This is a genomic window from Acidovorax sp. CCYZU-2555 (genome assembly GCF_018413525.1).
In the GTDB taxonomy this organism is placed as follows: Bacteria; Pseudomonadota; Gammaproteobacteria; order Burkholderiales; family Burkholderiaceae_C; genus Comamonas.
Map to the genome: position 1 here is coordinate 1 of NZ_JAHCDD010000012.1, position 54,693 is coordinate 54,693.

Here is a 54,693-nt window from a genome sequence, read left to right on the forward strand (position 1 = left end):
GCCCGGCTGCAGCACGAATATCGCGCCGCCCAAGGCTGCATCGTCGCCCAGCGCCTGCGCCGGGCGGATGGTGGTGACGAACAGCAAGTCCAGATCGGGGCCGCCGAAGCTGCACATCGCGGGTTTGCTCGTGGGCACGCGAATGGAGCGGTCGAGCCGGCCCGCGGGTGTGAAGCGGTGCACCATGCCCGCGTCGTTGCCGCATACCCAATAGCACCCGTCGGTATCGACCGCGGCACCGTCGGGACGTCCGGGCAGCTCGCGCATGTCGACAAAGAGTCGGCGTTCGCCCAGCGAGCCGTCGTCGTTCAAGGGCAGCGTCCAGACCTTCTGCACGCCGGGGTGGCTGTCGCTCAGGTACATGGTCTTGCCGTCGGGGCTGAAGGCCAGCCCGTTCGGGGTCACCAATCCGTCGATCAGCGGCAGCGACAGGCCGCGGTCGTCCACGCGATACAGCCCGCCCGCGGGGCGCGCCAAGGCCATGTCGCGCACCATCGTGCCGGCCCAGAACCGGCCAGCGCGATCGCAGCGCCCGTCGTTGAAGCGCATGCCGTCTTCGGGATGTTCGACTTCGGAGAGCAGGGATTGCTTGAGTCGACCGTCATCTTCCGGTTGCAGATGAAAAACACCGGTTTCCATGCCGGCGATCAGCCCGCCTTGCGCGTGCAATGCGATGCAGGCAATGCGCTGGCTGGATTTCCAGCTGCGCACGCTGGCGTCCGAATGCGACCAGCAATGGAGCTGGCGGCCCTCTATGTCGACCCAGAACAATGCCTGTTCCGCAGTGCTCCATACCGGGCTTTCGCCGACCTGATCCCTGTGCAGCGGCAACAGCAGTTCCATGGCACTCATTCGAATGGGCCGGTGCGCACGAACGGGCCGCCCTGGAAAATGACGGCGGGATCGCCGTGGTCCAGAAGAGGCTCGGCGGCCTCGAGCTGGCCGCGGTAGGGCTCGGAGGTATCTTGCGGACGATAGCCTATGTGCTGCGTGCCGTTGTTGTCCCACCAGGCGGTGGTGTTGTCGCTCATGCCGTAAATGATGCTGTGTCCGACGACAGGCGCGGTGAGGCTGGCGATGATGAGCCGTTCCAGATCGTCGTAGCTGAGCCAGGTGGCGAGCATCCTGCGATTGCGCGGCTCGGGGAACGATGAGCCGATTCGCAGGCAGACGGTCTCGATGCCGTAGCGATCGAAATAGAAACGCGACAGGTCTTCGCCGAAGGCCTTCGACAAGCCGTAGAGGCCGTCCGGCCTGGCCGGATCGCGTACCGAGACCACTTGATCCTGTCGATAGAACCCCGTCACATGGTTGGAGCTGGCAAACACCACGCGTCTGACGCCCTGCTTGCGTGCGGCCTCGTAGAGGTTGTAGGCGCCGACGATATTGGCCTGCAGTATGGAATCCCAGGGTTGCTCGGTGGAAACGCCGCCCAGATGAACCACTGCATCCACGCCGTTCAGCAGCTCCAGTACCGCATCCGCATCTTCGAGGCGGGCGGGATGCAGTTCCTCGCCCTGTGCGGGCGCGCCCAGATCTGCAATGTCGGAAAGTCTGAGCACCTGGCTATAGGCCTTGAGTCGCGTGCGCAGTTCGCGGCCCAGGCCGCCTGCAGCGCCAGTGAGCAGCAGTCGTTGAAAACGTATGGAGGAAGAATGTGTTGGCATGGCAGTAAAACTTGGTGAAAGTCATCTGTCGTCGTATGACTAGGTGCCTATTATGTGCGGCACATTCATGGAAGAGAAAGTGTTTTCTATGGACTGTCCCTATTTTTGGTCGTCTGACGTCAACAAAACGCCATTCACCGCTAGCCTGTTATCGGTACGCTTTTGTCGGTGAGAAGGCTGGGGAATCGTCGACACAAGACGCCCGGGTCGCGCTGCGGGCTGCCGCAGGGATTTGTGCAGAGGATTCTCAGGGTTTTCGGTGAATGGGCGCCAGGCTACGTTCAACGGTGCAACCAAGATGCACGGATGGGGGGCACGGCACCCGGACTGCGCAGACAAGGCCGCGCAGGCAGGACTTGCTGATCACGCTGCGATGCTGGCGCGCACCAGGCTATGCCCTGGGCGTGACTCGAGCTCAAGTTGTCCGCCCAGCCGGGCGACGCGCGCATGCATGGACGACAGGCCTATGCCGCCCGTTTCGTGGCCCATGGCGGCGATGTCGAAGCCCACGCCGTTGTCGCGCACTTCCAGCGTGAGCACGCCGCGTGCGTCCTCGGTCAGCGAGATTTCCACTTCGGTCGCCGCGCTGTGCTTGAGCACATTGGACAAGGCTTCTTCCAGCAGACGCGTGAGTTCCATGCACAGCGCCACGCTGGGCGGCCTTGGCCAGGCCGCGAGGCAGGACCAGTGGCTGGTCATGTCCAGTTCATCGAACAGCGTGGAAAAGCGGTGGCGCGTGGGCGCCATCCATTCGGCCGGCGTCTCGGGAGTGTCTGCTTGGGCGGTGCGCCCGCCGTCCATCACGTTGCGCAGATCATCGCGCAGCGACTTGAGGGTGGAGACATGGCGGCTGGCCTCGGCATGGGTTTCGGCACTGTGCTCCGCCTGGATGATGGCGCGCACCAGCGCGCTGCCGAAGCCGTCGTGCAGGTCGTGAATGAACTGCAGTCGTTGCTGCAGGCGTGCGTTCGACAGCGCCAGCTGGTGTTCATTGCCCATCGTGGTTTCGAGTTCACGGCAGGCCTGCTCGACCGCTGCCCTGAGCTCCACATTGAAGCGTTCGGTACGCCGCATGCTGGCCGCGATGCGTGCGCCCAGCAACGCCGTGATGACCACCATGGTGATCAGGTTGGCGTAGGGCATCAGCAGCCGGGGCACGGGATTTCCGGAGAAAAAGGAGTACGCATCGACGACCGCGATGCACAAGAATCCCAGGCCCAGAAATGCATAGAAAACATCTTCGGTCCTGCGGCTGCGCCAGGCATGGAATAAAGGCACGATGCTGGCGATCACGAACACCAGCATATGCGTACTACACGCCAGATTCATCGTGAATTCCAGATGCGATTCCGGCATCAGCACGACCAGCAGTGACAGTCCCAGCGTCATGGCCGGCAGGCCGTGTTTCTGTCCGCGCAGGAACGAACGGCCCTGCAGCAGCGTGGTGAACATCGCATAGCAGGTGCAGAACACCATGAACGCGATGGCGTTGGCCCGCACCACGCCTGCCACATCACGGAGCGGCCAGGGATCGGTCGCCACCGTGTTGTAGATGAACAGCGACCAGGCCAGGTTCAGCAGCGCGTACCAGCCATGCAATGCCTGCTTGCGGTAGAGCAGCCAGATGCCGGCGAACAAGCCCGCGATGAATAGCGTGCCGACCAGATTGATTTCGAAGCGCGAGCGGTACGCCCATATGAATTTGTCATGCAGCGCTCGCAGTTGTGCGGCCGGGCCTACCCAGACCATGCCCAGGCCGGAGTGGACCAGCGCCTTTCCCTGGACTCGAATCCAGATCGCATTGCCTTCGGCCTGCAGCGCTGCCTGGGGCAGGACCCAGTACCTGGGCATGTTCCAGCTGCGCGAAAGCGGCTCCTGCAGGCTGGCGTCACGCCACAGCAAGGTGTCGTTCAGATAGACCTCGCCGGCCATGTTGATCGAGGGCACGAACAGCGCGATCGGCTCTTTTGTCGCGGCGGTACAGCCATGGGGCAACGGGATGCGGTACCAGGCCCCGCCGTTGTAGCCAGGCCAGCGCCTGGTCCAGTCGTCGGGCAGCGTCGTCGGTTGCCAGCCCTGGGTGGGCCGGTCGGTGGTGCCAGCCAGCTCCTGGGCGACATGGGCTTCGGTGATGGCGGGCGGGCAGGTCTGCGCCCAGGCCGACTGGAACAGGCTGCAGGTGAGCAGCAGCAGACCTAGCAGCAGTGTGCCGATATGGCAGCGCTTGGTCGCTATAGCAGCAGGCCGCGCCGAGGTTCTTTGTTGATGGCCTTGGGGCGCGAAGAAACTTTCAAATTTCGGTAAGTGTGCGTGGTGAGACATTCAACGGTGCGGCGTGAGATGAGGCAGCGGTTGCGCAAGATCCCCATTTGACTTGCCGTTGGCGACCAGTGCAAGGATTTGCGCCGGATATGTTGTCAGGACGCTAGGCGGCGTGCTCAACGCCCCAGGCGCGCGCGCACCAGACTGTGGCCTGGTCGGGACTCAAGATGCAACTTGCCTCCGAGCCTAGCGACCCGCGCATGCATGGACGACAGGCCTATGCCGCCGGTCTCCTGGCCCATGGCGGCGATGTCGAAGCCCACGCCGTTGTCGCGCACTTCGAGCGTGAGCACGCCGCGTGCGTCCTCGGTCAGCGCGACCTCCACTTCGGTCGCCGCGCTGTGCTTGAGCACATTGGACAAGGCTTCTTCGAGCAGGCGCGTGAGTTCCATGCACAGCGCCACGCCAGGCGGCCGGGGCCAGGCCGCGAGGCAGGACCAGTGGCTGGTCATGTCCAATTCATCGAACAGCGTGGAAAAACGGTGGCGCGTGGGCGCGAGCCATTCGGCGGGCGTGGCTGGTGTGGCGGAATGGGCCGTGTGCCTGCCGTCGATCACGTTGCGCAAATCATCGCGCAGGGAGCGCAGGGTGGAGACATGGCGGCTCGCCTCGGGATGGGTGTCCGCGTTGCGCTCCGCCTGGATGATGGCCCGCACCAGCGCGCTGCCGAAGCCGTCGTGCAGGTCGTGAATGAACTGCAGGCGCTCCTGCAGGCGCGAATTCGACAGCGCCGTCTGATGCTTCTTGTCCATCGTGGTTTCGAGTTCCCGGCAGGCCTGCTCGACCGCGGCCGTGAGCTCCACGTTGAAGCGTTCGGTGCGGCGCATGCTGGCCGCGATGCGCGCGCCCAGCACGCCGGTGATCAGGATCATGGCGAACAAGCTGGTGTAGGGCGCGAGCGTCATGGGCTCGGACGTCTTGAGCAAATAGCGGTTCAGATCGTGCACGGCGACGCACAGCATCAACAGCCCCGGCAAGGCCAGCAAGACATCCTTGAGGCTGCGGTAGCGCCAGGCATACACCAGCGGCGCGATGCTGGCGATCGTGAATGCCAGCATGTGGCTGCTCGTGCCCAGGTCCATCGTGGACTCCAGGTGTTTTTCCGGCATCAGCGCGACCAGCAGCGACATTCCCAGGGTGACGGCCTGCAGCCCGCGTTGCAGCCGGTGCGGGAGGGCACGCCCCAGCAGCTCGAAAATGAAAATGGCATAGCAGCTGCAGAACACCATGAAGGCAATGGCGTTGAACCGCGCCACGCTGGCGACCTCTTGGAACGGCCAGGGGTCGGTGGCGATCACGTTGTAGATGAACATAGCCCAGGCCAGGTTCAGCGCGGCAAACCAGCCATGCACGGATTGCTTGCGGTTGAGAAGCCAGATGCCGGAAAACAGGGCGGTGATGAACAGCGTTCCGATCAGATTGATCTTGAAGATCGTTCGATTCGACCAAACGAAATGCTCATGCAGCTCCAGCAGTTGTGCGGCCGGGCCTACCCTGATCGTGCCCAGACCGGGCTGTACCAGTGCCTCGCCCTGGATACGAATCCAGATCGCGTTGCCATCGGCCTGCAGCGCGGCCAGGGGCAGTATCCAGTACCGGGGCATGTTCCAGCTGCGCGACAGAGGCTCCTGCATGCTGGTGTCGCGCCAAAGCAAGGTGTCGTTCAGGTAGACCTCGCCGGCCATGTTGATCGAGGTGGCCAGCAGCGCCACGGGCTCCTGGGCCTGCAAGGCGGCCGAGCAGTCCTGGTTCAGGCTGATGCGGTACCAGACCACGCCGCTGTAGCCGGGCCAGCGCGTGGTCCAGGTGTCTGGCAGCGTCACCGGCTGCCAGTCGTGTGCAGGCCGGCCGGATGCGCCGGGCAGTTCCCTGGCCGCGTGCACGGCTCCGATGGTGATCGTGCAGGCTTGTGCCCAGGCCGACTGAAGCAGGCCGCATGCCAGCAGGATGAGGATGCGCAGCCGCATGCCAATACGGCAGTGTCTGGCCGCTATTGAAGCAGGCCGCGCAGGCGTCCTTCGTTGATGGCCTTGGTGCGCGAGGACACTTCGAGCTTGCGGTAGATGTGCGTGATGTGGCACTCCACCGTATAGCGCGAGATCTGCAGATGTTCCGCGATATCGCGGTTCGACTTTCCGTCGGCGACCAGCGCCAGGATCTGCGCTTCGCGCGTTGTCAGAATGCTGGGGGCCTGAACCCGGGGCGCGGCGTCTGGCCCGTCGTCTTTTGCCTGAGGCAGTTCGGCCAGGATATGCCGGGCGATGAAGGGGTCTATGGGCGCGCCGCCGCGCAGCACGCTGCGTATCGACAGCATCACTTCGAGGTCGTCGCGTTCCTTGAGCAGGTAGCCGGTGGCGCCCGCATGCAGCGCGCGCAATATGGTTTCCTGCGTGCTCCAGGCGGAGATCACCAGGATGCCCATGGAGGTGTCGCGCTGGCGCAGTTCGGCAATGAAATCACAGCCGTGGCCATCGGGCAGGCCCAGATCGACCAGGGCCAGCGCAAAGCGCCGGGCTTCGACCAGGCGGCGGGCCTCGGCCAGCGTGCCGGCGACATGAATGAAACCCGGGGAGTAGCCCAGCTCGCACATGATCTTGAGCAGGCGTTCCTGGATGGGCGACTCGTCTTCGACCAGCAACACCGGGCTGGGAAGGATGGGCGTGGCCGGCAACGCATTCTTTGACATAGTGTTGAGGGCTGGAAGCACTAGGAAGGTACAGAAGAATATACCTGGGCAGCGCCGCCTGCGCCATCCCTGGAAACTTGTAAGCCCGCCGCGGCGCGTGGGGCATCAGGTCAGAAAGCTGGCGCTGAAATCGCAGCATTCATAAGCCAATTCCGCGAGCTGCTTGAACAACTCGCTTTGCTGCTCCTGGCGGTACAGCATGTCGTAGACGACGGCGTCGTTGCTCAGGCCGGTATCCACCGGTACCAGGCGGCCGGCTTCGAGTTCCTGGCGCAGATAGCCGGTGGGCAGAAAACTCACGCCCTGGCCCGCGAGCGTCATTCCCACCAGCGGCAGCAGGCTGTTGGTGCGCAGCACCTGGTGGTTGCCCAACTGCTGGCTGCCCTGCAGATAGCGCTCGGTGATGAAGCCCAGGCCCGAGCCGTTGCCTTGCATCAGCAGCGGCGTATCCCAGGGTTCGTCGGCGCCGCGGCGCGCGAGCCGGGCTTTGACGCCGGGGCTGCCCAGCCATTCGAATTGCGCGGGTCCGAGTTCGCGGCGCACGAAGCCGGGCTGCTCGGAAAACCGCGGGATCACGATCAGATCGAGCGTCTGCGCGTCGGCTTTCGCCAGCAGGTCGGCGGAAAAATCCACATGCGGGCGGATGGAAAGCTGGGGGAAGCGGGCGTGCAGCGCGATCAGGTAGCGCGAAAGCCAGGTCGATGAGACCAGCTCCGTCACGCCGATGTTGATCACGCGGTCGATGTACTTCGGGTCCACCAGTTCGTCCATGAGGGCCTGGCGCTGGCGCAGCAACGATTCCGCCGCCTGGACCAGGATGCTTCCCTTGGCCGTCAAGCGCACTTTGCGTCCGCTGCGGTCGAACAGGCTTTCGCCGACGATCTGTTCTATCTCCTTGATGCGCTTGGAAATTCCGGCCTGCGTGGTGTGCAGCTGTTCGGCGGCGTTGACGAAGCTGCCGGTTTTTGCAATCCAGTAGACCGCCTCGATCTGTTTGAAGGTGAACATGGCACTTTCGAGTGATAACTTTTGGTTGTTGGGTAAGCGGATTAAATATCACTTTTTATTATTCGTATCCCTGGGTAGATTCGGCGCTCGAGACAACGAGCCTGAACATGACCGATACCGAAATTTCCGCAGCACTGGCGCAGATCCCCACCTCCCACCTGAGCGACAACCTGGATCGCATGCAGGGCATCGCGGGCTTGAACCGCTACCACGGCAGCAAGAAGCTGATCGGGCGCGCGTTGACGGTGAAAGTCAGGCCGGGCGACAACCTGTGGATCTACAAGGCGCTCACGCTGGGCAAGCCCGGCGATGTGCTGGTGGTCGACGGCCACGGCGAAACATCGAACGCGCTGATCGGCGAGCTGATCATGCTTTACGCCATCCAGCGCGGCTTCCATGGCTTTGTCGTCGACGGCGCGGTGCGCGACAGTGCAGCGTTTCTCGACGCCGGCTTTCCCTGCTATGCGAAGACGCTCAACCACAAGGGCCCCTACAAGCTGGGACCGGGGCAGATCAACGTGGCCGTCAACGTCTGCGGCCAGGTCGTCAATTCCGGCGACTGGGTCGTGGGTGACGAAGACGGGGTCGTGACTTTCGCGCCCGAGTCGGCGAACGAACTGATTGCCAAGGCGCTGGCCACGGCGGAAAAGGAGCGCGGCATCAAGCAGGAAATCAGCAACGGACATGTGTACCAGAAGTGGCTTTTCGACACGCTCGAGAAGAACCAACTGGTCTGAACAAAAACAAAAGGAGACAAGACTATGTTGAAGCAACTGAAAATCGTCGCATGCGGCGCCGCGCTGGCGCTGGGCGCCCATGGCATGGCCATGGCGCAGAACTTTCCCACCAAGCCGGTCAAGATCGTCGTGCCATGGGCACCGGGCGGCGCGACCGATGTGATCGCGCGCGTGCTGGGCCAGAAGCTGGGCGAGCGCCTGGGCCAGCCGGTGATCGTCGAAAACAAGGCGGGCGCGGGCGGCAATATCGGCACCGCGGCGTTCATTCGCGAGCCGGCCGACGGCCACACCTTGCTGATGGGCACCAGCAGCACCAATGCCATCAATCCCAGTCTCTACAAGGATCTGCCTTTCGATCCCGTCAAGGACTTCACGCCCATCATGCTGGTGGCCACCGTGCCCAACGTGCTGGTGGTTCCGGCCAACTCCAAGTTCAACTCCGTCGATGACCTGGTGAAGGCGGCCAAGGCCGAGCCCGGCAAGATTTCCTATGGCTCGGGCGGCAACGGCTCGTCGCAGCACATCGCGGCCGCGATCTTCACCAAGGTCTCGGGCAGCAACGTGATGCATGTGCCTTACAAGGGATCGGGCCCGGCGGCGGCCGACCTGATGGCCGGCCATATCGCGCTGATGTTCGACACCGGCTCCGTGGGCCATATCAAGGGGCAGAAGCTCAAGGCCCTGGCCGTGGCCTCGAGCCAGCGCGTGCCTGCGCTGCCCGATGTGAAGACCTTCGAGGAGCTGGGCTACAAGGGCGTGCAGGCCGCGGCCTGGTACGGCTTCTACGCGCCGGCCAAGACGCCGGCGAATGTCGCCGACCGGCTCAACAAGGAGCTCAACGCCGTGCTGCAGGACCCCGAAGTGAAGAAGCGCCTCAACGACTACGGCGCCATCGTCAACGGCGGCACGCGCGAGGAGTTCGCGCGCTTCACCAGCGCTGAAATCGAGCGCTACCGCAAGATCATCCAGGACGCGAAGATCGCGATCGAGTAAGCGCGCGGCGCGGCCTTCGCTCAGCGCTCGGGAAAGAGGTCGGCCAGCGAATCCAGGAAGTGGAACTTCTGCGGCCGCAGGGTATTGAAGCTGCGCCCGCCATCGTCTTCTTCCTGGAGGTGGAAGTTGCCCGCATCAAGCTCGGCCAGCATCCAGTCGACAAACGCCGCGATGCTGGGCGCGACGGCGATCTTGCGCTCTTCGTCGCGGCCGAAGCTGATCACCTGGCCATAGGTGCCCTGCACATCCGGGTCCAGATCGATTCCCAGGTAGTTGCCGCCCCAGTCGTAGGCGAACGGAATCCACAGCGCGTTCGCATACTGCTTTTTGACGTGGCCCGCAGGCGTCGATTGCATCTGGCTGTCCAGATCGGCCAGCGATTCGGGATCCATTTCCTTGCGCACATCGCGCCACATCTCGCACTCGCTTTGCACGCGCGCCAGCGGCAGAAAGTTCAGGCCGTACCAGGGGCCGGTGTTGATCGCCATCTGCTGGCCGTCGTGCCAGTGGTACAGCTGCACGAAGTCATCGGGCAGCCGCAGGCCCAGCGCGCTGGCGAAGTCGTCGAGCGCGGCAGCCGTGGCGCCGGGTTGCAGATCATCAACCACTTCCGGGAGGTGGGTCTTGAGCCAGTCTTCAAGGGCATGGAGCGTCTGCATGGGAATTCCTGGGTAAGGGTTGAAGTGCGGGGCGCTGGCTCAGGCCTTGCGCTCTTCCAGCGACAGCAGCAGCGTGGACAGGTGCGTGTCGAGCTGGGAAAGCACATCGGCGCGCAGCGCCGACAGCATTCGGCGTTCATTCTCGACATGCGCTTCCACGGCGCGGTCTATCAGCGCCAGGCCTGTGTCGGTGAGCTGCACCAGCATGCTGCGCGCGTCCTGTTCATTGGGCACGCGCTCGATGAAGCCGCGGCTCTCGAGCCGCTTGAGCCTGTGGGTCATGGTGCCCGAAGTCACCATCAGCGTGGAGAACAGTTCGGTAGGGCTCAGGCGGCAGGACGCGCCGCTGCGGCGCAGCGCGGCCAGCATGTCGAACTCCCAGAGGCACAGATCGAAGGGCGCAAAGCCGGCTTCGAGCTGCTGCTCCAGCAGCGCCGCGCAGCGCTTGATGCGGCCTATGGGGCCCATGGGGCTGGCGTCCAGATCGGGACGCTCGCGCTGCCATTGCGCAAGGATGGCATCCACGGCATCGGGCGTGCGGGCAAGGGTTTTTGTCTTCATATGTCTTGACTTCAAGATAACTGGCAAGCACAATCGATTTGTCTTGAGTTGAAGATACTAGCATGCACCTTACCGCTTCCCTGCGCCATTGGCGCGACGTTCTGCTGACCGCGCTCGCGCCCGCAATCTGGGGCTCGACCTATATCGTGGCCTCGGAAATCCTGCCGCCCGACCGGCCTTTCACCGCCGCGCTGATACGCGCCTTGCCCGCGGGCCTGCTGCTGTTGCTGTTCACGCGGGTCTTGCCCACGCGGCGCGACGCGTGGCGGCTGCTGGTGTTGAGCGCCCTGAATATCGGCGTATTCCAGGCGCTGCTGTTCGTCGCCGCCTACCGCCTGCCCGGCGGGCTGGCCGCGGTGCTGGGCGCGATACAGCCGTTGCTGGTGATGCTGCTGGCCTGGGCCGTGGACCGGCGCGCGCCGGCGCAGATCACGCTCTGGGCGGCCGTGGCCGGCGTGCTGGGCCTGGCCGTGCTGCTGCTGTCGCCGCAGACGGTGTTCGAGCCCGTGGGCATGGCCGCGGCCTTGCTGGGCGCGGCGTGCATGGCGACGGGCGTGTGGCTCACGCGCCGCTGGCAGCTGCCGCTTTCCGTCTTGCCGCTCACGGGCTGGCAGCTGACGCTGGGCGGCTTGATGCTCGCGCCCATCGCCTGGCTTGTCGATGCGCCGCTGCCGCCATTGACGCCCTTGCAATGGGCGGCCTATGCCTATCTGAGCCTGGCCGGCGCCTTGCTCGCCTACGCACTCTGGTTTCGCGGCGTGGCGCGCCTGCCCACGGTCGCCGTGGCCTCGCTGGGCCTGCTGAGCCCGCTCGCGGCCGTGGTGCTGGGCTGGACGCTGCTGGGCCAGGCGATCACGGGCATGGCGCTGTGGGGGTTGGTGATCGCCCTGGTCAGCGTCTTCGCCGTGCAATGGACCACGGCCCGCGGCCGGTAAACGCGCAGCTTTCGTTCTCTCCTTTTTCTTCTGTATCGACATGATTTCTTCCCTGCACGACGCGCTTGCATCCCGCACCTCCATCCATCAATTCCAGCCCGATCGCCCGCTGGACGACGCGCGCATCGCGGCGCTGGCGCGTCTGGCGACAACGGCGCCCACGGCCTACAACCTGCAGAACTGGCGGCTGATCGCCGTGCGTTCGCCTGAGGGCAAGGCAAGGCTGAAAGCCGCGGCTTTCGGCCAGCAGAAAATTGCCGATGCGTCGGTGGCCTTCATCGTCTGCGGCACGCTGGCCGCGCATGTGCATCTGGCGGCGGCGCTGCAGCCCAGCGTCGCCGCCGGCATCCTGCAACAGCCCGTGGCCGACGCGTGGGTGGCGCAGGCCCACGCGTCCCACGAAGGCAATGCCGCGCTGCAGCGCGATGAGGCCCAGCGTTCGGCGTCCATGGCTGCGATGACGCTGATGCTCGCGGCGCAAGGCATGGGTCTGGGCTCATGCGCCATGGGAGGCTTCGATGCGCAGCAGGTGGCGGCGGAATTCGGACTGACTGCCCTGGAGCTGCCGGTGATGATTGTTGCGGTGGGCTATGCCGGCACGGGCAATGGGGCGCAGAAGCCGCGCAAAGCGCTGGCTGAAGTGCTGACACTGGCCTGAGCGCGGGCCGCGCGACTGATTGTCGCGCGCCCTGTGGCGCCTGCGCCACCCTTGCGGCGGGGGCTTGCTTTAGAATGCGAACGGTTCTCATCCAGGGTGGCATCGCGCCCGGCCTTTGTGAGCAAGGAAGCCATGTCCACCGCCGAACCCATCGCACCATCGTCAAGCATTCAAGGTCTTTATCTGGACCACCACGGGTGGCTGCAGGGCTGGCTGCGCCGCAGGCTGGGCAGCGCCGCGGATGCGGCAGACCTGGCGCACGACACTTTCGTGCGCCTGCTCAGCGGCGCGCAACGCCCACAGTTCGCGGGCGTGGGCCAGGCGCGTGCGTATCTGCGCGTCACGGCGCAAAACCTCTGCATCAATCTGTGGCGCCGCCAGGAAATCGAACGCGCCTGGCTGGAAATCCTTGCCGCCACGCCCGAATCCCGCTATCCCTCGGCCGAACGCCAGGCGATCGTGCTGCAGGCGCTCGAAGAAGTCGGCGCGATGCTGCAAAGCCTGTCGCCCAAGGCGGCACGGGCCTTCACGCTGGCCGTGGTCTGCGAAATGACCGACGACGAAGTCGGCGCCGCGCTGCAGGTCTCGGGTCGCATGGTGCGCAAGTACGTGGCGCAGGCCATGCTCGGCTGCCTGAGCCTGCGCGCGCGAGAGACCGCGCTGGCCTTGCGCGCCGAGCCGGGCGGCTGATGGAACGCAGCGCGCCCGTCACCGAGCCTTCGCACGCGGCCCTGGAGCAGGCCGCCGAGTGGTATGCCTGCCTGCGCGATGGCCGGGCCGGCGCGGCCGAGCGCGCGGCCTGGAGCCACTGGCGCGATGCGGCCGAGGAACACGCCACGGCCTGGCGTTATGTCGAGGAGATCAGCCGCACCTTCGAGCCCGTGCAGACGCTGTCGAATGCGCGCACCACGGCCGATCAGCTGACTGCGGCCCACGATCGCCTGCGCAGCCGCCGGCGCCTGCTGGCCGGCGTGGCGCTGCTCGCCAGCGGCGGTTTCGCGGGCATGCTGGCCTGGCGCCAGACCGGGCTGCCCGGCGAACTGCTGGCCTGGGGCGCGGACCACCGCACGCGCGTGGGCGAACAGCGCACGATCACGTTGGCCGACGGCTCGCGCCTTTGGCTCAACACCGCGACGGCGATCGATGTGCGCTTCACGGCCGACACGCGCCGCATCGTGTTGCACACGGGAGAAATCTTTCTGCAGACGGCCCGGGATGCGGCGCGGCCCCTGGTGGTCGATACGCCGCAGGGCCGCATGCGCGCGCTGGGCACGCGCTTCAATGTGCGCCTCGATGGTCCCCGTACACAGCTCGCAGTGTACGAGGGCGCGGTGGAAATCCGCACCGCGGACAGCGGCGCGACGGCGGTGGTCGCGGCCGGCCGGCAGGCGGGCTTCACGGCCGCGCAGATCGAGCCGGCCGCTGCGGCCGACCTGGCGCGCGAGGCCTGGACCCAGGGCACGCTGGTCGCCGACAACATTCCGCTGGGCGAAGTGCTGCGCGAGCTGCGCCGCTATCGCCGCGGCCACCTCGGCGTGGCCGACGAAGTCGCGGGCCTGACGGTCTACGGCAATCTGCCCATACACGACACCGACCGCGTGCTGGCCATGCTGGCCTCGGCGCTGCCGATACGCATAGCGCAGCCCTTGCCCTGGTGGACCAGCATAGAAGCCAGGCGCTGAAATTATTTTCGTTTCCGAGGTTCCGGGTTTGGCGGTCTCGCTGGTTTAAGGGAAGAGAAGACAAGCATGTCGCCGCGCCGCCGCCGCAGCGCGCCGCGGTCTTCGTTTCCATCACCGACCCATTGCCTGAGGAATTCCACCCATGTCGCAACGCCGCCCGGCCGCCATCGCCGGTTCGAACCTTCCCGCCCTGCGCCCCCTGGCGCTGGCCATTCATCTGCTCGCCCTGGGCGCAACCCTGGCCGTGGTCGGCCAGCCCACGCCGGCGCTGGCCCAGGCCGGCCGCAGCTATGACATTCCGGCGAGCGCGCTGGCGACCGTGCTCACGCGCTTCTCGCGCGAAGCCGGCGTCTATCTCGTGGGCTCGGGCAGCATGGTCGAGGGCAAGAACAGCCCCGGTCTCAAGGGCAGCTATGGCGTCGAAGCCGGCTTTGCGGCCGTGCTCGCGGGCACAGGCCTCGAGGCCCAGCGCCAGGCCGATGGCAGCTATGGCCTGCGCGCCGCCGCCAAGGCGGCTCCCGCCGTGGGCAGCAGCGTGATGCCGGAAGTCACGGTCTCGGGCAAGGCCCCGGGCTCGACCACCGAAGGCACGGGCTCGTACACCTCGTTTTCGACCAGCAGCTCGACCCGCCTGAATCTGACACCGCAGGAAACGCCGCAGTCGGTGACGGTGCTCACGCGCCAGCGCATGGACGATCAGAAGCTCGACAACCTGGTCGACGCGCTCGAGGCCACGGCCGGCATCATCGTCCAGCACACGACCTACGGACAGGACAGCCCCGCGATTTATGCGCGCGGTTCCAGCCTCAACAACTACCAGATCGACGGGGTGCCGGTGTCAACGAGCATGAGTCCGTTCCTGTCGAACACTGCGGCCTATGACCGCATCGAAGTGGTGCGCGGCGCGACCGGCATCATGAACGGCCTGGGCACGCCCGCGGCCACGGTCAACCTGATTCGCAAGCGGCCCACGGCCCAGCGCCAGGCCAGCGTGACGGCCCAGGCCGGCAGCTGGAACCGCGTGGGTGCGGGCTTCGATGTCTCGGGGGCGGTCAACGAGGAGCAGTCCATTCGCGCGCGCCTGGTGGCCGATGGCACGCGTCGCAACGGCTGGGTCGACCGCTTCAAGCAGGAAGACCTGGCGCTGTACGGCATCGCCGAAATGGACCTGGGCCGCGACACGCTGCTCACGGCCGGCTTCAGCCATCTGCAGCAGGACAGCAACTCGGCCATCCAGGGCCGGCCGCTGCTGTTCGCAGACGGCACGCCCACGCCGCAGTCGCTGGGCGACAACCGCAGCCAGCCCTGGCGCTTCTACGACCACAGCAGCACGGGCGGGTTCACGTCGATCGAACACAAGTTCGCCCCGGGCTGGGTGGGCAAGGCCGAGTACACCAACACGCGCTACAAGTACGACGGCATGGTGGGCAGCATCTGGACGGGCCAGGACGCGAGCGGCGCGGGTTCGCGCATCTACGCCAGCCACTGGAACAGCAAGCCCGAACAGCAAAGCCTCGATGCCTATGTCACGGGCGCCTTCCCGCTGTTCGGCCGCAGCCATGAGCTGATCGCGGGCGTGACGCTGTCGCAGTTCGAGCAGCAGGGCCCAAGCTACACGCGCGACCCGGCCTACAGCATCTTCATCAACTACCACGACTGGGTAGACGCGCCCACGCCGGCCTTCACGGCCACCGCCGGCAGCAAGACCCGCGAACGCCAGGACAACGCCTTCCTCAACACGCGCCTGAGCCTCACCGATGCGACCAGCGTGCTGCTGGGCGCACGGCTGACCCATTGGCAGATGGACGTCACGCCTGCCACGGATGCGGCCTACCGGCAAAAGGAGAATGTGCTGGTGCCGTATGCCGGCCTCGTGCATGCGCTCGATGACACCTGGTCGGTCTATGCGAGCTACACCAAGATCTTCCGTCCGCAGGACTACGGCATCCTCGAGATGAACGCCCAGCAGGTCGATCCCGAGGAGGGCCAGGGCTTCGAAACCGGCGTCAAGGCCAGCTTCTTCGAAGGCAAGCTCAATTCCAGCCTGTCGCTGTACCAGACCAAGCTCAAGAACATCGCGGTCTGGAACGCCCAGGACTTCCGCTACGACATCTCGGGCCTGACCACCACGCGCGGCGTGGAGCTCGAAGGCAATGGCGAACTCGCCAAGGGCTGGCAGCTCACCGCGGGCTATGCGTTTGCGCGCAGCGAGGACACCGCGGGCCAGCGCGTGTCGAACTACCTGCCGTTGCACAGCCTCAAGGTGTTCACCGCTTACCGGCTGCCGGGCGACTGGAGCCGGCTCACGCTGGGCGGCGGCGTCAACTGGCAGAGCGCGACCAATGGCGACGGGGACAGCCCGCTCAATGTGCGCCAGGGCGCGGTGCCGCTGGTCAATCTGATGGCGCGCTACGAAGTCGACCAGCAACTGTCGCTGGCTTTCCATCTGAACAACGCGCTCGACAAGCGCTACTACGCTTCGGGCGGCGGTGCCTACGGCACTTACGGCCCGCCGCGCAACTTCGCGGTGTCGGCAAAGTACCGCTTCTGAGGCCGCGCAGATGCGCTGACTTTTGTGATGCTATAACATCGGTTCCCGGTCCGGGCGCGGGCTTTGCCGCCGCGCCGGTCTTCTTTTGCGATCCGGAGTTGCCGATGTTCAAACCCTTTCTGGCCTTGGTCCTGGCCGCCACCGCATTGTCTGCCGCCGCGCACCAGCATGCGCATACGCATGGCCTGATGACGCTCGACGTCGCGGTCGACGCCCAGACCGTCACGCTGGCGATCGCCTCGCCGCTCGACAGCTTTCTTGGCTTCGAGCGCGCGCCGCGCACCGACGCCGAGCGCAAGCGCGTGGCCGACATGGTCGCGCGCCTCAAGGCCGCCGACCAGCTGTTCCAGCCCGATGCCGCGGCCGACTGCAAGCTCACCAAGGTCGAGCTCGAATCCGCGGCCCTGGGCCTGGGCACCGCGCATGACCATGGCCATGGCGAGAAAGGCGAGCATGCCGACATCGCCGTCGACATCGTCTTCACCTGCGCCAAGGCTGCGGATGCGCGCTTCATCGACGTCAAGCTGTTCGACGCCTATCCGCGCCTGCGCAGCATCGACGCCCAGGTGGCCGCGCCCCAGGGCCAGTTCAAACGCAGCCTGCGGCCAGGCGCCGCGCGGCTGGGCCTGACGCGCTGAGCGCCGCCATGACGGCCGGCTTGCTCGATTTGCAGGACCTGCGCTTTGCCTGGCCGGGCAGCGCGCACGACTGCCTGGACATCGCCGCGCTGCAGGTCGCGGCCGGTGAAACCGTGTTCCTGCACGGCCCCAGCGGCTGCGGCAAGAGCACGCTGCTGTCGCTGCTCGCGGGCGTGCTGCTGCCGCAGTCGGGCCGCGTGGCCCTGGGCGGCGTGCATTGGGGCGATCTGCGCGCCAGCGCGCGCGACCGACACCGCGTCGACCATGTGGGCTATATCTTCCAGCAGTTCAATCTGCTGCCGTATCTGACGGCGCTCGACAACGTGCTGCTGCCTTGCCGCTTTTCCGCGCGCCGCAGCGCGGCCGCGCAGCGCAACAGCCGCTCGCTGCGCGCCGAGGGCCAGCACTGGCTGGCCGGCATGGGGCTGAACGCGTCGGTCTGGGACCGGCCCGCGCACACGCTGTCGGTGGGCCAGCAGCAGCGCGTCGCCGCGGCGCGCGCGCTTGTCGGCCAGCCCGACCTGGTGATCGCCGACGAACCGACTTCGGCGCTCGACGAAGACCGGCGCGACATTTTTCTCGATCTGCTGCTGTCGGCCTGTGCCGAGGCGCGCAGCGCGCTGGTGCTGGTGAGCCATGACCGGCGCATCGCGCAGCGCTTCGGGCGCGAAGTGTCGCTGCCGCAGATCAACCGCGCGGCCTCGGCCGCCGAGGGGGACGCATGAAAGGCGGATTCCTGCTGGGCCTGGCCTGGCGCAGCGCCTGGAACCGGCGCTTCACGCTGGCGCTGACCGTGTGCTCGATCGCGCTGTCGACCTTCATGCTGCTGGGCGTGGAGCGCGTGCGCACCGATCTGCGCAGCAGCTTCAGTTCGGCGGTGTCGGGCACCGATCTGATCGTGGGCGCGCGCACCGGCTCCACGCAACTGCTGCTGTACGCGGTGTTCCATGTGGGCGCGGCGACCAACAACATCCGCTGGAGCAGCGTCGAGGCGCTGCAGAAGCTGCGCGGCGTCGCCTGGGTCGTGCCGCTGTCGCTGGGCGATTCGCACCAGGGCTTTCCGGTGCTGGGCACCACGCCGGCCTACTTCGATCACTTCCGCTATGGCGAGCAGCAGCCGCTGGCGCTGCGCGAAGGCCGGCGTTTTGACGATCTCTACGATGTGGTGATCGGTGCCGAACTCGCCGACCGCCTGGGCTACCGGCTGGGCCAGCGCATCACGCTGGCGCACGGCATGGGCCAAGTGCAGCTGGGCGGCGACCATGCGGACAAGCCGTTCACCATCACCGGCATTCTGGCGCGCACCGGCACGCCCGTCGATCGCACGGCGCACATCAGCCTCGAGGCGCTCGAGGCCATCCATGTCGACTGGGTCGTGGGCGCGCCGCTGCCCGGGCGGCGCATAGATGCCGAACAGGCGCGCGCCATGGACCTGACGCCCAAGAGCGTCACCGCGGCGCTGGTGGGTCTGCACAACCGCGCGGCGGTGTTCTCGGTGCAGCGCCAGGTCAACAACTTCGGCGCCGAGCCGCTGATGTCGATTCTTCCCGGCGTGGCCCTCGATGAACTGTGGGACGTCGTGGGCGCGGGCGAGAAGGCGCTGCTGCTGATGTCGGGTCTGGTGGCCCTGGTCAGCATGGCGGGCCTGATGTCGGTGATTCTCGCGGGCCTGAACGAGCGCCGGCGCGAACTTGCAGTGCTGCGCGCCGTCGGCGCGGGCCCGCAGCATGTGCTGGCGCTGCTGGCGCTCGAAGGCATTCTGCTGACGCTGGCCGGCATCGCCGTGGGCATCGTCGCGCTGGTGGCCTGCGTGGCGGCGTTGAACCCCTGGTTACAGGCGAGCTTTGGCCTGACGCTGCATCTGGGGCAAACTACGTCCCTGCAGTGGCTGCTGCTCGCCGGGCTGCTGCTCGCGGGCTGGCTTGCCAGTCTGCTGCCGGGCTGGCGCGCCTACCGCCTGTCGCTGGCCGATGGCCTGTCTCCGAGAATCTGACGCGATGTTCACACCTCTTACCTCTGTCCCTATCGCGCGCCGCCGCCTGTTGCAAGGCCTGGCCGCTTCCCTGTGCCTGGGCGCGACGCCCTGGCTGCACGCCGCGCCGTTTTCGGAAATCAGCTGGGACGCGCTGGTGCCGCGCAACTGGGACCCGATGAAGTCGTTCGAAGACCTGCAAAAGCTCAGCGCGCTGCCCGACTCCGACCCGCGCGTGCAGGAACTGTACGACCGCATGCGCAAGGTCTGGGACGAGGCGCCCACCGTGGCTTCGTTCGACGGCCGGCAGGTGAAGATTCCGGGCTTCATCGTGCCGCTCGACAGCGCCGACAAGGGGATGCGCGAGTTCCTGCTGGTGCCGTATTTCGGCGCCTGCATCCACACGCCGCCGCCGCCAGCCAACCAGATCATTCACGTGAAATCGGCCACCCCGGTCAAGGGCTTCCAGTCGATGAGCGCGGTCTGGGTCAGCGGCACCATGGGCCTGGTGCGCGGCAACTCGGAGCTGGGCGCGAGCGGCTACAGCATCGATGCCAAGCGCGTCGAGAAGTACCGCGAGAAGTAAGCGGCGCGGGTCGGTCTGCTCCTACCTCCAGGAAGGCGCTGCACCGACCTCGGCGCCCCGCCCACGCGGTCACGCTTGTTACTGTGCTGGCCAATGCCGGCCATGCCCGAACAGGAGACCGCCATGCGCATACCGAAAATCACCCCACCCGACGCCGATCAGCCGGGCGTAGACCGCAGCGAAGACGCGAACGCCGAGTTGCCCGAAGGCGAGGACATCAATGACCACCTGAGCGCAGAGAACGACGTCGCGGACTCGCTCGACGACGCATCGCTGCACCGCTTCGACGACATGCCGCAGGACGGCCCGCTGAACTTCGACGACGGCACCGACATGGGCCATCCGCGTGGCAACACCGCGCGCGCCGGCGGCACCTGGGAGGCCGAAGGCGGCGACAGCGGCGACATCAAGCCGCCGGCCGAACTCAATTCCGATACCAACGGCCCCAGCGACCGCGAAAACAAGCGCTGAGCGCGGGCATCACGACCCGTTCACTTCAGACCAGGCGTCTATCGGTCTGTTGCTCGGCGTAGTAACGCGCCTTGTCGGCATACATCGCCTGGTCGGCGCGGTGGCCCACGGCTTCCATCGACGCGCCTTCGTGGCCGCATGCGTGTCCCATGGCCAGATGAATGGTCTGGCCGGGATAGAACTGGTTGTTCATCTCCAGCAGCGACAGAATGCGGTCCTGCATGGCGATGGCGCCGCGCTCGTCGGTGGCGGGCAGCAGCACCATGAATTCATCGCCGCCTATGCGCGCGACGCACGACGGGTCATCGACGGCCTTGGCCAGCACTTCGCCCAGGCGGCGCAGCATGGCATCGCCCGCGGCATGGCCGTGTTCGTCATTGACGGCCTTGAGGCCGTTCATGTCGATGGCGACCATGGCCAGCGGCCACGGGCCCTTGCGCGACAGGCGGTTGAGTTCTTCCATGTAGAACGCGCGGTTGCGCAGTTGGGTCAGCACGTCGTGCTTGCCCAGATATTCGAGATAGGCTTCGGCTTTCTTGCGCGCGGTGATGTCGACCAGCGACAGCAGCACCAGCTCCCAGTCCTTCGCCTGGTTGACCATGATGGACAGCTCGAGATGGATGTGCAGCGTCTCGCCATTGAGCGCGTAGTTCACCACTTCGCGCTGCTGCACCAGCTTGCCGTCCCACAGGTCCTGCAGCTGCTCGGCAAAGGAGTCGTACATTTCGCCGCGGAATACCCGCGACAGGTTGTGCAGCAGCTCTGGCTTGCTCTTGGCACAAAACATCTTCAGCGTCTGCCGGTTGACGTCGATCACGCGGATCTCGCGCATGCAGCGCGTGACGAACTCGGGGTGCACCTTGAGGAAGGTCCTGAAGTCGGTGATGCCGCGGGCGCGCACTTCATCGAGCAGGTGTTTGACCGCGCTGAAGTCTTCGACCCACAGCGATACCGGGGAATGCTCGAACAGATCGCGCGCATATTGTTCGCTGCGCTGCAGCTGTTCCCGGCCCTGTACTTCGGCGGTCACGTCCTCGAGCGAAACCAGCACCCGGCTCCAGCTGTCTTCGTAGCCCGGCACCACGCGGGCGCGCACCTGCACGTCTAGCCGGCGCCCATCGAGCGCGTAGTTCACCGAACGGGTCTCGAAGCCTTGATCGCCGCGCCACAGCGCGAGCAGCTCGACCAGGATGCTGTCGAGCATGTCGCCGCGGAACACCTCGTGCAGACGGCTTTGCAGCGTCTCCTGGTCCGGCGCCTTGAACAGGTCCAGCGTGTATTGATTGACGCGCAGCACCTTGTACGACTGGCTGCACAGTCGCAGGCGCGCCGGATCCTCGCGCAAGAAGGCGAGCAGATCAGTCACGCCGTCGGCCCGCCATTGGTCGAACAATAGCTTGAGCCCACTGTAATCCTCCATCCACAGGGACACAGGGGCCAAGTCGAACATGTCTTCAAAGTCCAGACCGGTTGCGAGAGAAATGGTCACCACTAACACCTCCGCTGCCAATTATTGCCGACCTCATGGGGGCTGCGCCATTTCTGTGTGGCGCCAAGTTGCAAGGATGTTGCAATCAGGGGGCGCGGCTGGCGCTTCGGACGGCCGCAAGTGTCTGCGCCGAGGTCCCGGGCCGGGGCTTCTAGAATCGGGCCATGGTCAAGAAGATTCCCCCGCTCAATCCCCTGAAAGTCTTCGATGCGGTGGTGCGCACGCGCAACCTGACGCAGGCGGCCAAGGAGCTGCACATCAGCCAGTCGGCGGTGAGCAAGCAGCTCAACGTATTGCAGTCTTACCTGGGCGCTGAGCTGTTCCGGCGCGAGCGCCATGGCATCAGCCTGACCCAGGCCGGGCTGGTCTACGGTGAAGCCATAGGCCCGGCATTCGAGAGCATCGCCAAGGCCACGAGCGAGATCATGCGCAGCGGATCGGACAGCACGCTGCGCATCCAGACCTACACCACGTTCGCGGCCAAATGGCTGATTCCCCGGCTCAGCGACTTCCACGCGCGGCACAGCGAGATCGCGGTGGTCATCACCAACTCCGTGAAGGACGTCGATTTCGACCGCGATCCTGTCGACCTCGCGATCCAGATGGGGCGGGGCGCCTGGCAGGGCATGGATACGGATTTCCTGTTCGAGGATGTGATCGAGCCCATCTGCAGCCCCGCGTTCCTGCGCGCCAATGCGCCCGAGGCCGCCTATCCCCAGGCCTTGCTGCGCAAGCGTCTGCTGGTGTCGCACTATCGCCAGAAGGATTGGCAGACCTGGGCGCGCCTGTGCCGTTACGAAAGCGAAATCCAGGGCATCGAAAGCATGCAGTTCAGCAGTTCGGTGCTGACCTGGCAGGCCGCGGCCGACGGCCTGGGCATTGCGATTGGCCAGACCGCACTGCTGGTCGATGACCTGACGAGCGGCAAGCTGGTCGCGCCGTTTCACCTGCCGGTGCGCACCGGGGCGTCCTACTACCTTGTGAGTCCGCAGCTGCAGCGCCAGTCGCGCAAGGTCGAAGTGTTTCGCGATTGGCTCAAGGAACAGGTCGCGGCATCGACCGCTTCGGCGCAACAGTTCAGCGCAAGCCCCGCGGGCTGATATTGCGGCCGCACAAAGGCCGCAGTTGCCAGGGGTCTCTTTTGTTTTTTCATAATACGGAAACCATCACGGATAACTACTAGTGGTTATCAGTGATGAGTGCATTGCCGGTTGTTTTTTGGGATGGTGGAATATCACTGATATCAGTTAGCTATTTTCAGTGATGGTCGAGTTTCAGTTTTTTGATTATCAAGTGAAAACCATCACTGATTTCCATTAACTATTTTCAGTGATTCAGGTCTTCGAGATTTTGTTGAAGGCCGGGAAATATAGTGGATATCAGTTAGTAGTTTTCCGTGATTGGCGGGCTGGCAGTTTTTGATTAGGAACTGTCTTTGTCCTACGGTTACTAAGATAAAAATTTACTAATACGCGAAAAGGTTCCTGTGACTGTGACTATTACAACGCTTTTGCTGCCCCTGGGTATCGATCAGCTTTCGCTGAACTCATTCCGTGAGTCAGCAAGCGCGGGTGAGACGTTGCAGGTGGTGCACGATGGTTCCACATGGAAGGTGGAGGCTTGCGCCACGACCGTGGCGCAGCGTTTCGGTCCGCGGCCCGACTTCGAGGTGGATACCACCGCGGTCTTTGTCGACGCCCTGGGACGGGCCTTTTCCCCTGGCATTCAGGACGCCGTGGTGCGCGAACTGGCGCTGCTCCCCAAGCCCGGCCAGCCCCTGGAGTCGCAGCTTGTACTGCAGGCCATTGCGATGGCCGAAGCCAGCCGGCAAGCCTTGCAGGGCGTGGATTTCATGACCCAGCTCATGTTCAGCGCGAGCGCCAACGGCATGGAGTTCGTGGGCGCCTGCCGGGCCCTGGGCCTGGCGCCCGAGACGTTGAGCGCCCAGCAACGCGCGGCACTCGATGGGGGCATGCAGCAGCGCTTTGCCCAGGCGCAGCAGCAGGGGCAGTTTCCGGTTGCGCCCGAGCTGGCGCGGCAATGGCTGCTGGCCGAGCTGTCGGCTGCGCGCTGACACAGCGGCTGCAACTCGGGCGTTCAGCGCCGTGCAAACATCGGATTTTTTGTAAGCCGAGGTTACGCCTGCGCGCGCCGGATACTCAAAAATAGTTATTTTCTTGACTGCATTTCTCACAGAAAACCAGTACTCGACAATTATCTGAGCTTGGAATTCAGTGCCATGACCGTGATGTCCGGCTTAAAAAGTTTTATTAATCGCTGAATTTCTATCGGTGTATACAAGCTTTGCGTTTCATGTAAGAATTAGTTACGTGGGTAATCCACTTTTTTAATTCATACCTGGGCGGTGGCCAATATGATCGAAGAATCTACGGTGCAAATGTGGGAAGCCAGTCCTTCGGACTCCAATGCGCTGGCCGAGAATGAGCCTACGCCGCCAATGGACGAGCAATCCATGGCGCAGCGCGATGAATTGTTTCAAGGCCTGGTGCAGGCACACGGCACACGTCTTTATCGCTTCATCATCAAGAACATCGGCAACCCCAGCGATGCACAGGATCTGGCCCAGCAGGCCTTCCTGGAGGCCGTTCGTTCCTACAGCTCGTTCAAGGGACAGTCCGAGCTGTCGACCTGGCTGTATGGCATCGCCATGAATCTGGTGCGCAACCACCTGTCACGCGCGCCGCATCGCCGCCACGAGTTCGCGGACGAATCGGTGCTGGAAGAAATGGCTTGTGATGCGCTGGCACCGGACCAGGAGCTGGAACAGAGCGAGCGCATGCGCCACCTGCAACTTGCACTTGAAGATTTGCCCGAAAGCATGCGTTCCATCCTGCTGATGGTCGCGGTCGACGAGTTGTCCTATGAAGCCGCCGCAGCTCTGTTGACGGTGCCCGTGGGAACGGTGCGCAGCCGGCTCTCGCGCGCGCGCGCGTCATTGCGCGCCAAGCTGAAGGCGCGCGGCGTGGAATTGGATTTCTAGAAACAGCGGCCCTTGATCGGGCCGCAACCGCAGGCCGCGTTCGCGGGCTGCGTCTCGACTCCCGCCTTCCCAATGTCCTGCTCAACCGTCCGTGCTTTCGCGCACGATGCGCCAGTTGCCGTGCTCGTTGCGCATCGACAGGGCTTTTTGCGTGGTGGAGTTCAACGCGCCGGCTGAATAGTCCTGGCTGAACCTGGCCGTCGCCCGGTCGCCATTCACGGAGACCTGGATGTTCTGCAGCTTGACGGCGATGCTGCTCTTGCCCAGGATGCGCGCGCGGCGCGCGTTCTTCCATTGCGCCAGACTGGCACCATTGGCCGGCTCGAACCGGTCGCTGTAGGCCGCGAGATAGCGCGGCATGTCCTGGCTCTGCCAGGCCGCCGCCCAGCCCCTGACCGCGGACTCGACCTGGATGGCGGCATCGGCAGGCGCAGCGGCCGCGATCGGCTCCATGGTCAGCGGCGCGGCGGCTACTGCCGCCTGGACCGGTGGGTCAACCACTGCAGCGCCCCTGGCCATGGGCGTGGCATCCACGGGAGTCGAAGTCTGGCCGGCGGAAACTGGGGTCTGCATCTCGGCCAGCGGCAGCGCCCCTTGTTCTGCCGGCTCGGTCGCCACGCTGGGCGCGGCCTGGGCTGTCGGGCTTGCCTGCACGATCACGGTTCTGATGGGAGCTTGCGAGCCGGCCGGCGCATCGAGCACCACGGGAGCGAGCGCCTCGGGCGGCACGGGCGCCGGCACAGGCGTGGGAAGGGGCAGCGCGGCCGGCGCCGGTTCGCGCAGTGCGTTGATGTCCGATGTCACCCCCGTGGGCAGCGTCACCAGCCGCGGCTTGATCATGAACAGCCGTTCGCGCGATTGCTGGTTCTGCATCTTGTTGGAGAACAGCATGCCGAGCACCGGTATCGAACCCAGTCCGGGCACCTTGTTGACATCGCGGGTCGACGACGTGCTCTTGTAGCCGCCGATCAGCAGCGTCTGGCCTTCGCCGACGATGGCCTGGGTGCTGACCACGCTGCGGCGCACCGTGGGCAGCGTATCGATCTCGGTGTCCTGGATCTGGCCGTCCTCGATGTCGACGTCGAGTTGGATCACCGGACCGTCGGCGCGCTGCACATAGTGCGGCGTGACGCGCAAGGTGGTGCCGGCGGTGATCGGCGTGATGGTTGCCACGCGCTCGCCTATGCTGCGCACGTAGAAGGTTTCCGACAGATCGAGCAGCGCGCCGATGTTGTCTATGGTGAGAATCGACGGCCGCGACTGGATGTTGGCTTCGCCCGTGCCTTCGAGCGCACGGATGCGGTTGATCAGGAAGTTGCCCGAGCTCACCACCAGGCTCGCGGGGTCTACGCTGGCGCCGCGCGCAACGGCGCCCAGGACCAGGTCGTTGCCGTCGCCCTTGGTCGCCATCGAGCCGAAGCCCGCGACGCTGCCGCCACGGCGCGCGCTCCAGGCAATGCCCAGCTCGTCGAGGCGCGAGGAGTTGATGTCGATGATCATGGCCTCGATCTCGATCAGCGGCGAAGGGATATCGAGCTGCTCGATCAGGCTCTTGTAGAGCGGCATGCGCTCGGCCGTGTCCTGCACGATGATGGCGTTGAGCCGCGAGTCGGCCTGTATCGAGGGCGCAAGCCGACGCATACCCGCGCCCGTGGCCGCGGCGTTGCCCATCTTCTGGCCGGCGTTGAGCGCACCCTGGGCACCGGTCGCATTGGCCGTGCCGTAGGCCGAGGCGAACGGTCCGTTGGGCAGGCCGGAACTATAGGGGTCGAATGCCAGGCCCGCGGTGTTGGCCGCGCTGAACAGGCCGGGCAGGCCCTGGCCCAGGCCTTGCCCCTGGCTCGGCGCCACCGAGGAGATCAGCGCGTTGTTGACGCCCGAGCCGCCCGACTGTCCGCCGATCAGGTTGCGCAGCACCTGGGCCAGGCCCGGCGTGGTGATCTGGCGGTCGCGATAGAGAATGGTGCGGTCGTCCACCGACGCATGCTTGAGGCGGAACACCGCGACCTGCTGGCCGCCGGCCATCATCGGCAGCTGGCCCATGGTGCGTTCGATCAGCGCGACATAGGGCGCCGGGCCCGAGACCAGCGCAATGCCCTGTTCTGGCAATTCTCCCCAGCCGAAGCGCGTGTCGAGCACGCCCAGGCTGGTCAGCGCCTGGCGCACGGTGGCTATGTTGCCGCCGCCCGCGCTGATGCTGCGCGTCGTGACTTCCGTGGTGCGGCCCACGTGCAGCGTGCCCGCATGGGTGAACCAGGTCAGGCCGTAGACGCCGGCCAGCCGGTCTATGAATTCAGTCGGACTGGCGCTGTTGAATTTGCCCTGCACCTTGCCCGTGACCTGGGGCGACAGCTCCAGCGACAGGCTGAAGCTGCTGGCGAAATCGCCCAGGACCTGGGCCATGCTGGTGTTGTCGGCGTAGTAGCTGTAGGGCGCCTCGGTCCAGGGCGGCGGGCCCGCATGTGCGCTGCTCCACGTTGCGGCGAGCAGGCCGGCGCAGGCCAGTGCGCGCAGCGCCTTGCCTGCGGCTCGCGGTGAGATGGAATTGTTGGCAGGCATGTTGGGCGAGAGAAGGGGGGACAGGAGGCTTTGCATCGGCTGCATTCAAAGAGAGCGACTGGCCTGGGACCAGAAAGCCAGCGAGTTGACGAAGCTGCCCACGGCATCATCGATGTCTTCGACCGAGCGCGCCGGCGCGGGCAGCTGCAGCCAGATGGCGCGTTCGCGTGCGTCCACGCTGCAGGTGTTGGCCTGCTCTTTCATGGTGCCGCAGGCCAGCCGCGCGTAGGCCAGCAGCAGATCGTCGCGTGCCGGCCCCGGGTCGGGCAGCGCCTGCAAATGCGCGCTGACCATGATGCCGTCGCCGCGCATGGCGCGCAGGCGCAAGCGGTGGCGGCCATCGACCAGCAGCTGCAGCGAAGCGGCGTTCGGCTCCATGGGAAGGCTGTAGCGCGCGGCATAGCTGCCAAGCAGCGCGGCCGTGGCGGGTGAGGCGGAGTAGGACATGGGCGGGGCCTTCAAGGCGGGGGCTGCTGGTCGAGCTGCTGCAGCAGCCTGAGCACTTCGGCGACAGGCTCGACCAGCTCGGAGGGGATGTACTGGCCGGCCTCTCCCTGCGCGGTCAGCGCGCGGGCCAGCGGGATGTTCTGCATCACGGGAACGCCGGCTTCGCGCGCCGCGTCCATCATGGCCTGGGCCAGCGCGCCTTCGCCCTTGGCCAGGATCAGCGGCAGCGGCGTTTCGTCTTCGTCGTAGCGCAGCGCGACCGCGAGGTGGGTGGGATTGGTCACCACCACGGTGGCCTGACGCGCGCTTTGCACCGCGGAGTTCTGCTGCATCTCCTGGTGCAGCTGCTTGCGCTGGTGCTTGATGTGCGGGTCGCCCTCCATCTGCTTGTACTCCTGCTTGACCTCGTCCTTGGACATCATCAGACCCTTGCGGTAGTTGAAGCGCTGCCAGACGAAGTCGGCCAGCGCGATCACGCTGTAGGCCAGGCCGATGTAGATCAGCATGGTCTTGAGCAGCATGGCGACGATCTGGCCCAGGCCCGCGAGGCCGGCCTGCGGAATGCTGGTCAATATGGGCATGGCGTCGCGGATCAGCGTCGCCAGCAGGCTCGAAAGAATGCCGATCTTCAGCGCCGACTTGAGGAACTCGACCAGGTTCTTCTTCGAGAAAATGTTCTTGGCATTGCTCAGCACGTTGAGCTTCTTGCCCGAAGGCTTGAGCTTCTCGAACGCGAAGATGACGCCCACCTGCATCGCGTCGGCCAGGATGCCCACGCCCAGCACGATGCCGATGAACGGCAGCACCAGCCAGGCGGCCGTGGTCAGCAGTTCGATCACCAGCGTGTTGGCCGCGTCCTGGAAGTTCAGGCGCAGCAGCGTGCCGGGCAGCAGGATCATCTGTCCCAGGCGTTCGACCATGTGCGCGCTGTTGCCCAGCAGATAGCCGAAGATGGACAGGATCAGCAGGGTCTGGGTGAAATCCTTGCTGTACGCGACATCGCCTTTCTTGCGCGAATCGCGCAGGCGCTTGGACGTGGGCTGTTCGGTCTTTTCGCTCATCGCTGCTGCGGGCGCTCAGGCGCCCGGCCCCCATTGTTCGCGCAGCCATGGAAGTATCCGGCCTATGCCCAGCACATGCTCGGTGGCGTATTCGAACAGCGATGACGCGTAGAGCATCAGCACCAGCATGGCCAGCGCGCTCTTGATGGGCATGGCCATGAAGAACACCTGCAGTTGCGGCGCGAAGCGGCTGACCAGCGCCAGGCCGAATTCGGCGAGAAACATCGCCACCAGGGCCGGTGCGGCCAGCAGCATGGCCATGCGCACCAGCCGGCCCAGCTGGTCGAGCATCACCGGCACCGACTCGGGGCGCAGCTCGGGCGTCCACTGCAGCGCGCCCCACAGCGCAAAGCTGTCGTAGAGCGTGCCTAGCAGCAGCGAGAAACCGCCGCTGACCAGAAAGAAGACGATGAAGGCCTGGTTGAACAGAATGCCCAGCGGCGAGGAGTCGTTGCCGGTCAGCGGGTTGAGCGTGGCGGCAATGCTCGCACCGCGCTGGTTGTCGATCAGAAAGCCCACGGCCTCGAAGATCCAGAAAGGCATAGCCGCGAGGTAGCCGATGACGAAGCCGATGAAGGCCTCCTTGACCATCAGCATCACCAGCACCGCCGGGTCCAGCGTGGCCGCCGCGGAGGCCACCGTCGGGCCCAGCACGGGCACCATCAGCAGGCCCAGCGCGCCGGCCACGGAAAAGCGCAGCATTCCTGGAATGAGCTGGGCGTTGAACAGCGGCAAGGCAATGAACATGGCGAGGATGCGCGGTTGGGTGATGGCCAGCGTCTTGATGAAAGACACAGCCTCATCGTAGGTAACCGGCAGCTCCATGGGGTTCCCTGCGCGGGCGCTCAGTGGGCCAGGCCGGGCAGAGCGTCGAAGATCTGCACGGTGAAATTGAACATCTCGCCGCCGACCCAGCGCGCGGTCAGCAGAATGGTGACCGAGACGGCGATCAGCTTGATGCCGAACGACAGCGTCTGCTCCTGGATCTGCGTGAGCGCCTGGAACAGCGAGAACAGCGTGCCGACAACGGAGCCGACGATGATCGGCGGCAGCGACAGCCAGAGCACCAGGTACAGCGCCTGGGTGAAGTAGGCGGCAACATCAACGGATTGCATAAAGAGCGTCCTTTGCGGGGTCAGGCGTAGGTGAGCACCAGTCCCTGGATCAGGCGCGACCAGCCATCGACCATGACGAACAGGAACAGCTTGAGCGGCAGCGAGATCGTGACCGGCGAGACCATCATCATCCCCATGGCCAGCAGGATGTTGGAGACGATCAGGTCGATCACCACGAAGGGCAGGTAGATGAGAAAACCGATCTGGAACGCGGCGGTGAGCTCCGACACCACGAAGGCCGGCATCAGCACGATGAAGTCGCGCTCGGTCATGCCTTCGGACAGGCGTGGACCCCACATGCGCTGGGCCGTGCGCACGAAGAAGTCGCGTTGCTCGATGCGGCTGTTCTTGAGCATGAACTCGCGCAGCGGCTCGGCGCCGTCGCGCACGCCGCTGACCAGCGTGGGAACGCTCTTGAGGGTTTCGGGCTGGGCGGTGAGCCGGTCGAACATGTGCATGCCGACCGGGGCCATCACGTAGACCGACAGGATCAGCGCCATGCCGTACAGCGCCAGGTTGGGCGGCATCTGCTGCACGCCCAGCGCATTGCGCAGCAGCGACATGACGACGGCGATCTTGAGGAACGAAGTGCTGACGACGACCAGCGTGGGCAGCATCGCCATCAGCGCCAGCATGACCGCCAGCGTGATCGGATCGAAGTTGTTCATGCTGCGGCCGGGTGGTTGGCGGCGAACAGCTGGCGCACCGATACGCCCAGCAGGCCGTCGATTTCTACAAGTTCACCTTCGCCGATCAGCGCGCCATTCGCCCGGATGCGCACGGCGCTGGTCAGCGGATGATCCAGCTGTATGGCCTGGCCGGGCTGCAGCGCGCGCAATTCGGCCAGAGTGAAACTGATCGCGCCCAGATCGAACGACAGGCGAACCGGGATGGCGTCGAAGCTCGTGGCTTCGTTGAGGGGCGGGTCAAGAGCGGGCATGGCGTGGTTCCAGGGCTGGACAACGGTGAGAAAAGGAGCGGGCGCGGCGGCGGTGTCATCCGCGTGCGCGGCTTCGGCAGGCAGCTGCACATGCAGGCCGCCGGCGCCCGGGGCCTGAAGCCACAGCACGCGATCGGCATGCACGAAGCTGTGCGCCAGCGGCACCACATCGCCCGCGCCCAGTTGCTGCAGCTCCTCGACATCGAGCGTTGCGTAGCCGATGTCGAGGTACAGGTTCAAGGGCAGGGCGGCGTTTGCCAGCGGGCCGGAGCGCGGCGGCAGGGCCGATGCCAGGCCGGCCATCAGCAGCAGGCCCAGGCTGTCGCTGCGCAGCAGCCCGGCGATCGCCTGGCGGCCGTCGCGCGCATCGAGTTGCAGCGCAAACGCATGGGGCAGCGGTGCGGGCGGCTGGCCGCCGGCCACGGCAATCAGCTGGGGGGCGCCGCGACCCAGTCGCTCCAATTGGCCCAGCAGTTCGTCGAGCGCAGCGGCCAGCGCCTGGGCCTGCATCTCGGCGGGCAGGGGCGGCAGCGCGGCGCCGTCGAGCAGGGCCGACAGCAGCTGATCGCTCGCCGCCTGGGGCAGCTGCAGTTGCAGCTGCGCGCCGGCCCACTCGATGCAGGTCAGCGTGTCGCTGGCCTGCGATGGCCAGGGGGCCTCGATGATGGGGCGCAGGCTGGCCAGCCACTGCGTGCCGCCGGCGTGCAACGGCATCCCCATGGCCCGCTGAGCGATGGTCGTGTGGGCCTGCGCTTCGTTGCGTGACAGCTGTGGCGGTTGCCAGGAGGCCGGGGCGGGAAGGGATGTGGACATCGGGGGAAATGGAAAAGGAGAAAGTCAGTGGTTCGCATCGACCTGCAGCAGGCAGGGGTCTTCGGGATCGTCTGTCTGTACCTCCACGCGCACGTCGCGCTGCAAGCGTTGCACCAGTCCTTCGGCGAACCAGTTCGCGCCGGCGCTGAGCCGTTCGCGCGAGCCTTCGTCGCTGCAGGTGAAGCGGGCCACCAGGCGCCCCGCTTCCTCGAAGACATCGACGACCACGCCCGGCAGCTGCGCATCGGCCAGCTTGATCTGCACGCCGCGCCGGCCCTGGCTGCCGTCGCCCACCAGCAGGCGGCTGGCCATCTGCTCGAGGGCGGGCGTCAGCGCGGCGGCTGCCGACGGTGGCTGCTGGGCGAGGCCTGCGGAGGCGGGTTGAAACAGGTCGAACGGGCTGGCCGCGGTGTGGGTGGGTGCGGCGGCCGCGGCTTGGGGCGCGGGCGCCGCATGGCGCTGCTGGGCCAGCAGGTCGCGCAGGTTCTTGCCCTGGTCCGCGAGCTGCTGCTGGCTGCGAGCGTCGGTCTGGCCCGGCGTGTCGGAGGACGTGCCGAACGCATTGCCCGACGGCACGCCGACATCGAGATGGATGGGGCGTTCAGAGCGCATCAGGGGCTTTCTCCGTCGGTGGTGTTCCAGTCTTCGCGCTCGCGCACGACGCTTGCGGCCTCTTCCATTTCGAGGTCTTCGCGGCGCTCGGATTCGAGCGCTTCGATCGATGCGAAGGTACTGGCCAGGTCGATGAACTTGGATGTCTGGCGCGCCGCTTCCTTGTGCAGCACGCGCGCCTGATCGAAGCGCTGCTCGGCTTCTTCGAGCGCGCGCTGCGCGGCGTCCAGCGCGTCCTGTTGCTGCTGCTCGCGCTGGCGCAGCGCGGCGACGGCCTGGTACACATCTTCGATCTCGCGCAAGCGCACCTGGCGGGCGTACAGGTCTGCGTAGAGCTGCTGTTCGGCGAGCACGCCTTCGGCCAGCAGCCGCGCGAGCAGGGCTTCGGCGGCCAGGCGCTCCTGCTGGACCTGCTGCAAGGCGTGGCGCCGCTCGCGCATCGCGGCCTCGGCCTGGCCTTCGCGAAAGCGCTTGATCGCCAGCAGATCGCGCAGCATTTTCATCGCGCGCCTCCGACCAGTTTTTCGAGCGCGGCCAGCGTGTCCGCAAGGCTCGAGTTCTCGTGCGTGCGCTGCTTCAGGAAGCCGCGAATCGCCTCCATCTTGTCGATGGCTTCATCCGTGGTCGGATCGCCGCCGCGCTTGTACTCGCCGATCTTGACCAGCAGATCGACTTCCTCGTACTTCGCCATGAGTTCGCGCAGCCGCCCGGCCATGCGCTTGTGCTCGGGCGTGATCACCGCATTCATCACGCGCGAGGCCGAGGCCAGCACGTCGATCGCCGGATAGTGGTTGGCGGCGGCCAGCTTGCGCGACAGCACGATGTGGCCGTCGAGAATCGAGCGGGTTTCGTCGGCGATCGGCTCGGTCATGTCGTCGCCCTCGACCAGCACCGTGTAGAGCGCGGTGATCGAGCCCTTGTCGTTCATGCCCACGCGCTCCATGAGCTTGGGCAGCGTCGCGAACACCGAGGGCGGGTAGCCGCGGCGTGTCGGCGGCTCGCCCGCGGCCAGGCCGATCTCGCGCTGGGCGCGCGCGAAGCGCGTCACCGAGTCCATCAGGAACAGCACTTTCTTGCCCTGGTCGCGGAAGTATTCGGCGATGGCCGTGGCCACATAGGCGGCCTTGGCGCGCTCCATGGACGACTTGTCGCTGGTCGCGCAGACGATCACGCTCTTCTTGCGGCCCTCCTCGCCGAGTTCGACTTCGAGGAATTCGCGCACTTCGCGGCCGCGTTCGCCGATCAGCGCGACCACGGTCACGTCGACGTCGGCGCCCTTGACCAGCATGCCCATCAGCGTCGACTTGCCGCCGCCCGCGGCCGCGAAGATGCCCATGCGCTGGCCTTCGCCGCAGGTCAGCACGGAGTCCAGCGCGCGCACGCCGAGCTCCAGCGGCTGGCTGATGATGCGCCGCTTGAGCGGGTCGGGCGCTTCGGCGAACACCGGGTAGAACTTGCTGGCTTCGAGCGGGCCGCGCTCGGCCTCGTCGAGCGGCCGGCCCAGGCCGTCGAGCACCCGGCCCAGCAGGCCGAAGCCCACGGGAACCAGGTGGGCGCGGCCTGTGGGAATCACTTCGGTCGCCGCCGATATGCCGTACATGTCGCCTATGGGCGTGAGCAGCGCCGCATCGCGCGCAAAGCCGACCACCTCGGCCTTCATCTCGAAGTCTTCGCCGGGATTGCGCAGCACGCAGACTTCGCCGACTTTCACCGTCGGCACCACGGCGCGGATGATGGTGCCTATGACCTGGGTCACGCGGCCCTTGATCTGCAGCATGGGCGCGTCGTCGAGCGCGAGCTGCATCATTTCGGCGATGTAGTCGAACTGGCGCAGCGCGCGCACACCGGGTTTGATGCTGGTGCTCATACGCGGCTGCCCAGCACTTTCTGGAAGGCCTTTTCGAGCGCCGCGATCTGGCCTTCGATGCTGGCTTCGACCAGGCCGATTTCGCTTTCCAGGATACAGGCGTGCAGCCCCAGCCGACCGTCGGCGAGGATGTCCAGGTAGCCCACGCCGGGATAGGCCGACAGCAGGTCGTTGATGCGCGCGCGCACCACCTCGACCTGTTGTGGATGCAGACGCAGCGTCATCTGTTTCTGGTTGCGCACCACCGACAGCGCGTTCCTGACGACGATCAGCACGCGGTCGGCGTCGCTGTAGTCGTCGATGATCTTGCGCACCGCGCCCATCACCAGCGCCACCATGTCGGCTTCGACCTGGGCGAAATACTCGACCGTGCGGCCCACGGTCTCTATCATTTTCTCGGCCTGGGTCATCTGCGCTTCGGCCAGGCCATCGGCATAGCCGCGCCGGCATTCCTCGTCGTAGGCGGCCTGGGCGCCGGCGGCAATCGCCAGGGCCTGGTCCTGGGCCGCGCCGATCAGCGCTTCGGCCTGTCCCCAGGCGGCGATCTCCGCGGCGCGCAGTACCCGCGTGCCGGGAGCGATGCGTGCCTGCAGCTTGCGCTGCGGCGTCAGTGGATCGTGGGGAATGAGGAAAGCCATTCGGGCTCCAGGAAGTGCAAGGTCTGCAGGCACAGGCGGCAGGCCTGCGGGGACGTCATGCCGCTGGCTTCGCGGGATGCGGGCGATTCGGCATCGAGTGGCAGTTTCCAGTCGGCGCGGCGGCGCAGCGGCGCGGGTGCGTCGTGCCAGCTCTGCGCCAGCAGGCCCGCGCCCAGCAGGTCGGCGCCCGCGGCCAGCCCCAGACGCAGCCAGGGGCGCGCGTCCGCCAGGCCCGGGTGCAGCGCCGCGCCTTCCAGGCAGACCCAGTCCCATGCGGCGCTGCCTAGCGCCTCGCGGGCCGCGCTGACTTCGCTGCGCTTGATGCGCAGGCGCAGATTTTTTCCCAGCAGCAGCAGCCCCGCATGCCGGGCCGTGGCCTGCAGCAGCGCGGGCGCGGCCAGGGCCAGCGGCGTTGCGGCATGCGCCAGGTCGCGCACCGGCTGTGCGTCGGCCTGCAGGCGTTCGAGCAGCAAGGCAGACCATTGGCGGTGCCATTGCCGCGCGGCGGCTGGCGCGGCAAGCCAGTCGCCCGCCGTCGCCTGCTGCGGCAGCCAGAGCGCGGCGCGGCTCGGGTGCAGCTCCAGGCTGGGCAGCAGGTTGAAACGCTGCAGCGGCGCTGATTGGAGAGCGGGGCGGGGGGTGTTCACACAACCTCGGCAGTCAGGTTGGACGAGGCCGGCGTGAGCAGCTTGCGGTAGCGCCACAGGCCAAAGGCCAGTGCGGCGAGCGCGACGACGGCAATGGCGACCAGCGACCAGAGCAGCAGCGACAGTCCGGAGGCTGTCTGCGCGGGCACTTCGAAACCCCAGACCGTCTGGTGTGCGGCTTCGGGCGCGGCGGCGCCGGCGCCGGCGCGCGCCTGGGAGGCGACAAACACCACCGACACGCGGTCTGCGGTCAGGCTCGGGATGCTGTTCGTGACCAGGCGGCGGATCTGCGGCTGGATGATCTCGAGGTTGTAGCCGTCCTGGTGCTTGATGAAGACCGCGGCCGTCGACGGCACGCCGGTCTCGCCGGCCGTGCCGCGCTCGGGCAGCACCACATGCACGCGCGCCGCCAGCACGCCGTCGATCTTGGACAGCGTGTTCGACAGCTCCTGCGACAGCGCGTAGATGTAGCGCGCGCGCTCTTCCAGCGGCGAGGAAATCAAGCCCTCTTTCTTGAACACCTGGCCCATGCCGGCAAAGCGCTCGCGCGGCAGACCGTTGTCGCGCAGCACCTCGAGTGCGCGGCCGACATCCGCCGAGGCCACGCGCACGCCGACCATGCCTTCCTTGCCCGGCACCTTCTCGGTGGGGATGGAGGACTTGATCAGTGCGGCCAGCACCTCGTTGGCTTCCTCTTCGGGAATCGCACCCATGAGATCCACGCGCCCGCCGCAGGCGGCAAGCGTCAGGCAGGTTCCCAGCACGAGCATTTGCAGCCCGCTGCGCAGCCATTGCGGTGCAGAAAGTCGGAAGTTCATTGCACGCGCACCAGTTGGTCGAAGTTCTGGGTGGAGCGGCTGATGGCCTTGCCCATCAGGTCGTATTGCACCGAGGCCTGGGTCATGTGCAGCTGCAGGCTCAGCATCTGCTGCATGTTCATGGCCGTGCTGTCGGGGCTCAGCGTTTCGGCGGCGCGCGTCCAGCTGGTGCGGAAGTCGTTGGAGACGCTCTGCATGCCGCTCAGCACCCGGTCGCCGAAGCTCTGCGGGCCGATGGCAGCGGCCTGGGCCGTGGTGGTGGCCGCCGCAGCGCTGACGGCGTCGGGCGCCGCAGGCTGCATCAAGGCGGCGAACCGCTGCACCGCGGTCGCATCGGGTGCGGCCGCCACCGGCGTGGCGGACAGCGCGGGTTCCAGGCGTGCGGAGGAAAGGCTGGTAATGATTTCCATGAAGTTCCCCAAGGGTCAATTGACAAGAGCAGGCTCGGGCGGCGATGCGGCGCTGAGCGCTTCGCCCAGCAGTCCCGCCGCAAGCAGCGCGCCGGGCGAGGCATCGGCCTGGCGTGCGCGGCCCACGATCTGGCGCAGCACATAAGTGCTTTCGCCACGGCGTTCGGCAAATTGCAGGGCCAGGCCCTTGAAGGCCTCGAGCATGTCCAGCTCGGGGCCGCGGGGCAGATGGACCGTGTCCAGCCGCTGCACGGCGTCACCGGCGCGTCCGGCATTGAGCAGCGCGGTCGCCAGGCCCACATAGGCAAAAGAGCGGTCGGGTCGCAACAGCGCCAGCGCTTCGAAGATGCGCAGCGCTGCCGCTACATCCCCTCGGCCGGCGGCGAGAAAGCCGACCTGGGTGAGCAACTGGAGATCGTCCTTGCTAGGCAGTGGCATGCTGGGCCTGCTCGGTCAGTGTCTGCAGCAGCAGCTCGGCGCGCGCCAGCATGGTCGCGTCCGCAGGCAAGGCCAGGCGGCGCACCTGCTGCAGGATCTGGCGTGCGGCTTCGGTGGCACCGGTGGCCACCAAGGCTTCGACCAGCAGCAGCGCAATCGTGCAGGACTCGGGCTTCACATACAGCGCCAGCGACAGCAGATCCACGGCCATGTGGGGATCGTCTTCCTGGGTCGCGCAACTGGCACGCGCGCAGAGGTAGTCGGGATGCGTTGGCGCATACAGCAACAAGAACGAGAAATAGGCTCTGGCCTGCGGCACCTGCCCCGATTGCAGCAAGGCGCAGGCCATCGCATAGACCGTGTCCAGGCTGGACTCGCTCAGGCGCTGGCTGCCCGGCAGCTTCTCCAGGTCGCTGACGTAGTTGGCGACCATGGCGTCGATGCGATGGGCGGTGTCGTTGGCAGAAGTGGATGTCATGGCGGGTCCGCTCAGATGTTGCGGGCGATGCCGCGGTTGGTTTCAATGCGCGACTGGTCGATGGAAGACAGCTTGTCCTTGACGTCACGGATCACATCCATCATTTGCTGCATCATTTCATTCGCACCCGCTGAAGCCGACTCATGCAGCTTGGCGCGCGCTTCGTGCCGCTTGGCGCTGACGTCGGCGGAGTCGGCACCGAATTTCAGGCCCGCAGTGATGATCTCGCCCATGCCGCCGAGCATCTTGCCGGCGATGTCCCCGTTGCCGCTGGCCTTTTGCGCACTGGCGTTGAATCCATCCACCTGCGCCTGCTTGGTGCCCGCCTGCTTTTCCATGGAGCGGGCATTGGTGCGCAGGTAGCTGGCCTTGTCGTCCGCCGCCCGGGCCTGGGCCTGCAGGTTGTCCACGCTGGTCTTGTCGGTGGCCACACCGGCCTGGGTGCGCAGGTCCTGGGCCTCGGTGTTGAATGTCTGGGCGCTGTCGTTCATTTTCTGGGCGCTGTCCTTGAGCTCCGTGGCCTCGCCCTGCGGCTTGGCACCCTGCGCCGATTTCGATGCGGCGCTCATGCTGCTGTAGGCCTGTACTCCGGCCGACAACATCTGCACGCTGCCCTGGACGATGCCTGCGGCCAGGCGAAAGTTGGCCGCTTTCTGCATGTCGCTGGCCGCGCTCATCAGTTCCCCCACCTGGGCGTTGAGTTCGCTGGCGCGAATCTCGCGGTTGGTATTGCGCATTTCCTGCGCCGACTTCTGAATCAGGCCCATGACGGCGTAGAGGTCGACGGCCTGGTTGGATTCCAGCACGCTGAGCTCGGTACGCAACTGCGCCTGCGCGGCGGGGGAGGTGGGCACGGTCGCCGGCAACTGCGGCCCGCCCATCTGCAAGGCGTTGATCGACGCCATCGTGTTCGCTGCCGTGCGATGGTCGTTCGCGGCAGATTCCATGCTGACCTCACCGTTCACCGGTTTTTTGCCGCTGGGCGCAAGCATGTCGGCATCGCCGGGCCCGGGCTGGTAGCCGGGAGTGCGAATGGAGGAATCGATGTTTGGCATGCGAGGTCTTTCTGGGCATCAGGCCATTGAGCGGCCAAGGTTGGCGGCAATCTGCGAGCGGCTTTCTCCGGCGGCGGCGATCATCTGGGAGACCTGGCCCACGCCTTCCTGGATCTCCTGCACCAGTTTCTTGAGCTGGTCCTGGTCTTCTTGCATCTGCGCCTGCAGCTTGACCATCAGCACGGCGAACAGTTTCCTGTCGACCTGCGCCGAGGCCGCCGCATGCTCGTCGATGGCCACGCCGACGCTTATGCCGGCCTTTGCCATCGAGCTCAGCGCCGACGTCGCGCCGGCCACGTGTTGTGCCACCTTTGCCATCTGCGAGATGTTCTTGGTGATTTCGGTCACGGCCTTGGCGCTGTTGGAGCCACCCGAGGCCACGGTGGTGACCACCGACAAGGCGATCGTCGCCAGCATCGCGAAGATCGTTCCGACGATGGCCGCTGCCTGCTTGTCGCTGATGCTCAGATCGGCGATGGAACTGACCATGTTGCCCAGCAACTGCGAATCGACCAGCATCGCGCCGGTGAGCATGCCGATGGCGCCGGCCATCACGCGGCTGGCGGATTCAAGCTTTTCTTCCGGAACGCCCACGGCCTGGAGAAAAGTGGAGCAGACCTTGGTCATGATGCTGCTGAGTTCCAGCGGCGGCCCGCCCGCGGCCTGGCTGATGGACGAGGCCAGACTCATGGACGAGCCCACCAGGCCGATGATCGCCAGGGCCAGCAATGGCGCGGCGGCGCCGCCCGTAAGGGGCGTGGCCGCGGCCAGCGCCACCGTGGCAATGGCTGTGGCCATAAATGCGGCAATCTTGCCAACCCAGCTGAAGATTCCGCCGAGCTTGCCTTTGGCGGCCGCGCTTTCACTTTTCTTGATCCAGGTTTCTATCTTCTCCATGGATTTCTTGTGGTTCTCTTCCATCTTCAGCCGCGACACGCCCAGCCCTTCCTTGGCGGTGCGCAACTGCGCATCCTGGGTCTTGCCCTGCAGCACCAGCAGCGCGGCCGTCAGGTCTTCCGCGGAGAAATCGATGGCCACGTTGCCTATGCTGGGAGAGCCGTTGGCATTGGAGATCAGCGCGGCGCCCGTCGAGCCCGCAGCGCCGTTCTTGCCGCTCGTGCCCAGGTCGCCAAGCAGGGCGGCCGTGTCGAGCGCGCGCACGTTCGCGGCGGCAGTCGGCGTATCGGTGCCCGATGGCGCGGGTGCCTGGAACGTCGCAGGCGGCGTGAAGGACGCAGGGAGCGTGCCGACCTCATTCATGATGTCACCTCCGAAACCGGCGTGTCGGTGCCGCCGCTGTCGGTCTCGGGCAGCCGTGCCAGCAGCGTTTCGCTGCGTTGGCGCAGGTCCTGCCATTGCGGTGTGTCGCACTGGGCCAGCACCAGCGTCAGTGCTTCGCGGGCTTCCTGGTGCATCTCCAGCGCGATGAAGCATTCCGCGGTGTGGAAAGTGGGCAGCGGGTCTTCGAGGTCCATGACCGACGCTGTCGAGTGGTACTGGATGGCTTCGCGGTAGCGCTTGAGCATCTGCAGGGTGCAGGCAAACGCACTCATGTAGCGCGGCTCCATGGTGTTGTGCGCCACGAGAAAGCCAAAGCACTTGACCGCATCAAGATAGCGTTCCTGGCTGTAGTGGTTGTAGCCCAGCGAGTACAACGCCTCGTACTCGGTGTCGCTGTAGCCCATGATGTCGCCCAGGCCGGTGCCGTGGCTCAGCAGTTCCAGCGCCTGCTCGGCAAGAGAGGGGGTTGAAGGGGTTGTCATGGGACAGGTCCTTTCTGCTCAGCGCATGTTGCCGATGATCGAAGACCGGCTGTCCTGCATCTTCTTCATGAAATTGGTCATCACGTCGAAGGCTTCGTTGCGCTTGTTCGACAGGCTTTGCAGGCGCAGCATTTCCAGCTGCTGGCTGTTGCTCATCGAGTCGATGCCGGTCTTGATGTTCTCGATCTCGGCCTTGGCGGCGGAGATCTGTCCCGGCTTGGCTTCGATGCCAGCAATCTTTGCGTCGATCTGTTCCACCCAGCTTTTCATGGTGGCGCCGGACGCGTCCATGGTGCCGTTGCCGTCGAAGTCGCCGGGGTCGGTGACGTTGGTCAGGCCCTGGCTCTTCACACGTTCCAGCAGATCCTTTGACGCGTCGGCGCTGTCGTCGGCCCAGCCGTTGCCCAGGCCTGTCGAGCTGCTTCCGCCGGCATTGACTGAGATCACCGACTGCAACTGCTGCTTCATCAACTTGAGGTCGGCCAGGCCGGACTGGTCGGTGACGTTGCTGGCCTCGAGCGCGGCCAGTTCGTTGCGCTTGGCCATGAGCTGCTCGTTGGCCTCGCCGATGGCACCGTTCTTTGCCGCCACCGAGTCGAGCTGGCCGCGCAGCTGGTTCTCCAGCAGCGATGCGCGCTGGTTCTGTATTGCCAGCAGCGCGGTTTCGATGTCCATGCCTTGTACGGACATGCCCGCTATGCTGTTCGATCCCTGAATCTGAATGGACATTGATAGCTCCCCGCGTCTCAGCGCATGTTGCCGATGATGGAGGACCGGCTGTCCTGCATCTTCTTGATGAAATTGGTCATCACGTCGAAGGCTTCGTTGCGCTTGTTCGACAGGCTTTGCAGGCGCAGCATGTCCATCTGCTGGCTGTTGCTCTGCGAATCGATCAGCGACTTGAAGTTCTCGACGGCCGCGCCCAGCGTGCTCTTGTCCACCACGGTGCGGATGTCGACGCCGGCGGCGCCGGCCGCCTTCTTGAAGGCTTCGAGCTGCGTGCCTTCGGGCAGCTGGTCCGTGCCCTGGGCGTCGGACGTGAACTGCGCCGACAGCGTGCGTGCTCCGCCGAGCACATCGTTGAGCTTGCCGATCTGGGCATTGCGGTCCTGCACGTCCTGGAGCTGACTCTGCAGCTGGCCTTCAAGCAGACCGGCGCGCTGGTTCTGGATGGCCAGCAGCGCGGTTTCGATGTCCATGCCGGACACCTGCGACGGGCTGACGCCTTGCAAGCCATTGAGGTTGAGCGAAGAAATGGACATGGAGAGGGCCTTGAAAGAAACGATGGTGGAGTTCAGCGCTGGTTGCCGACGATCGACGAGCGGCTGTCCTGCATCTTCTTGACGAAGTTGGTCATGACGTCGAATGCCTCGTTGCGCTTGTTCGACAGGCTTTGCAGGCGCAGCATGTCCATCTGCTGGCTGTTGCTGTGGGTGTCGATCATCGACTTGAGGTTTTCGATGGCTTTCTCCAGCTCGCCTTTGTTCTTGACGTCGAGCGCGATGTTGGCGGCGGCGGCGGATTTCTGCAGCTTTTCGGACTTCAGGCCGGTGGCGGTCTTGTTGTCCGGTACGGATGCCATCGCTACAAGTTCCCTTAGTCGGTCGGGATTTTTCGTCTTGCGGTGCGGCATGAGCGCTTGCTTGTAGATCTCCTTGTCTTCCGGGCTGAATCCGTCCGCGATGGCTTGGTGTTCGCTTTTCCAGGCATCCGTCTTCTCGTATGCCTTTTTTTCATCTTTGATCTTGTCGGCGAATTCTTTCGACAGGTCGTCCTTGTCGGAGAACTGCGCCGAAAGCTCACGCGCCGCGCCCAGGGCTTCATTGAGCTTGCCGATCTGTGCGTTGCGTTGCTGCACGTCCTCCAGCTGTCCCTTGAGTTGTTCCTCGAGCAGGCTGGCACGCTGGGTCTGCACCGCCATCAGCGCGGTCTCGATGTCCAGGCTTTGCAGCACGGGTGCGCTCACGACAGAAGTGGCATTGATGGCGGTCATGGGCAAGCTTTCTGCGTTCAGATCATTGAACGCGGCCGGCGTGCGCCGCCGCTGCTTTTCACCGGGGCGGCGAACGAAGCCCGGGCCCGCTCCTCGCCGACCTCCTGGTCGACGGCCGCCATGTCGGCTTCAAATGCCGCCTGTGCCTCGTCACGGGTCTGCGGCGTCAACTGATCCTGCAAGGTGCTGCGGACCTTCTGTGGGTCCAGACCTTGACTGCGTAGCCGGTCATCACTTGTATCCAGATCGCGTTGCACCTGATCGATCAAGGTCTGGGCCTTGGCGAGCAGGCTTTCGGTGGAATCTTGGGGGGCCATGCAGGATGCTCCTGAAAATCAACAGAAAAATGCAAGATCGCGGTCTGCGTTTTGCCTACTGCCGGTGAGTAACAGCTTGCTTCAAGGGGTTCCCGGCATTTCGCCGCCATCCCGTGAGGAACCTTGGATAGCCAGGCGTTACAGACGAGGACATGCACACGCGTGCCGGCCCTCCACTTGCCTATTTCCATGTCCAGAATCGACACGTTCAACACGCCTTCGTTTGACAGCAGCGCATTGCAAGGCCGCTCCGGTGGCGCGAGCCAGTCGGCGGTGGGCCAGTTCGCGGGCCAGCAGGTCCAGGTGGACGAAGTCGATTCCATGCTGTCCGATGCCGCCGAGGAACTGGGCATGCACCATTCCGAGAAGGCGGAGAGCAAGCATTCTTCCGAGCGCAAGAAGGAAGCGGTCAGGTCGCTGGAAATCATGACCGCCGAGGCCGTGTCGGACTACCTGGACGCGGCCCAGGCCTTTGAGGATCCGGAGCAGCTGGTGCATCTGGCCAAGCGCATGTTGTCGGGTCAGGGCGATCCCGCGCGGCACGCGCGCGAGGCATTCCAGGAGCCGACGCAGCAGTTCATGGCCATGCAGTACGCGCTGCATCAGGGCGAGCGCGAAGGTGTCGCCAGCGATGTGCTCGAGGCGTTGCGCGAGTCGCTGCAAGACCTGGAAATGGCCCATGGGCCGGCAATCCGCGCTGATATCAACAGCATCGCCACGGCCGCACAGCCGGGCGCCAGCCGCGTCGACATTGCCCAGTTCCAGGCGACTTACCGTGACGTGGTGCTGGGCGAATCCTCGCTCGCGGCGACGCTCAAGATGGCGCTGGAACGCTTTGGCGACAAGGATTTTTCCGTCGGCTTGCAGCGTCTGACGCAGGCCCTGGGCCAGGACCTGGCGGCGGCGCGGCCGTCGTGCGAGCCCGCGCGTCTGCACAGCCTGGTGCAGGACCTGTATCACCTCGGAGTGACGACCACGGTGCTGGAAGGTTGCAAGGATTTGCGCGCGCAGCTGGCCGAAAAGCACGGCATCACCAACATGGAGCCTGTCGTGCTGATGCGCGGCCTGGTCGATGTGAGTGCCGAGAAATGGGTGTCGGCGCAGCGCTTCACCAGCCTCAGCGAGAACAGCGGTGCGCGTACGCCCGAGGCACAGATCCATTTCCTGACGGCCGTCAAAGCGCTGCTGCGCGAGATGCCCGTGCAGGTGTTTATCGACAGTGAGCAGCGGCAGTCTGTGTTCGGTGCCGCGCAGGACGCGCTGGATGCAGCGATCGATCGGGAAGAGGAGGGCTATTGATATGGGACAAATGGAGCAGGTATTGGCCGAGTTCGGCCAGGACATCGGCTTGACGGCCCTGGAGCCCAGCGCGCAAGGGCATGTGCAGTTGCGGCTGGCCTCCGGCGCGCTGCTGGGTGCATCAACGCAGGGCGAGGAGGTGGTGCTGCACTACGCCGAACCCGTGGACCGCGGCGCCGCGGAGCTGGCTTTCTTGGGGATGCGCCTGGCCGGGCGAACCGAGACGGCCGATGACCCGGTGCAGGTCGGCGTGCGCACCACGGCCCAGGGCGAATGGCTGGTGGTGGGCACGCGCCTGCCGCTGGACCGGTTCAGCGCGCGCGAGGTCCATCGCCTGGGAACCTACCTGCAGTCGTGGCTGGCGCAGGTGCGGGAAAACCGCTGATCCAGGGGCGGCGAGACTTCCGTTGGGTAGGGAACCGGCGCGGGTCTGTGGTTACCCATACAGAGCCTGAAGCGTCCCTGACGCCTCCTTGCCCACGCCGGAAATCGCGCCACCCAAAGGACATGCCCATGTCAGACATTCGCCTCAACAACCTGATCTTCGATCGGGGCATAGACACCATCACCTATGCGCGCCAGGAAGCGGCGTCGACCATGCCCGAACGCGGCGATGCACCGCCGCCCGACATCGGTACGCGGGCCCAGCTCGATCTGTTGCTGCAGACGTCCTCGATGGACAGCCGGCTGGATCAGGCGCTGCGCCCCGAACTCAAGCACCGCGACTTGCTGCTGCCGGGGCGCTTCAACGAGGCCCTGGGCAATGCGCTCACGCAGCTGCGCGACGCGGCGCAGGGGGGCGAGGCGACGGATCAGTCGCGGGTCCTGAACCGGGCCGTGCGCCTGCTCAGCGAAGAGTCCAACCTGCGTGATCTGGTGCAGATGTACCGCAGCGCGCTTTACCAAGGTTGATGATGGCTGTGGACACCCCCGACTCCGCGCAGCCCGGCCATGGCCTGGAATTCATGGATCTGCTGGCGTACATCTATCTGCAGCACGGACTGCCCGACAAGGCCGCGGTACTGCTGAGCGCGCGCGATCTGCTGGTGCCGGACGAGCCGCGCGCACTGCTGACGCTGGCGCTGGCGCGGGTGCGCTCGGCCAAGCCCGGCAAGGCCTTGGAGACGCTGGAACGGCTGGCGATTCTTGGCGCGATGAGCGCCGAGTTCCATCTGATCAGGGCCCAGGCCTTGCATGCGCTCGAGCGCCATGCCGAAGCCGCGGGTGCGATGCGCGCCTATGTGGCCTTGCTGCTATCTCCATCGCCATCGTCTCCTGCGACGCCCTTGCCCTCCGCCTGATTTCCGGATCTACAAACATGTCGCAGTCTGTTGCTTTCGCCCGTTTGCAGCGCGTGGTCCAGCTGGCCACCAGCCGCAATGACCTGATCCTGGCATTCTTCCTGGTCGCGGTCATCTTCATGATGATCCTGCCGCTGCCGACCTGGCTCGTGGATGCGCTGATCGGCATCAACATGACGATCTCGGCGATCTTGCTGATGGTCGCGATGTATCTGCCGTCGCCGCTGGCCTTCTCGTCGTTTCCGTCGGTGCTGCTGGTGACCACGCTGTTTCGCCTGGGCATCTCGATCGCCACCACGCGACTGATCCTGCTGCAGGGCGATGCCGGCCACATCATCGACACTTTCGGCAACTTCGTCGTCGGCGGCAATCTGGTCGTCGGCCTGGTGGTGTTCCTGATCCTGACCATCGTGCAGTTCGTGGTGATCACCAAGGGCGCCGAGCGCGTCGCCGAAGTGGCGGCGCGCTTCTCGCTCGATGCCATGCCGGGCAAGCAGATGTCGATCGACGGCGACATGCGCGCCGGCACCATCGACATGGACGAGGCCAAGCGCCGCCGCGGCATCGTCGAAAAGGAAAGTCAGCTGTACGGTGCGATGGATGGTGCGATGAAGTTCGTCAAGGGCGATGCCATTGCGGGCCTGATCATCGTGGCCGTCAACCTGCTCGGCGGCATCGTGATCGGCACCATGCAGCGCGGCATGACGGCCGCCGATGCGGCCAAGACCTATTCGGTGCTGACCATAGGCGACGGTCTGATCGCGCAGATTCCGGCGCTGTTCATCGCCATCTGCGCGGGCATGATCGTCACGCGCGTGCAGACCGGCGACGGGCCGTCGAACGTCGGCAAGGACATCGGCGCCCAGGTGCTGGCCCAGCCGCGCGCGCTCGTGATCGCAGCCGGCGTGGCGCTGGCCATGGGGCTGATTCCGGGCATGCCGCTGACGGTGTTCCTGGTGCTCGCGGTGGTGATAGGCGGCATCGGTCTCGTGATCATGCGCGGCACGCGCCGCGTGGTCGATGCGAAGACCGGTGAAGTGACCGAAGTGCCGGCCATGCAGGCCGCGGGCGACAAGAACCCCAAGCCCAAGAACGACGGCAGCGACGAGTTCGCGCCCACGGTGCCGTTGTTGATGGATGTGGCCGCAGCGCTCAAGAGCAGCTTCGATGCCGAAGTGCTCAACGAGGAGTTGCTGAAGATCCGGCGGGCGCTGTACTTCGATCTCGGCGTGCCGTTTCCGGGCATACAGCTGCGTTTCAACGAGGCGCTGCCGGCCGAAAGCTACAACCTGATGTTGTCGGAAGTGCCGGTGTCGCAGGGGCGTCTGCGCCCCGGCTATCTACTGGTGCGCGAGACCGAAGCCAATCTGAATGCGCTGCAGATCAGCTATGAAAGCGATCGCGCCTTCCTGCCCCACATTCCCACGCTGTGGGTCAGCGAGACGCTGCGTGACACGCTGACGCGCGCCAACATCAGCTACATGGATACCAGCAAGGTGCTGACCTACCATCTGGCCTTCGTGCTCAAGAAGTATTCGGCCGACTTCATCGGCATTCAGGAGACGCGTTTTCTGCTCAGCGCGATGGAGGGGCGCTTCCCTGATCTGGTCAAGGAATCGACGCGCGTGCTGCCGATACAGAAGATCGCCGAAATCCTGCAGCGCCTGGTGTCGGAAGACATCTCGGTGCGCAATCTGCGCGCCATTCTCGAGTCGCTGATCGAGTGGGGGCAAAAGGAAAAGGACTCGGTGCTGCTGACCGAATATGTGCGCTCCACGCTCAAGCGCCACATCAGCAACAAGTACTCCAGCGGGAACAATGTGCTGCCGGCCTATCTGCTGGCGCCGTCGGTCGAGGACACGGTGCGCGGCGCGATCCGGCAGACATCGGCAGGCAGCTATCTGGCGCTCGATCCGGCGGTGAGCAAGGCGCTGGTGGAGAACATCAAGAAGACCGTCGGCGACATCGGTGCGAGCCAGCAGCGGCCCGTGCTGCTGACCTCGATGGATATTCGCCGCTACATGCGCAAGATGATCGAGCAGGACCTGTATGAGCTGCCCGTGCTGTCGTATCAGGAGCTCACGCAGGAGATCAACATTCAGCCGCTGGCGAGGGTGGACCTGTGAAGACCGCCCCCGCGTCGCGCGCTGCCGGCTCAGACCTTGGCGACTCCTTCATCGAGGGTGTCGGCCACGGCGAACAGCGTGAGAAAGCCGCTCATGTCGAACACATCGCGCACCATGTCTTGCAGCGAAGTCAGCACGATCTTGCCCTTGCTCGCACGCAGCTTCTTGCCGGCCAGCAGCACGACGCGCAGGCCTGCGGAGCTGATGTAGCTGAGCCCCGAAAAGTCGAGCACCAGGCGCTGGCAGCCGGCATCGAGGTGCTCGGAAAGCAACTGTTCGAGTTCGGGAGAATTGCTGCTGTCCAGACGTCCCAGGGGACGCAGGATGAGGATGTCGTCACGGTGCTCGGTCTCGATGTTCATGCGCTTAACCAATTCGATGAGGGTGATGAATTTCTGACTCAATACGCCAATCGATTGTATGTAGTGCGCACCGGGTTGGGTAGCCCATTGCGCGGTGTAAACCGATATTGTTCGCACGCCGATGGCGCGCGCGAGGTGTGCGCATGAGACACCACGATCCCCACCTTGTCGCGGCCCCTATTTCCGATACCGCGCTGCTCGACATCGAGCTGCGCATCCTGTCGGGCTGCCATCAGGGCGCAAGCCTGGCACTGGCCGCTGGCGAGCTGCTGCGCGTCGGCAGCGAGGGCGATTGCGACGTGCTGCTCAGCGACTGCGGGCTGGAGGCCGACGCGCCCTTGCAGGTGTGGTGGCGCGATGGCTGCTGGTTCGCGCTTTCGGCGCAGGAGCTGGCGTCGGCGCAGGAAGATGAGGCCGCTGCGCCCAAGCCGCGCGGCTTGGCGCTGGGCGCCGTCGCGCTGCTCGGACAAGTGCATGCCACGGTGTGCGCCGCGCATCTGGAATGGACCACCATCGCTGCGCCGGCACCTGTGCCGATGCCACAAGCTGCGCAGGCGCAAGAGGATGAGGGCGAGGGGCAGGCAGATTCCCTGCCAGTCGACGAGATGCCGCCGCGGGCTGCTGCGGCGGCCGTGCCAGTGCCATCGGCGCGCAGCGCCGCAGCGCTGCGGCGCCTGCGCCCGCTGGCCGCGGTCGGGGTGCTGTCGCTGGTGCTGCTGGGCGTGGGCTGGGCCGTGTGGCGCCAGGCGCCGTCATCGGCACAACCCGACCCGGTCAGCGCAATCACGTTCTCGCCGCAGGCACAGGAAAAGGCCGTCAAGGAAGTGACTTTGGCGATTGCGCTGGCCGACCCGGCGCTGCGCATGGCGGTGGCGCCCAACGCCCAGGGCGGCGTCACGGTCAGCGGCTGGGTCGAGAACGCCGAGCAGTTCGACCGTCTGGCGCAAGCCCTTTCCAACCTGCGCCCGTTGCCCCGGCTCGCGGTGCGCACCGCCCAGGAAGTCTTCGATGGGCTGACGGATGTGGGGTCTGGCCTGGGCCTGAGCCTGCGGTTCGCGCCCATGGGTGCGGGCAAGGTGCAGGTGCGCGGCTTGGTGATCACCCCCGAAATGCAGCAACAGACGCTGGCCCAGCTGCGCGCGCGCGCGCCCGAAGGCATAGAGATCATCGATGGCCTGCGCGTGGCATCGCTGCAAGGGCCGGAAGTCTTGCGCTGGCTGGGCGCGCAAGGCCTGCGTGCCACCGAAGCGCGTTGGGATGGCGAACAACTGGTGTTGGCCGTGGGCGTGAACCCGGCCCAGCGCGCGCAGCTCGAGCGCCTGCTGGCCACGGCGCAGACGCCGTTGAGCGGCGTGCCTTTTCTGCTGCAGACATATGTTCTTCAGGAGCCCGCAGCCGCGCGGCGGATGAGCCTGGCCGAAGCCAGACTGCCGTTTGGCATTCGCAGCGTGGTCGGCGGCGCCGCACCCTATGTGGTGCTGGCCGATGGCGCCAAGCTGCAGCCCGGCGGCGCGCGTGGCGGCTGGCGGCTGGCGGCGATTGCGCCCGATCACCTGGTGTTCGATGGTCCGAAACGAGTGGAAGTGAGCCGATGAAATTGCTGTTGCCCGACGCCGTGACGGCGTCCGACCCCGGTCCCCTGAGCGCGCTCGAAGAGCGCCTGCATGGCGCAGATGCCGCGCAGGCGCGCGAAGAGACACAGTCCCTGCTGGCCGACCTGGAGCGGCGCGCGCGCGCCGGCATGTCGGCCGGGGCCGCGCCTGACCGTTACCGCGAACTGGCGGCGCTGCTGGACGCGAGCCTTGCCGCGCAGGAAGCGCTCGCGCATTTTTCTCCCACCCCGCCTCCCGCAGGCAGCCATTTATCCCACCTGGGACAAGAAAGGAAATAGACCATGAGCACCATCTCCGGCGTGACTTACGACTCGATCGCCAGCACGGTTGGCCAGACCAGCTCCAAACTCGAGGCCTCGCTGAAGACCGCCATCAGCGAGCTTGGCGACAATCCCGACCAAGGCAAGATGCTGGGAATGCAGTTCGAACTTCAGCGCTGGACCATGATGTCGCAGCTGCAATCCACGCTGGTCAAGCTGCTGGGCGATACCTTGAAGGAAATCACCAACAAGCTGTAGGCCGAACCGAGGCGCCCCGGTGCGGGCGCTTCGTGGCCAGCTCATCGCGGCGACGCTGGCGGTGCGGGAATCACTTCCGCCACGTTGAGCAGCAGCATCGGCGGATAGAGCTGCAGCGTCTGTGCGGTGGGAATGTTCACCAGCAGCGAAAAGCGCTGCAGCGTCGATGCGGCGATCGCGCTGACGGGCTTTTTCTCGAGCAGGATCTGGCGCGCCATCGACCCCGCGAATCGGCCGACATTGGTGTCGTTGGAGAACAGGCCGAACAGGCAGCCCGAGCGCCGCACGATGCTCTCCGTGGTGCAGAACGTAGGCAACTGCTGGCGCAGCGCGGCCTGGGTGATCGCTTCGCGGTGGGTGAAGGCGAGGAACGTGATGGGGCCGATATAGAGCAGGTCGGCGCCACGCGCGGCGATGTCGGCCACCAGCGGCCCGATCTGTGCGGGGTCGGGCGTCTGGTCGGCGTTCAGCCCGAGACTGGCATCGATCACCTGCAGCCCCAGGCGCTGGGCCTGCGCCTGCAGGTTGCGCAGGATGGTCAGCGAGTTCGGCTCGGCCGGGTTGTGCAGGTAGCCGATCTTGCGAAACGGCCTATAGGCCTGAATGGCGTTGAACTGGATGTCGAGCGGCGCGACATGGCTCACGCCGGTGACGTTGCGTTCGGGCTGCTGCAGGTTCTTGATCAGCCCGGCGTTGACCGGGTCGGTGACTTCGGTGAACACGATGGGCGTGTTGCGCAATGGGTTGGCCGCATTGCTCTGGTCGTGGCGTCCGGCGAGCGCCAGGGACGTGGGCGTACCCCAGGCATAGATCAGGTCGGGGCGCAATGCCGCGACCTGCTGGCGCAGCGCGTCTTCATCGAGCTTGTTGCCGCTGAAGCGCACTTCAACGTAGCGCGCCGCGACATTTTCGCGCTCCAGGTAGTTGCGAAAGCCGGCTTCGGTGCTTTGCGCCGCACGCGGCAACACCATCACGATGGTGAAGGGCCGGGCGGCTACGGCGGCGGACTGCGCAGCCTCGTTCGCGCGGGCCGCGGGCGCCACGGCCAGGCCCAGGCACAGCACGGGGCATGACAGGGGCCGCAGAAGACGAGAAAGCAATGCGTTGGGTTTCATGGCGATCCGGGCAGGGGAGGAAAGGAAACGGCGGGCGTGGCGCTGCGCAGCGCGGGCAGCATGCCCAGCGTGGCGGCGGCGAGAAACAGGCCGATGGCCCACATCGCCCCGGTGTAGCCAAAGGCCGCGACCGCCCAGGCCGTGGCGAAAGGCGCGGCGATGCTGCCCAGCCGCTCCAGCAGGCGAAACGCGGCCAGCGCCTGTTCGGGCGTGGCGTGCTGCGCACTGCCGGCGCGTGGCTCGAAGAGTTCCGTGACCAGCGCCAGCTGAGGCGATGATTGCAGCGCCTGTCCCAGGCCCAGCAGCGCGCAGCCCATGGCCATGCCGGGCACGCCGCCCAGGCCGGGCAGGGCCCAGCAGGCGAGCGCGCTGATCAGCCCGCCGGCGATCAGAAACGGCGCGCGCCTGCCGCTCGCATCGGACCAGCGCGCGCACCAGGAAGCGCTGGCCGCGAACACCAGGAAGTACAGCAGCAGCGCGCGCCCGGTCATGGCCGCGGGCTGTTGCAGCGCGTTCATCTGCAGCGGCACGACCACGGCCAGCAGCGTCACCGCGACCAGGCGGGCAGGCAGGGCCGCACCGAAAATCACCGCCAGCGCGCGCGGGTTGCGCACCACGGCCGCATAGCCGCGCCAGCCGCCCGTGGCCGAGCCGCGCGCGGGAGAGCGCGGCACGACGGCCAGGCGCTGGCTCGCGACCGCGGCCAGCAGCATGCACAGCGCGCAGGCGGCAAACCCGGTCGCGGGCCCGGCCTGGGCGGCGATCATGCCGCCGAACGGCGGGCCGACAATGCCCGCGGCGACGATGGCGCCCGCGATCTGCGTCATGCCGCGCGCGCGCTGTGCGGCCGGCGTGATGCGCACCAGCGCCGTCTGCGCCAGGATCAGCGCCAGGCCGTAGGCCATGCCCGCGAAGGCGCGCAAGACCACCAGCGCCAGCGCCGACTCGGCCGCGCCCGTGGCCGCCAGCGCCAGGCTGCCGGCCAGCGCCGCCAGCACCAGGCCCCAGCGCAGATCGATGCGACCGGCCAGCGCCGGGCCCGCGGGCTGGGCCAGCGCCAGCGTGGCCATGAACGCCGCGACGGGCAGGCCAGCGACCATGGTCGGACTCAACTGCAGGCCCAGCGGCGGCATGTCGATGGCAAACACCGTGAAGAACGGGCGCAGCAGTTCTTCCGACAGCGCTATCAGAAAAATGACCAGGCGCAGCCGCGTCATCTGCGCCGTGGTTTCGGGCCCAGGCTGCGCGGCGCTGGCTACGGGCGTGAGGCGCTGGCGCCGCCCGGTCCAGCGCGCGAATGCGCCACGCGGGACAGCGCTGCGCCGCGCGAAGTGCTGTGCCGCGAGCGTGGCCAGCGTCGAGCGCTGCCAGCGTCCGCGCGCGCACTCGAGCAGCAGCACCGCGGACACCACCAGGGCCAGCGCCAGATCAAGCAGCATGCCGGCGAGCTGGCGGTCCACGTAATCGGTGGGGTAGCCGACGACCACGCGTGCGCCCTGGGGCGTGGCCGCAGACCAGCGCAGGTCCTGGGCCGCCGGCGCGTCGAGCGCTTCGCCGCGGCCGCGCTGAACGGTGGAGTGCAGATCTTCGGTGGGGCTGGCCTGCAAGGCGAGATAGCCGAGTTCGGGCGCGCGCTGCAGCGCATCGTCGAACAGCGCGCGCACGCCCTGCAGCTGTGCCAGCGGAATGCCGTAGTCGAGCGCGCGCGTGATCTGCCGGCCCAGCGTGTGCGCCATCGCATCGGCGTTCTCGGCGATCTGCTGCGCGACCAGCGGGCGCGCCGTCTCGCGCGCACTCCAGACCATGGCCAGCGGCGTCGCCACGCAGACCAGCGCCGCGCCCAGCGTGAGCCAGGCCGTGGCGCGCGTGCGCGGCGCGCCTTGCCACTGCAGGCCCTGGCGCCACAACGCCGCCCAGACCAGGGCCAGCGTGAGCAGCAGCAGCGGTGCGACCTGGCCCAGGATGTGCAGCGCGGCGGCGCGGGCCTGGGCCTGTGTGGGGCGCAGGTCGATGATGAACCAGAGATTGGCGCCGGTCTGCCCGCTTGCATCGGCCAGCGCCCGGCCGATATACAGCCTGGCGTTTTCGTTCCTCACCAGCGACGGCTGCGGCGGCGCCGCGGCCGCGAGCTGGCGCTGCCAGGGCGCGGCAATCGCGCCCGCGTGCCGCGGGTCGCCGGCCTGTGCGATCACCGTGCCGTCGGCGGCTTGCAGCCGCAGCGCGAGCAGCTGCGGCTCCTGCGCGCCAAGTTGCTGCAGACGATCGAGCCAGACAGACTGCTCGGTCAGGGCCACGCCGAAGCGCATGCCGCGTTCGGCCTCCAGGCTGATCTGCTGGCTCAGGCGCAGCAGACGCTGCTGCGACAGATCGGTCAGCAACTGCTGCACGCGCCAGGTGATCAGCACCAGCGACAGGCCGAACAGCACGATGGCGCAGAGCGTGGAAAACAGCAGGGCTTCGCGTTGAAGCGTGCGTAAAAGGCTCGTCATGCGCTGCGCCCTGTTCTATAGTGGAAGCACCTTCGGCCGCTGGCGTCGCGGGTCTGTGCCACCTTCGCTGGAGTTGCCGATTGCTCAAGAGCCCGCCGCCAACATGTCCCGCTCCGGGTGTTCTGCCGCAGTTGCCCGACGCCACTTTGCGGGCACTGACGCCCGCGGATTTCGTGGCCTGGAAGCAGCTGCGCGATGAAGTGCTCGCGGGGCTGGCACACCCCGACATGTATGTGCGCGAGGCCGATGAAGCCGACTTCTTTGCGCAGAATTCGCTGCCCCGCGGTGAAGGCATTGGCGTGTTTCTCGGCGAGGAACTCGTGGCCTACGCGATGCTGGGCATGCCCACCGTGGGCGAGTACGGCCATCTTGGCGCCGTCGTCGGCATGCCTGCGGGCCTGCAGGCGAGCGTGGCGCATATGGCGAGCTGCATGGTGCGCGTTCCCTGGCGCGGAAACCAGCTGCAGGCCTTGCTGCTGCGGCTGCGCTGCGCGGTCGCCCAGGCCTACGACCGGCCGCTGTGCCTGGCCGTGGTGTCGCTGCACAACGCGCCAAGCCGGCACAACCTGCTGGCGCACGGCATGTGGATCGAATGGACCGGCGTGATCGACGGGCTGCGCCGCCAGGTGCTGCAGATCGACCTGCTCGGGCGCGCGCGCTGGGATCTGCACGACACGCGATTGATTGCGGGCGACGACTTCGAGCAGCTTTGCGCCGCGGCGGCCGGCGGCTATGTGGGCGTGGGCGAAGTCGTCGACGGGACGCAGCGCCTGCTGCGCTACGCACGCCGGCTGCCCGATGCGGTGGCTGCGTCTCATGGCGCGCAGCCCTTGTAAGTGAGCGTCACGACAGTGATGTCGTCGGCCTGGGCGGCCCCGGCCTCGAAGCGCCGCACTTCCGTGACGATGTGCTCGGTCAGCTGGCGTGCCTCGCCGCGCCGGTCGGGCAGGGCCTTGAACGCTTGCACCACCTGCAGCAGCCGCGGATCACCGAACAGCGCGCTGTGCGCATCGGTGGCCTCGGTGACGCCGTCGGTATAGAGCAGCAGGCTGTCGCCGGCCGACAGCTGCAGCGTGCCTTCGTGGTAGCGCTGGTCTTCGAGCACGGCCAGTCCCATGTTCCGGCCCTTGGGGAAGAACTGCGCCGTTCCCTGCTGCAGCAGGATGGGCGGGTTGTGGCCCGCATTCACGTAAGTCAGCTGGCCGCTGGACAGCTGCAGCACCGCATAGAACACCGTGACGAACATCATCTGGTCGTTCTCGGTGCACAGCTGGTCGTTGAGC

At 66.0% G+C, this 54,693-nt stretch carries 60 protein-coding genes (1 of these 60 only partly in view); 24 read left to right on the top strand and 36 right to left on the bottom strand.

Going from position 1 to position 54,693, the window contains the following annotated elements; genetic code table 11:
* The 6 genes from KHY18_RS05970 to KHY18_RS05995 all read right to left on the bottom strand — a co-directional run.
* Nucleotides 1-843 (bottom strand): SMP-30/gluconolactonase/LRE family protein (locus KHY18_RS05970; RefSeq protein ID WP_213295567.1); only part of this gene is annotated, 843 nt, incomplete at its 3' end.
* Nucleotides 844-848: 5 nt separating this feature from the next.
* Nucleotides 849-1,667, bottom strand: coding sequence for an NAD-dependent epimerase/dehydratase family protein (locus KHY18_RS05975; RefSeq protein WP_213295570.1), 819 nt, complete (start codon nt 1,665-1,667; stop codon nt 849-851).
* A 363-nt stretch (nt 1,668-2,030) separates the two neighbouring features.
* A complete protein-coding gene (locus tag KHY18_RS05980; RefSeq protein ID WP_213295573.1) occupies nt 2,031-3,989 on the bottom strand; it encodes a sensor histidine kinase in 1,959 nt (652 codons plus the stop codon).
* 116 nt (nt 3,990-4,105) lie between these two features.
* Nucleotides 4,106-5,956, bottom strand: coding sequence for a sensor histidine kinase (locus KHY18_RS05985; protein WP_213295576.1), 1,851 nt, complete (start codon nt 5,954-5,956; stop codon nt 4,106-4,108).
* 23 nt (nt 5,957-5,979) lie between these two features.
* Entirely contained in the window at nt 5,980-6,675 is a 696-nt protein-coding gene (locus tag KHY18_RS05990) for a response regulator transcription factor (RefSeq protein ID WP_213295579.1), read from the bottom strand.
* 105 nt (nt 6,676-6,780) lie between these two features.
* A complete protein-coding gene (locus tag KHY18_RS05995) occupies nt 6,781-7,683 on the bottom strand; it encodes a LysR family transcriptional regulator (protein ID WP_213295593.1) in 903 nt (300 codons plus the stop codon).
* 107 nt (nt 7,684-7,790) lie between these two features.
* On the opposite strand from KHY18_RS05995, the gene KHY18_RS06000 reads away from it, so the two are divergent.
* Both KHY18_RS06000 and KHY18_RS06005 read left to right on the top strand, forming a co-directional pair.
* The gene (locus tag KHY18_RS06000; protein WP_213295605.1) at nt 7,791-8,420 is read left to right on the top strand and encodes an RraA family protein; all 630 of its coding nucleotides are present in this window, start codon (nt 7,791-7,793) and stop codon (nt 8,418-8,420) included.
* 24 nt (nt 8,421-8,444) lie between these two features.
* Nucleotides 8,445-9,413: a Bug family tripartite tricarboxylate transporter substrate binding protein gene (locus KHY18_RS06005; protein WP_213295608.1), complete on the top strand. Its 969-nt coding sequence runs from the start codon at nt 8,445-8,447 to the stop codon at nt 9,411-9,413.
* A 20-nt stretch (nt 9,414-9,433) separates the two neighbouring features.
* Here KHY18_RS06005 and KHY18_RS06010 read toward each other — a convergent pair whose 3' ends face one another.
* Both KHY18_RS06010 and KHY18_RS06015 read right to left on the bottom strand, forming a co-directional pair.
* Nucleotides 9,434-10,072, bottom strand: a complete 639-nt coding sequence (locus KHY18_RS06010; RefSeq protein WP_213295616.1) for an SMI1/KNR4 family protein — start codon at nt 10,070-10,072, stop codon at nt 9,434-9,436.
* A gap of 39 nt (nt 10,073-10,111) precedes the next feature.
* Nucleotides 10,112-10,633, bottom strand: coding sequence for a MarR family winged helix-turn-helix transcriptional regulator (locus tag KHY18_RS06015; protein WP_213295623.1), 522 nt, complete (start codon nt 10,631-10,633; stop codon nt 10,112-10,114).
* Between the two features lie 62 nt (nt 10,634-10,695).
* Between KHY18_RS06015 and KHY18_RS06020 the strand changes: the two genes are divergently transcribed.
* The 10 genes from KHY18_RS06020 (at nt 10,696) to KHY18_RS06065 (ending at nt 20,126) form a co-directional block, all read left to right on the top strand.
* Nucleotides 10,696-11,568 carry an EamA family transporter gene (locus KHY18_RS06020; protein ID WP_213295626.1) on the top strand — a complete coding sequence of 291 codons (873 nt, stop codon included), beginning with the start codon at nt 10,696-10,698 and terminating at the stop codon, nt 11,566-11,568.
* 40 nt (nt 11,569-11,608) lie between these two features.
* Nucleotides 11,609-12,226, top strand: coding sequence for a nitroreductase family protein (locus KHY18_RS06025; RefSeq protein ID WP_213295628.1), 618 nt, complete (start codon nt 11,609-11,611; stop codon nt 12,224-12,226).
* 132 nt (nt 12,227-12,358) lie between these two features.
* Complete coding sequence (locus tag KHY18_RS06030; RefSeq protein ID WP_213295630.1) at nt 12,359-12,916, top strand: sigma-70 family RNA polymerase sigma factor; 558 nt, start codon at nt 12,359-12,361, stop codon at nt 12,914-12,916.
* Nucleotides 12,916-13,908, top strand: coding sequence for a FecR family protein (locus KHY18_RS06035; protein ID WP_213295633.1), 993 nt, complete (start codon nt 12,916-12,918; stop codon nt 13,906-13,908). Before KHY18_RS06030 ends, KHY18_RS06035 begins: the two co-directional genes overlap by 1 nt.
* A gap of 142 nt (nt 13,909-14,050) precedes the next feature.
* Complete coding sequence (locus tag KHY18_RS06040; RefSeq protein WP_213295635.1) at nt 14,051-16,459, top strand: TonB-dependent siderophore receptor; 2,409 nt, start codon at nt 14,051-14,053, stop codon at nt 16,457-16,459.
* A 104-nt stretch (nt 16,460-16,563) separates the two neighbouring features.
* Nucleotides 16,564-17,097, top strand: a complete 534-nt coding sequence (locus KHY18_RS06045) for a DUF2796 domain-containing protein (protein ID WP_213295637.1) — start codon at nt 16,564-16,566, stop codon at nt 17,095-17,097.
* 8 nt (nt 17,098-17,105) lie between these two features.
* Nucleotides 17,106-17,822 carry an ATP-binding cassette domain-containing protein gene (locus KHY18_RS06050; RefSeq protein WP_213295639.1) on the top strand — a complete coding sequence of 239 codons (717 nt, stop codon included), beginning with the start codon at nt 17,106-17,108 and terminating at the stop codon, nt 17,820-17,822.
* Nucleotides 17,819-19,090 carry an ABC transporter permease gene (locus KHY18_RS06055; protein WP_213295641.1) on the top strand — a complete coding sequence of 424 codons (1,272 nt, stop codon included), beginning with the start codon at nt 17,819-17,821 and terminating at the stop codon, nt 19,088-19,090. Before KHY18_RS06050 ends, KHY18_RS06055 begins: the two co-directional genes overlap by 4 nt.
* 4 nt (nt 19,091-19,094) lie before the next feature.
* Nucleotides 19,095-19,655 (top strand): DUF3299 domain-containing protein, encoded by a 561-nt coding sequence (locus tag KHY18_RS06060; protein ID WP_213295644.1) that lies wholly within the window; start codon nt 19,095-19,097, stop codon nt 19,653-19,655.
* Between the two features lie 123 nt (nt 19,656-19,778).
* The gene (locus KHY18_RS06065) at nt 19,779-20,126 is read left to right on the top strand and encodes a serine/threonine protein kinase (protein WP_213295652.1); all 348 of its coding nucleotides are present in this window, start codon (nt 19,779-19,781) and stop codon (nt 20,124-20,126) included.
* A gap of 25 nt (nt 20,127-20,151) precedes the next feature.
* On the opposite strand, the gene KHY18_RS06070 is transcribed toward KHY18_RS06065, so the two are convergent.
* Nucleotides 20,152-21,576 (bottom strand): sensor domain-containing diguanylate cyclase, encoded by a 1,425-nt coding sequence (locus KHY18_RS06070; protein WP_249728954.1) that lies wholly within the window; start codon nt 21,574-21,576, stop codon nt 20,152-20,154.
* Nucleotides 21,577-21,779: 203 nt separating this feature from the next.
* On the opposite strand from KHY18_RS06070, the gene KHY18_RS06075 reads away from it, so the two are divergent.
* From KHY18_RS06075 to KHY18_RS06085, 3 genes are all read left to right on the top strand, one after another.
* The gene (locus KHY18_RS06075) at nt 21,780-22,715 is read left to right on the top strand and encodes a LysR substrate-binding domain-containing protein (protein WP_213295656.1); all 936 of its coding nucleotides are present in this window, start codon (nt 21,780-21,782) and stop codon (nt 22,713-22,715) included.
* Between the two features lie 392 nt (nt 22,716-23,107).
* The gene (locus tag KHY18_RS06080; protein ID WP_502768391.1) at nt 23,108-23,689 is read left to right on the top strand and encodes a BspR family type III secretion system anti-sigma factor; all 582 of its coding nucleotides are present in this window, start codon (nt 23,108-23,110) and stop codon (nt 23,687-23,689) included.
* A gap of 300 nt (nt 23,690-23,989) precedes the next feature.
* Complete coding sequence (locus tag KHY18_RS06085; RefSeq protein WP_249728950.1) at nt 23,990-24,616, top strand: RNA polymerase sigma factor; 627 nt, start codon at nt 23,990-23,992, stop codon at nt 24,614-24,616.
* An 81-nt stretch (nt 24,617-24,697) separates the two neighbouring features.
* Here the strand turns inward: KHY18_RS06085 and sctC are convergent, their stop codons facing one another.
* Genes sctC through btc22 form a run of 23 tightly spaced genes read right to left on the bottom strand, consistent with a single transcriptional unit; the run spans nt 24,698 to nt 42,587 of the window.
* On the bottom strand, nt 24,698-27,175 hold the full coding sequence (sctC, locus tag KHY18_RS06090) for a type III secretion system outer membrane ring subunit SctC (protein ID WP_213295661.1): 2,478 nt from the start codon (nt 27,173-27,175) through the stop codon (nt 24,698-24,700).
* A 45-nt stretch (nt 27,176-27,220) separates the two neighbouring features.
* Entirely contained in the window at nt 27,221-27,622 is a 402-nt protein-coding gene (locus KHY18_RS06095) for a type III secretion system chaperone family protein (RefSeq protein WP_213295663.1), read from the bottom strand.
* An 11-nt stretch (nt 27,623-27,633) separates the two neighbouring features.
* Entirely contained in the window at nt 27,634-28,683 is a 1,050-nt protein-coding gene (sctU, locus tag KHY18_RS06100; RefSeq protein WP_213295666.1) for a type III secretion system export apparatus subunit SctU, read from the bottom strand.
* Between the two features lie 15 nt (nt 28,684-28,698).
* Nucleotides 28,699-29,508 carry a type III secretion system export apparatus subunit SctT gene (gene sctT, locus KHY18_RS06105; RefSeq protein WP_213295668.1) on the bottom strand — a complete coding sequence of 270 codons (810 nt, stop codon included), beginning with the start codon at nt 29,506-29,508 and terminating at the stop codon, nt 28,699-28,701.
* Between the two features lie 20 nt (nt 29,509-29,528).
* Entirely contained in the window at nt 29,529-29,798 is a 270-nt protein-coding gene (gene sctS, locus KHY18_RS06110) for a type III secretion system export apparatus subunit SctS (RefSeq protein ID WP_213295675.1), read from the bottom strand.
* A 20-nt stretch (nt 29,799-29,818) separates the two neighbouring features.
* On the bottom strand, nt 29,819-30,466 hold the full coding sequence (sctR, locus tag KHY18_RS06115) for a type III secretion system export apparatus subunit SctR (RefSeq protein WP_213295678.1): 648 nt from the start codon (nt 30,464-30,466) through the stop codon (nt 29,819-29,821).
* The gene (gene sctQ / locus KHY18_RS06120) at nt 30,463-31,551 is read right to left on the bottom strand and encodes a type III secretion system cytoplasmic ring protein SctQ (RefSeq protein WP_213295690.1); all 1,089 of its coding nucleotides are present in this window, start codon (nt 31,549-31,551) and stop codon (nt 30,463-30,465) included. The genes sctR and sctQ overlap by 4 nt, the downstream gene beginning before the upstream one ends.
* A gap of 24 nt (nt 31,552-31,575) precedes the next feature.
* A complete protein-coding gene (locus KHY18_RS06125) occupies nt 31,576-32,163 on the bottom strand; it encodes a hypothetical protein (protein WP_213295692.1) in 588 nt (195 codons plus the stop codon).
* Entirely contained in the window at nt 32,163-32,666 is a 504-nt protein-coding gene (gene sctO / locus KHY18_RS06130) for a type III secretion system stalk subunit SctO (RefSeq protein WP_213295695.1), read from the bottom strand. The genes KHY18_RS06125 and sctO overlap by 1 nt, the downstream gene beginning before the upstream one ends.
* Nucleotides 32,663-33,997: a type III secretion system ATPase SctN gene (sctN, locus tag KHY18_RS06135; protein ID WP_213295938.1), complete on the bottom strand. Its 1,335-nt coding sequence runs from the start codon at nt 33,995-33,997 to the stop codon at nt 32,663-32,665. The genes sctO and sctN overlap by 4 nt, the downstream gene beginning before the upstream one ends.
* A 29-nt stretch (nt 33,998-34,026) precedes the next feature.
* Nucleotides 34,027-34,668: an HrpE/YscL family type III secretion apparatus protein gene (locus KHY18_RS06140; protein ID WP_213295697.1), complete on the bottom strand. Its 642-nt coding sequence runs from the start codon at nt 34,666-34,668 to the stop codon at nt 34,027-34,029.
* Nucleotides 34,638-35,315: a hypothetical protein gene (locus KHY18_RS06145; RefSeq protein ID WP_213295699.1), complete on the bottom strand. Its 678-nt coding sequence runs from the start codon at nt 35,313-35,315 to the stop codon at nt 34,638-34,640. Before KHY18_RS06145 ends, KHY18_RS06140 begins: the two co-directional genes overlap by 31 nt.
* Complete coding sequence (sctJ, locus tag KHY18_RS06150) at nt 35,312-36,133, bottom strand: type III secretion system inner membrane ring lipoprotein SctJ (RefSeq protein WP_213295702.1); 822 nt, start codon at nt 36,131-36,133, stop codon at nt 35,312-35,314. Before sctJ ends, KHY18_RS06145 begins: the two co-directional genes overlap by 4 nt.
* Nucleotides 36,130-36,543: an EscF/YscF/HrpA family type III secretion system needle major subunit gene (locus KHY18_RS06155; RefSeq protein WP_213295705.1), complete on the bottom strand. Its 414-nt coding sequence runs from the start codon at nt 36,541-36,543 to the stop codon at nt 36,130-36,132. Before KHY18_RS06155 ends, sctJ begins: the two co-directional genes overlap by 4 nt.
* A 15-nt stretch (nt 36,544-36,558) precedes the next feature.
* Nucleotides 36,559-36,981 (bottom strand): tetratricopeptide repeat protein, encoded by a 423-nt coding sequence (locus tag KHY18_RS06160; protein WP_213295718.1) that lies wholly within the window; start codon nt 36,979-36,981, stop codon nt 36,559-36,561.
* A complete protein-coding gene (locus KHY18_RS06165) occupies nt 36,968-37,459 on the bottom strand; it encodes a hypothetical protein (RefSeq protein ID WP_213295720.1) in 492 nt (163 codons plus the stop codon). Before KHY18_RS06165 ends, KHY18_RS06160 begins: the two co-directional genes overlap by 14 nt.
* 11 nt (nt 37,460-37,470) lie before the next feature.
* Nucleotides 37,471-38,514 carry a type III secretion system translocon subunit SctB gene (gene sctB / locus KHY18_RS06170; RefSeq protein WP_213295723.1) on the bottom strand — a complete coding sequence of 348 codons (1,044 nt, stop codon included), beginning with the start codon at nt 38,512-38,514 and terminating at the stop codon, nt 37,471-37,473.
* A gap of 18 nt (nt 38,515-38,532) precedes the next feature.
* Complete coding sequence (gene sctE / locus KHY18_RS06175; RefSeq protein ID WP_213295731.1) at nt 38,533-39,774, bottom strand: type III secretion system translocon subunit SseC family protein; 1,242 nt, start codon at nt 39,772-39,774, stop codon at nt 38,533-38,535.
* Nucleotides 39,771-40,277, bottom strand: coding sequence for a SycD/LcrH family type III secretion system chaperone (locus KHY18_RS06180; protein WP_213295735.1), 507 nt, complete (start codon nt 40,275-40,277; stop codon nt 39,771-39,773). Before KHY18_RS06180 ends, sctE begins: the two co-directional genes overlap by 4 nt.
* 18 nt (nt 40,278-40,295) lie before the next feature.
* Entirely contained in the window at nt 40,296-41,006 is a 711-nt protein-coding gene (locus KHY18_RS06185) for a hypothetical protein (RefSeq protein WP_213295738.1), read from the bottom strand.
* 17 nt (nt 41,007-41,023) lie between these two features.
* Nucleotides 41,024-41,539, bottom strand: a complete 516-nt coding sequence (locus KHY18_RS06190) for a hypothetical protein (RefSeq protein ID WP_213295740.1) — start codon at nt 41,537-41,539, stop codon at nt 41,024-41,026.
* A gap of 32 nt (nt 41,540-41,571) precedes the next feature.
* Nucleotides 41,572-42,270, bottom strand: a complete 699-nt coding sequence (locus KHY18_RS27250; RefSeq protein WP_213295743.1) for a hypothetical protein — start codon at nt 42,268-42,270, stop codon at nt 41,572-41,574.
* Between the two features lie 17 nt (nt 42,271-42,287).
* Entirely contained in the window at nt 42,288-42,587 is a 300-nt protein-coding gene (btc22, locus tag KHY18_RS06200; RefSeq protein WP_213295746.1) for a Btc22 family type III secretion system chaperone, read from the bottom strand.
* A 189-nt stretch (nt 42,588-42,776) separates the two neighbouring features.
* Between btc22 and sctW the strand changes: the two genes are divergently transcribed.
* The 5 genes from sctW (at nt 42,777) to sctV (ending at nt 47,313) form a co-directional block, all read left to right on the top strand.
* Entirely contained in the window at nt 42,777-43,886 is a 1,110-nt protein-coding gene (gene sctW, locus KHY18_RS06205) for a type III secretion system gatekeeper subunit SctW (protein WP_213295748.1), read from the top strand.
* Between the two features lie 10 nt (nt 43,887-43,896).
* Nucleotides 43,897-44,271 (top strand): type III secretion system chaperone family protein, encoded by a 375-nt coding sequence (locus KHY18_RS06210; protein WP_213295752.1) that lies wholly within the window; start codon nt 43,897-43,899, stop codon nt 44,269-44,271.
* A 128-nt stretch (nt 44,272-44,399) separates the two neighbouring features.
* The gene (gene sctX / locus KHY18_RS06215; RefSeq protein WP_213295754.1) at nt 44,400-44,798 is read left to right on the top strand and encodes a type III secretion apparatus assembly protein SctX; all 399 of its coding nucleotides are present in this window, start codon (nt 44,400-44,402) and stop codon (nt 44,796-44,798) included.
* A gap of 2 nt (nt 44,799-44,800) precedes the next feature.
* Nucleotides 44,801-45,187 (top strand): type III secretion apparatus assembly chaperone SctY, encoded by a 387-nt coding sequence (gene sctY / locus KHY18_RS06220; RefSeq protein ID WP_213295757.1) that lies wholly within the window; start codon nt 44,801-44,803, stop codon nt 45,185-45,187.
* 17 nt (nt 45,188-45,204) lie between these two features.
* Nucleotides 45,205-47,313, top strand: a complete 2,109-nt coding sequence (sctV, locus tag KHY18_RS06225) for a type III secretion system export apparatus subunit SctV (protein WP_213295760.1) — start codon at nt 45,205-45,207, stop codon at nt 47,311-47,313.
* Nucleotides 47,314-47,342: 29 nt separating this feature from the next.
* Here sctV and KHY18_RS06230 read toward each other — a convergent pair whose 3' ends face one another.
* The gene (locus KHY18_RS06230) at nt 47,343-47,675 is read right to left on the bottom strand and encodes an STAS domain-containing protein (protein ID WP_213295763.1); all 333 of its coding nucleotides are present in this window, start codon (nt 47,673-47,675) and stop codon (nt 47,343-47,345) included.
* 143 nt (nt 47,676-47,818) lie between these two features.
* Here KHY18_RS06230 and sctD point away from each other — a divergent pair, with 143 nt between their 5' ends.
* Genes sctD through KHY18_RS06245 form a run of 3 tightly spaced genes read left to right on the top strand, consistent with a single transcriptional unit; the run spans nt 47,819 to nt 49,806 of the window.
* The gene (sctD, locus tag KHY18_RS06235) at nt 47,819-49,270 is read left to right on the top strand and encodes a type III secretion system inner membrane ring subunit SctD (protein ID WP_213295766.1); all 1,452 of its coding nucleotides are present in this window, start codon (nt 47,819-47,821) and stop codon (nt 49,268-49,270) included.
* Nucleotides 49,267-49,566 carry a hypothetical protein gene (locus KHY18_RS06240; protein ID WP_213295769.1) on the top strand — a complete coding sequence of 100 codons (300 nt, stop codon included), beginning with the start codon at nt 49,267-49,269 and terminating at the stop codon, nt 49,564-49,566. Before sctD ends, KHY18_RS06240 begins: the two co-directional genes overlap by 4 nt.
* Before the next feature lie 3 nt (nt 49,567-49,569).
* Nucleotides 49,570-49,806: an EscF/YscF/HrpA family type III secretion system needle major subunit gene (locus tag KHY18_RS06245; protein ID WP_213295770.1), complete on the top strand. Its 237-nt coding sequence runs from the start codon at nt 49,570-49,572 to the stop codon at nt 49,804-49,806.
* Between the two features lie 41 nt (nt 49,807-49,847).
* On the opposite strand, the gene KHY18_RS06250 is transcribed toward KHY18_RS06245, so the two are convergent.
* Both KHY18_RS06250 and KHY18_RS06255 read right to left on the bottom strand, forming a co-directional pair.
* Complete coding sequence (locus KHY18_RS06250) at nt 49,848-50,906, bottom strand: ABC transporter substrate-binding protein (RefSeq protein ID WP_213295773.1); 1,059 nt, start codon at nt 50,904-50,906, stop codon at nt 49,848-49,850.
* Between the two features lie 11 nt (nt 50,907-50,917).
* Nucleotides 50,918-53,410 carry an MFS transporter gene (locus tag KHY18_RS06255; RefSeq protein WP_213295776.1) on the bottom strand — a complete coding sequence of 831 codons (2,493 nt, stop codon included), beginning with the start codon at nt 53,408-53,410 and terminating at the stop codon, nt 50,918-50,920.
* Between the two features lie 146 nt (nt 53,411-53,556).
* On the opposite strand from KHY18_RS06255, the gene KHY18_RS06260 reads away from it, so the two are divergent.
* Entirely contained in the window at nt 53,557-54,246 is a 690-nt protein-coding gene (locus KHY18_RS06260; protein WP_213295778.1) for a hypothetical protein, read from the top strand.
* Here KHY18_RS06260 and KHY18_RS06265 read toward each other — a convergent pair.
* Nucleotides 54,225-54,693, bottom strand: partial view of a SpoIIE family protein phosphatase gene (locus tag KHY18_RS06265; RefSeq protein ID WP_213295781.1) — the 3' portion only. It continues 1,589 nt past the right edge of the window; only the last 469 of its 2,058 coding nucleotides appear in the window; its start codon lies beyond the right edge, outside the window — the gene reads right to left on this strand; it ends in the stop codon at nt 54,225-54,227. The two genes, KHY18_RS06260 and KHY18_RS06265, sit on opposite strands and share 22 nt — an antisense overlap.

Coding starts and splice junctions, on each gene's coding strand:
- KHY18_RS05975 (WP_213295570.1), bottom strand. CDS start 1,667: ATGCCAACACATTCTTCCTCCATACGTTTTCAACGACTGCTGCTCACT.
- KHY18_RS05980 (WP_213295573.1), bottom strand. CDS start 3,989: ATGTCTCACCACGCACACTTACCGAAATTTGAAAGTTTCTTCGCGCCC.
- KHY18_RS05985 (WP_213295576.1), bottom strand. CDS start 5,956: ATGCGGCTGCGCATCCTCATCCTGCTGGCATGCGGCCTGCTTCAGTCG.
- KHY18_RS05990 (WP_213295579.1), bottom strand. CDS start 6,675: ATGTCAAAGAATGCGTTGCCGGCCACGCCCATCCTTCCCAGCCCGGTG.
- KHY18_RS05995 (WP_213295593.1), bottom strand. CDS start 7,683: ATGTTCACCTTCAAACAGATCGAGGCGGTCTACTGGATTGCAAAAACC.
- KHY18_RS06000 (WP_213295605.1), top strand. CDS start 7,791: ATGACCGATACCGAAATTTCCGCAGCACTGGCGCAGATCCCCACCTCC.
- KHY18_RS06005 (WP_213295608.1), top strand. CDS start 8,445: ATGTTGAAGCAACTGAAAATCGTCGCATGCGGCGCCGCGCTGGCGCTG.
- KHY18_RS06010 (WP_213295616.1), bottom strand. CDS start 10,072: ATGCAGACGCTCCATGCCCTTGAAGACTGGCTCAAGACCCACCTCCCG.
- KHY18_RS06015 (WP_213295623.1), bottom strand. CDS start 10,633: ATGAAGACAAAAACCCTTGCCCGCACGCCCGATGCCGTGGATGCCATC.
- KHY18_RS06020 (WP_213295626.1), top strand. CDS start 10,696: ATGCACCTTACCGCTTCCCTGCGCCATTGGCGCGACGTTCTGCTGACC.
- KHY18_RS06025 (WP_213295628.1), top strand. CDS start 11,609: ATGATTTCTTCCCTGCACGACGCGCTTGCATCCCGCACCTCCATCCAT.
- KHY18_RS06030 (WP_213295630.1), top strand. CDS start 12,359: ATGTCCACCGCCGAACCCATCGCACCATCGTCAAGCATTCAAGGTCTT.
- KHY18_RS06035 (WP_213295633.1), top strand. CDS start 12,916: ATGGAACGCAGCGCGCCCGTCACCGAGCCTTCGCACGCGGCCCTGGAG.
- KHY18_RS06040 (WP_213295635.1), top strand. CDS start 14,051: ATGTCGCAACGCCGCCCGGCCGCCATCGCCGGTTCGAACCTTCCCGCC.
- KHY18_RS06045 (WP_213295637.1), top strand. CDS start 16,564: ATGTTCAAACCCTTTCTGGCCTTGGTCCTGGCCGCCACCGCATTGTCT.
- KHY18_RS06050 (WP_213295639.1), top strand. CDS start 17,106: ATGACGGCCGGCTTGCTCGATTTGCAGGACCTGCGCTTTGCCTGGCCG.
- KHY18_RS06055 (WP_213295641.1), top strand. CDS start 17,819: ATGAAAGGCGGATTCCTGCTGGGCCTGGCCTGGCGCAGCGCCTGGAAC.
- KHY18_RS06060 (WP_213295644.1), top strand. CDS start 19,095: ATGTTCACACCTCTTACCTCTGTCCCTATCGCGCGCCGCCGCCTGTTG.
- KHY18_RS06065 (WP_213295652.1), top strand. CDS start 19,779: ATGCGCATACCGAAAATCACCCCACCCGACGCCGATCAGCCGGGCGTA.
- KHY18_RS06070 (WP_249728954.1), bottom strand. CDS start 21,576: ATGTTCGACTTGGCCCCTGTGTCCCTGTGGATGGAGGATTACAGTGGG.
- KHY18_RS06075 (WP_213295656.1), top strand. CDS start 21,780: ATGGTCAAGAAGATTCCCCCGCTCAATCCCCTGAAAGTCTTCGATGCG.
- KHY18_RS06085 (WP_249728950.1), top strand. CDS start 23,990: ATGATCGAAGAATCTACGGTGCAAATGTGGGAAGCCAGTCCTTCGGAC.
- sctC (WP_213295661.1), bottom strand. CDS start 27,175: ATGCCTGCCAACAATTCCATCTCACCGCGAGCCGCAGGCAAGGCGCTG.
- KHY18_RS06095 (WP_213295663.1), bottom strand. CDS start 27,622: ATGTCCTACTCCGCCTCACCCGCCACGGCCGCGCTGCTTGGCAGCTAT.
- sctU (WP_213295666.1), bottom strand. CDS start 28,683: ATGAGCGAAAAGACCGAACAGCCCACGTCCAAGCGCCTGCGCGATTCG.
- sctT (WP_213295668.1), bottom strand. CDS start 29,508: ATGGAGCTGCCGGTTACCTACGATGAGGCTGTGTCTTTCATCAAGACG.
- sctS (WP_213295675.1), bottom strand. CDS start 29,798: ATGCAATCCGTTGATGTTGCCGCCTACTTCACCCAGGCGCTGTACCTG.
- sctR (WP_213295678.1), bottom strand. CDS start 30,466: ATGAACAACTTCGATCCGATCACGCTGGCGGTCATGCTGGCGCTGATG.
- sctQ (WP_213295690.1), bottom strand. CDS start 31,551: ATGTCCACATCCCTTCCCGCCCCGGCCTCCTGGCAACCGCCACAGCTG.
- KHY18_RS06125 (WP_213295692.1), bottom strand. CDS start 32,163: ATGCGCTCTGAACGCCCCATCCATCTCGATGTCGGCGTGCCGTCGGGC.
- sctO (WP_213295695.1), bottom strand. CDS start 32,666: ATGAAAATGCTGCGCGATCTGCTGGCGATCAAGCGCTTTCGCGAAGGC.
- KHY18_RS06140 (WP_213295697.1), bottom strand. CDS start 34,668: ATGGCTTTCCTCATTCCCCACGATCCACTGACGCCGCAGCGCAAGCTG.
- sctJ (WP_213295702.1), bottom strand. CDS start 36,133: ATGAACTTCCGACTTTCTGCACCGCAATGGCTGCGCAGCGGGCTGCAA.
- KHY18_RS06155 (WP_213295705.1), bottom strand. CDS start 36,543: ATGGAAATCATTACCAGCCTTTCCTCCGCACGCCTGGAACCCGCGCTG.
- KHY18_RS06160 (WP_213295718.1), bottom strand. CDS start 36,981: ATGCCACTGCCTAGCAAGGACGATCTCCAGTTGCTCACCCAGGTCGGC.
- KHY18_RS06165 (WP_213295720.1), bottom strand. CDS start 37,459: ATGACATCCACTTCTGCCAACGACACCGCCCATCGCATCGACGCCATG.
- sctB (WP_213295723.1), bottom strand. CDS start 38,514: ATGCCAAACATCGATTCCTCCATTCGCACTCCCGGCTACCAGCCCGGG.
- sctE (WP_213295731.1), bottom strand. CDS start 39,774: ATGAATGAGGTCGGCACGCTCCCTGCGTCCTTCACGCCGCCTGCGACG.
- KHY18_RS06180 (WP_213295735.1), bottom strand. CDS start 40,277: ATGACAACCCCTTCAACCCCCTCTCTTGCCGAGCAGGCGCTGGAACTG.
- KHY18_RS06185 (WP_213295738.1), bottom strand. CDS start 41,006: ATGTCCATTCAGATTCAGGGATCGAACAGCATAGCGGGCATGTCCGTA.
- KHY18_RS06190 (WP_213295740.1), bottom strand. CDS start 41,539: ATGTCCATTTCTTCGCTCAACCTCAATGGCTTGCAAGGCGTCAGCCCG.
- KHY18_RS27250 (WP_213295743.1), bottom strand. CDS start 42,270: ATGACCGCCATCAATGCCACTTCTGTCGTGAGCGCACCCGTGCTGCAA.
- btc22 (WP_213295746.1), bottom strand. CDS start 42,587: ATGGCCCCCCAAGATTCCACCGAAAGCCTGCTCGCCAAGGCCCAGACC.
- sctW (WP_213295748.1), top strand. CDS start 42,777: ATGTCCAGAATCGACACGTTCAACACGCCTTCGTTTGACAGCAGCGCA.
- KHY18_RS06210 (WP_213295752.1), top strand. CDS start 43,897: ATGGAGCAGGTATTGGCCGAGTTCGGCCAGGACATCGGCTTGACGGCC.
- sctX (WP_213295754.1), top strand. CDS start 44,400: ATGTCAGACATTCGCCTCAACAACCTGATCTTCGATCGGGGCATAGAC.
- sctY (WP_213295757.1), top strand. CDS start 44,801: ATGGCTGTGGACACCCCCGACTCCGCGCAGCCCGGCCATGGCCTGGAA.
- sctV (WP_213295760.1), top strand. CDS start 45,205: ATGTCGCAGTCTGTTGCTTTCGCCCGTTTGCAGCGCGTGGTCCAGCTG.
- KHY18_RS06230 (WP_213295763.1), bottom strand. CDS start 47,675: ATGAACATCGAGACCGAGCACCGTGACGACATCCTCATCCTGCGTCCC.
- sctD (WP_213295766.1), top strand. CDS start 47,819: ATGAGACACCACGATCCCCACCTTGTCGCGGCCCCTATTTCCGATACC.
- KHY18_RS06240 (WP_213295769.1), top strand. CDS start 49,267: ATGAAATTGCTGTTGCCCGACGCCGTGACGGCGTCCGACCCCGGTCCC.
- KHY18_RS06245 (WP_213295770.1), top strand. CDS start 49,570: ATGAGCACCATCTCCGGCGTGACTTACGACTCGATCGCCAGCACGGTT.
- KHY18_RS06255 (WP_213295776.1), bottom strand. CDS start 53,410: ATGACGAGCCTTTTACGCACGCTTCAACGCGAAGCCCTGCTGTTTTCC.